Source organism: Providencia sp. UF-224 (assembly GCF_058245955.1).
Genome location: NZ_JBSICC010000016.1, coordinates 1 through 57,671, shown reverse-complemented (window position 1 = coordinate 57,671; position 57,671 = coordinate 1). Strand labels below are relative to the sequence as shown.

At 41.3% G+C, this 57,671-nt stretch carries 56 protein-coding genes and 2 tRNA genes (1 of these 58 running past the window's edge); 22 read left to right on the top strand and 36 right to left on the bottom strand.

Going from position 1 to position 57,671, the window contains the following annotated elements; genetic code table 11:
• From AC4IFO_RS15170 to ugpQ, 6 genes are all read left to right on the top strand, one after another.
• Positions 1-102 carry the end of a pirin family protein gene (locus AC4IFO_RS15170; protein ID WP_375083602.1) on the top strand. Its footprint begins 636 nt before the window's first position, so only the last 102 of its 738 coding nucleotides appear in the window; its start codon lies off the left edge, out of view; the stop codon is at positions 100-102.
• Between the two features lie 247 nt (positions 103-349).
• Complete coding sequence (ugpB, locus tag AC4IFO_RS15165; protein ID WP_490735580.1) at positions 350-1,666, top strand: sn-glycerol-3-phosphate ABC transporter substrate-binding protein UgpB; 1,317 nt, start codon at positions 350-352, stop codon at positions 1,664-1,666.
• 64 nt (positions 1,667-1,730) lie between these two features.
• Positions 1,731-2,618, top strand: a complete 888-nt coding sequence (ugpA, locus tag AC4IFO_RS15160; protein ID WP_490735578.1) for a sn-glycerol-3-phosphate ABC transporter permease UgpA — start codon at positions 1,731-1,733, stop codon at positions 2,616-2,618.
• On the top strand, positions 2,615-3,460 hold the full coding sequence (ugpE, locus tag AC4IFO_RS15155; protein ID WP_490735576.1) for a sn-glycerol-3-phosphate ABC transporter permease UgpE: 846 nt from the start codon (positions 2,615-2,617) through the stop codon (positions 3,458-3,460). Before ugpA ends, ugpE begins: the two co-directional genes overlap by 4 nt.
• 3 nt (positions 3,461-3,463) lie before the next feature.
• The gene (locus tag AC4IFO_RS15150; protein ID WP_490735574.1) at positions 3,464-4,534 is read left to right on the top strand and encodes a sn-glycerol-3-phosphate import ATP-binding protein UgpC; all 1,071 of its coding nucleotides are present in this window, start codon (positions 3,464-3,466) and stop codon (positions 4,532-4,534) included.
• Positions 4,531-5,268 (top strand): glycerophosphodiester phosphodiesterase, encoded by a 738-nt coding sequence (gene ugpQ, locus AC4IFO_RS15145; protein WP_490735572.1) that lies wholly within the window; start codon positions 4,531-4,533, stop codon positions 5,266-5,268. The genes AC4IFO_RS15150 and ugpQ overlap by 4 nt, the downstream gene beginning before the upstream one ends.
• A gap of 41 nt (positions 5,269-5,309) precedes the next feature.
• Here the strand turns inward: ugpQ and AC4IFO_RS15140 are convergent, their stop codons facing one another.
• Positions 5,310-6,029 (bottom strand): GNAT family N-acetyltransferase, encoded by a 720-nt coding sequence (locus AC4IFO_RS15140; RefSeq protein WP_490735570.1) that lies wholly within the window; start codon positions 6,027-6,029, stop codon positions 5,310-5,312.
• 191 nt (positions 6,030-6,220) lie between these two features.
• On the opposite strand from AC4IFO_RS15140, the gene AC4IFO_RS15135 reads away from it, so the two are divergent.
• Together AC4IFO_RS15135 and AC4IFO_RS15130 are read left to right on the top strand one after the other, a co-directional pair.
• Positions 6,221-6,748: a hypothetical protein gene (locus AC4IFO_RS15135; RefSeq protein WP_490735568.1), complete on the top strand. Its 528-nt coding sequence runs from the start codon at positions 6,221-6,223 to the stop codon at positions 6,746-6,748.
• Positions 6,749-6,949: 201 nt separating this feature from the next.
• Positions 6,950-7,378, top strand: coding sequence for a TOBE domain-containing protein (locus AC4IFO_RS15130; protein ID WP_490735566.1), 429 nt, complete (start codon positions 6,950-6,952; stop codon positions 7,376-7,378).
• Between the two features lie 145 nt (positions 7,379-7,523).
• Here the strand turns inward: AC4IFO_RS15130 and AC4IFO_RS15125 are convergent, their stop codons facing one another.
• The 6 genes from AC4IFO_RS15125 to AC4IFO_RS15100 form a co-directional block, all read right to left on the bottom strand.
• Positions 7,524-10,034 carry a PEP/pyruvate-binding domain-containing protein gene (locus AC4IFO_RS15125; RefSeq protein ID WP_490735564.1) on the bottom strand — a complete coding sequence of 837 codons (2,511 nt, stop codon included), beginning with the start codon at positions 10,032-10,034 and terminating at the stop codon, positions 7,524-7,526.
• Entirely contained in the window at positions 10,025-10,897 is an 873-nt protein-coding gene (locus AC4IFO_RS15120) for a phosphatase PAP2 family protein (RefSeq protein ID WP_490735562.1), read from the bottom strand. The genes AC4IFO_RS15125 and AC4IFO_RS15120 overlap by 10 nt, the downstream gene beginning before the upstream one ends.
• Complete coding sequence (locus AC4IFO_RS15115) at positions 10,894-11,958, bottom strand: lysophospholipid acyltransferase family protein (protein ID WP_490735560.1); 1,065 nt, start codon at positions 11,956-11,958, stop codon at positions 10,894-10,896. The genes AC4IFO_RS15120 and AC4IFO_RS15115 overlap by 4 nt, the downstream gene beginning before the upstream one ends.
• Entirely contained in the window at positions 11,951-13,186 is a 1,236-nt protein-coding gene (locus tag AC4IFO_RS15110) for an esterase/lipase family protein (RefSeq protein ID WP_490735558.1), read from the bottom strand. Before AC4IFO_RS15110 ends, AC4IFO_RS15115 begins: the two co-directional genes overlap by 8 nt.
• A gap of 135 nt (positions 13,187-13,321) precedes the next feature.
• Positions 13,322-14,014, bottom strand: a complete 693-nt coding sequence (locus AC4IFO_RS15105) for a Crp/Fnr family transcriptional regulator (protein WP_490735556.1) — start codon at positions 14,012-14,014, stop codon at positions 13,322-13,324.
• A 184-nt stretch (positions 14,015-14,198) separates the two neighbouring features.
• A complete protein-coding gene (locus tag AC4IFO_RS15100; RefSeq protein ID WP_490735555.1) occupies positions 14,199-14,651 on the bottom strand; it encodes a hypothetical protein in 453 nt (150 codons plus the stop codon).
• Positions 14,652-14,828: 177 nt separating this feature from the next.
• Between AC4IFO_RS15100 and AC4IFO_RS15095 the strand changes: the two genes are divergently transcribed.
• Complete coding sequence (locus tag AC4IFO_RS15095; RefSeq protein WP_490735553.1) at positions 14,829-15,395, top strand: NAD(P)H-dependent oxidoreductase; 567 nt, start codon at positions 14,829-14,831, stop codon at positions 15,393-15,395.
• A gap of 215 nt (positions 15,396-15,610) precedes the next feature.
• Positions 15,611-15,901, top strand: a complete 291-nt coding sequence (locus AC4IFO_RS15090; protein WP_490735551.1) for a putative quinol monooxygenase — start codon at positions 15,611-15,613, stop codon at positions 15,899-15,901.
• 53 nt (positions 15,902-15,954) lie between these two features.
• On the opposite strand, the gene AC4IFO_RS15085 is transcribed toward AC4IFO_RS15090, so the two are convergent.
• Positions 15,955-16,533: an NAD(P)H-dependent oxidoreductase gene (locus tag AC4IFO_RS15085; protein WP_490735549.1), complete on the bottom strand. Its 579-nt coding sequence runs from the start codon at positions 16,531-16,533 to the stop codon at positions 15,955-15,957.
• A 380-nt stretch (positions 16,534-16,913) separates the two neighbouring features.
• Here AC4IFO_RS15085 and dkgB point away from each other — a divergent pair, with 380 nt between their 5' ends.
• Positions 16,914-17,717 carry a 2,5-didehydrogluconate reductase DkgB gene (gene dkgB, locus AC4IFO_RS15080; protein WP_490735547.1) on the top strand — a complete coding sequence of 268 codons (804 nt, stop codon included), beginning with the start codon at positions 16,914-16,916 and terminating at the stop codon, positions 17,715-17,717.
• Positions 17,718-17,751: 34 nt separating this feature from the next.
• On the opposite strand, the gene yafC is transcribed toward dkgB, so the two are convergent.
• The 3 genes from yafC to AC4IFO_RS15065 form a co-directional block, all read right to left on the bottom strand.
• Positions 17,752-18,651, bottom strand: coding sequence for a DNA-binding transcriptional regulator YafC (gene yafC / locus AC4IFO_RS15075; RefSeq protein ID WP_490735545.1), 900 nt, complete (start codon positions 18,649-18,651; stop codon positions 17,752-17,754).
• Between the two features lie 109 nt (positions 18,652-18,760).
• On the bottom strand, positions 18,761-19,333 hold the full coding sequence (locus AC4IFO_RS15070; protein WP_490735543.1) for a TetR/AcrR family transcriptional regulator: 573 nt from the start codon (positions 19,331-19,333) through the stop codon (positions 18,761-18,763).
• Positions 19,330-19,866 carry a dihydrofolate reductase family protein gene (locus AC4IFO_RS15065; RefSeq protein ID WP_490735541.1) on the bottom strand — a complete coding sequence of 179 codons (537 nt, stop codon included), beginning with the start codon at positions 19,864-19,866 and terminating at the stop codon, positions 19,330-19,332. The genes AC4IFO_RS15070 and AC4IFO_RS15065 overlap by 4 nt, the downstream gene beginning before the upstream one ends.
• Positions 19,867-20,096: 230 nt before the next feature.
• Between AC4IFO_RS15065 and AC4IFO_RS15060 the strand changes: the two genes are divergently transcribed.
• The 5 genes from AC4IFO_RS15060 (at position 20,097) to fdnI (ending at position 26,055) form a co-directional block, all read left to right on the top strand.
• A complete protein-coding gene (locus AC4IFO_RS15060; protein ID WP_490735539.1) occupies positions 20,097-20,363 on the top strand; it encodes a DUF2798 domain-containing protein in 267 nt (88 codons plus the stop codon).
• A 72-nt stretch (positions 20,364-20,435) separates the two neighbouring features.
• The gene (locus tag AC4IFO_RS15055; RefSeq protein WP_275076045.1) at positions 20,436-20,759 is read left to right on the top strand and encodes a YnfA family protein; all 324 of its coding nucleotides are present in this window, start codon (positions 20,436-20,438) and stop codon (positions 20,757-20,759) included.
• 701 nt (positions 20,760-21,460) lie between these two features.
• Positions 21,461-24,508: a formate dehydrogenase-N subunit alpha gene (fdnG, locus tag AC4IFO_RS15050; RefSeq protein ID WP_490735537.1), complete on the top strand. Its 3,048-nt coding sequence runs from the start codon at positions 21,461-21,463 to the stop codon at positions 24,506-24,508.
• Positions 24,509-24,518: 10 nt separating this feature from the next.
• Positions 24,519-25,406 carry a formate dehydrogenase subunit beta gene (gene fdxH / locus AC4IFO_RS15045; RefSeq protein ID WP_353242499.1) on the top strand — a complete coding sequence of 296 codons (888 nt, stop codon included), beginning with the start codon at positions 24,519-24,521 and terminating at the stop codon, positions 25,404-25,406.
• A complete protein-coding gene (gene fdnI, locus AC4IFO_RS15040) occupies positions 25,399-26,055 on the top strand; it encodes a formate dehydrogenase-N subunit gamma (protein ID WP_225817926.1) in 657 nt (218 codons plus the stop codon). Before fdxH ends, fdnI begins: the two co-directional genes overlap by 8 nt.
• 73 nt (positions 26,056-26,128) lie before the next feature.
• Here fdnI and AC4IFO_RS15035 read toward each other — a convergent pair whose 3' ends face one another.
• Complete coding sequence (locus AC4IFO_RS15035; RefSeq protein ID WP_490735534.1) at positions 26,129-26,683, bottom strand: GNAT family N-acetyltransferase; 555 nt, start codon at positions 26,681-26,683, stop codon at positions 26,129-26,131.
• Positions 26,684-26,687: 4 nt separating this feature from the next.
• The gene (locus AC4IFO_RS15030) at positions 26,688-27,128 is read right to left on the bottom strand and encodes an acetyltransferase (RefSeq protein WP_490735533.1); all 441 of its coding nucleotides are present in this window, start codon (positions 27,126-27,128) and stop codon (positions 26,688-26,690) included.
• Between the two features lie 199 nt (positions 27,129-27,327).
• Here AC4IFO_RS15030 and agp point away from each other — a divergent pair, with 199 nt between their 5' ends.
• Positions 27,328-28,581 (top strand): bifunctional glucose-1-phosphatase/inositol phosphatase, encoded by a 1,254-nt coding sequence (agp, locus tag AC4IFO_RS15025; protein ID WP_490735531.1) that lies wholly within the window; start codon positions 27,328-27,330, stop codon positions 28,579-28,581.
• Between the two features lie 303 nt (positions 28,582-28,884).
• On the opposite strand, the gene AC4IFO_RS15020 is transcribed toward agp, so the two are convergent.
• The 11 genes from AC4IFO_RS15020 to ttrS form a co-directional block, all read right to left on the bottom strand.
• Positions 28,885-29,322 (bottom strand): universal stress protein, encoded by a 438-nt coding sequence (locus tag AC4IFO_RS15020; RefSeq protein ID WP_353242494.1) that lies wholly within the window; start codon positions 29,320-29,322, stop codon positions 28,885-28,887.
• Between the two features lie 205 nt (positions 29,323-29,527).
• The gene (locus AC4IFO_RS15015; protein WP_490735529.1) at positions 29,528-30,097 is read right to left on the bottom strand and encodes a tetratricopeptide repeat protein; all 570 of its coding nucleotides are present in this window, start codon (positions 30,095-30,097) and stop codon (positions 29,528-29,530) included.
• Positions 30,098-30,693: 596 nt separating this feature from the next.
• Positions 30,694-31,101 carry an acyl-CoA thioesterase gene (locus tag AC4IFO_RS15010; RefSeq protein WP_353242492.1) on the bottom strand — a complete coding sequence of 136 codons (408 nt, stop codon included), beginning with the start codon at positions 31,099-31,101 and terminating at the stop codon, positions 30,694-30,696.
• 204 nt (positions 31,102-31,305) lie between these two features.
• Entirely contained in the window at positions 31,306-31,662 is a 357-nt protein-coding gene (locus AC4IFO_RS15005; protein ID WP_490735527.1) for a hypothetical protein, read from the bottom strand.
• 108 nt (positions 31,663-31,770) lie between these two features.
• Positions 31,771-33,189 carry an NAD(P)/FAD-dependent oxidoreductase gene (locus AC4IFO_RS15000; RefSeq protein WP_206086715.1) on the bottom strand — a complete coding sequence of 473 codons (1,419 nt, stop codon included), beginning with the start codon at positions 33,187-33,189 and terminating at the stop codon, positions 31,771-31,773.
• Between the two features lie 287 nt (positions 33,190-33,476).
• On the bottom strand, positions 33,477-34,271 hold the full coding sequence (locus tag AC4IFO_RS14995) for a PhzF family phenazine biosynthesis protein (RefSeq protein ID WP_490735525.1): 795 nt from the start codon (positions 34,269-34,271) through the stop codon (positions 33,477-33,479).
• Positions 34,272-34,410: 139 nt separating this feature from the next.
• Positions 34,411-35,940: a peptide MFS transporter gene (locus AC4IFO_RS14990; protein ID WP_490735523.1), complete on the bottom strand. Its 1,530-nt coding sequence runs from the start codon at positions 35,938-35,940 to the stop codon at positions 34,411-34,413.
• 383 nt (positions 35,941-36,323) lie between these two features.
• The gene (mdtG, locus tag AC4IFO_RS14985; protein WP_490735521.1) at positions 36,324-37,562 is read right to left on the bottom strand and encodes a multidrug efflux MFS transporter MdtG; all 1,239 of its coding nucleotides are present in this window, start codon (positions 37,560-37,562) and stop codon (positions 36,324-36,326) included.
• Positions 37,563-37,782: 220 nt separating this feature from the next.
• Entirely contained in the window at positions 37,783-38,727 is a 945-nt protein-coding gene (locus AC4IFO_RS14980) for a Kdo(2)-lipid IV(A) acyltransferase (RefSeq protein ID WP_490735519.1), read from the bottom strand.
• A gap of 72 nt (positions 38,728-38,799) precedes the next feature.
• Positions 38,800-39,396 (bottom strand): tetrathionate respiration response regulator TtrR, encoded by a 597-nt coding sequence (gene ttrR / locus AC4IFO_RS14975; RefSeq protein WP_490735517.1) that lies wholly within the window; start codon positions 39,394-39,396, stop codon positions 38,800-38,802.
• Positions 39,397-39,512: 116 nt separating this feature from the next.
• Positions 39,513-41,270 (bottom strand): tetrathionate respiration histidine kinase TtrS, encoded by a 1,758-nt coding sequence (ttrS, locus tag AC4IFO_RS14970; protein WP_490735515.1) that lies wholly within the window; start codon positions 41,268-41,270, stop codon positions 39,513-39,515.
• A gap of 254 nt (positions 41,271-41,524) precedes the next feature.
• Here ttrS and ttrB point away from each other — a divergent pair, with 254 nt between their 5' ends.
• The 3 genes from ttrB to ttrA are packed head-to-tail and all read left to right on the top strand — an operon-like array spanning position 41,525 to position 46,357.
• On the top strand, positions 41,525-42,262 hold the full coding sequence (gene ttrB, locus AC4IFO_RS14965) for a tetrathionate reductase subunit TtrB (RefSeq protein ID WP_219249147.1): 738 nt from the start codon (positions 41,525-41,527) through the stop codon (positions 42,260-42,262).
• Complete coding sequence (ttrC, locus tag AC4IFO_RS14960) at positions 42,244-43,290, top strand: tetrathionate reductase subunit TtrC (protein ID WP_490735513.1); 1,047 nt, start codon at positions 42,244-42,246, stop codon at positions 43,288-43,290. Before ttrB ends, ttrC begins: the two co-directional genes overlap by 19 nt.
• On the top strand, positions 43,283-46,357 hold the full coding sequence (ttrA, locus tag AC4IFO_RS14955; protein WP_490735511.1) for a tetrathionate reductase subunit TtrA: 3,075 nt from the start codon (positions 43,283-43,285) through the stop codon (positions 46,355-46,357). The genes ttrC and ttrA overlap by 8 nt, the downstream gene beginning before the upstream one ends.
• A 159-nt stretch (positions 46,358-46,516) precedes the next feature.
• Here ttrA and AC4IFO_RS14950 read toward each other — a convergent pair whose 3' ends face one another.
• Positions 46,517-47,524 (bottom strand): nickel/cobalt transporter, encoded by a 1,008-nt coding sequence (locus tag AC4IFO_RS14950; protein WP_490735509.1) that lies wholly within the window; start codon positions 47,522-47,524, stop codon positions 46,517-46,519.
• The gene (locus tag AC4IFO_RS14945; RefSeq protein WP_490735507.1) at positions 47,515-48,147 is read right to left on the bottom strand and encodes a DUF1007 family protein; all 633 of its coding nucleotides are present in this window, start codon (positions 48,145-48,147) and stop codon (positions 47,515-47,517) included. The genes AC4IFO_RS14950 and AC4IFO_RS14945 overlap by 10 nt, the downstream gene beginning before the upstream one ends.
• 277 nt (positions 48,148-48,424) lie before the next feature.
• Here AC4IFO_RS14945 and trhO point away from each other — a divergent pair, with 277 nt between their 5' ends.
• Complete coding sequence (trhO, locus tag AC4IFO_RS14940) at positions 48,425-49,471, top strand: oxygen-dependent tRNA uridine(34) hydroxylase TrhO (protein ID WP_490735505.1); 1,047 nt, start codon at positions 48,425-48,427, stop codon at positions 49,469-49,471.
• A gap of 46 nt (positions 49,472-49,517) precedes the next feature.
• On the opposite strand, the gene AC4IFO_RS14935 is transcribed toward trhO, so the two are convergent.
• The 8 genes from AC4IFO_RS14935 to AC4IFO_RS14900 form a co-directional block, all read right to left on the bottom strand.
• Positions 49,518-50,111 (bottom strand): LuxR C-terminal-related transcriptional regulator, encoded by a 594-nt coding sequence (locus AC4IFO_RS14935; RefSeq protein WP_490735503.1) that lies wholly within the window; start codon positions 50,109-50,111, stop codon positions 49,518-49,520.
• 217 nt (positions 50,112-50,328) lie between these two features.
• A complete protein-coding gene (bssS, locus tag AC4IFO_RS14930) occupies positions 50,329-50,583 on the bottom strand; it encodes a biofilm formation regulator BssS (RefSeq protein WP_490735501.1) in 255 nt (84 codons plus the stop codon).
• Positions 50,584-50,820: 237 nt separating this feature from the next.
• Complete coding sequence (gene pyrC, locus AC4IFO_RS14925) at positions 50,821-51,870, bottom strand: dihydroorotase (RefSeq protein WP_490735499.1); 1,050 nt, start codon at positions 51,868-51,870, stop codon at positions 50,821-50,823.
• A 180-nt stretch (positions 51,871-52,050) separates the two neighbouring features.
• Positions 52,051-52,126 (bottom strand) — tRNA-Asn (locus AC4IFO_RS14920).
• A gap of 248 nt (positions 52,127-52,374) precedes the next feature.
• A complete protein-coding gene (locus AC4IFO_RS14915; protein WP_490735497.1) occupies positions 52,375-52,818 on the bottom strand; it encodes a universal stress protein in 444 nt (147 codons plus the stop codon).
• Positions 52,819-52,839: 21 nt separating this feature from the next.
• Positions 52,840-53,613: a siderophore-interacting protein gene (locus AC4IFO_RS14910; RefSeq protein WP_490735495.1), complete on the bottom strand. Its 774-nt coding sequence runs from the start codon at positions 53,611-53,613 to the stop codon at positions 52,840-52,842.
• Positions 53,613-54,665: an HlyD family secretion protein gene (locus AC4IFO_RS14905; protein WP_490735493.1), complete on the bottom strand. Its 1,053-nt coding sequence runs from the start codon at positions 54,663-54,665 to the stop codon at positions 53,613-53,615. Before AC4IFO_RS14905 ends, AC4IFO_RS14910 begins: the two co-directional genes overlap by 1 nt.
• A gap of 23 nt (positions 54,666-54,688) precedes the next feature.
• Entirely contained in the window at positions 54,689-56,227 is a 1,539-nt protein-coding gene (locus AC4IFO_RS14900) for an MFS transporter (RefSeq protein WP_490735491.1), read from the bottom strand.
• A gap of 131 nt (positions 56,228-56,358) precedes the next feature.
• On the opposite strand from AC4IFO_RS14900, the gene AC4IFO_RS14895 reads away from it, so the two are divergent.
• Positions 56,359-57,261 (top strand): LysR family transcriptional regulator, encoded by a 903-nt coding sequence (locus AC4IFO_RS14895; protein ID WP_490735489.1) that lies wholly within the window; start codon positions 56,359-56,361, stop codon positions 57,259-57,261.
• Between the two features lie 54 nt (positions 57,262-57,315).
• Here AC4IFO_RS14895 and AC4IFO_RS14890 read toward each other — a convergent pair.
• A tRNA-Asn gene (locus AC4IFO_RS14890) sits at positions 57,316-57,391 on the bottom strand.
• A gap of 77 nt (positions 57,392-57,468) precedes the next feature.
• Positions 57,469-57,671, bottom strand: a 203-nt coding sequence (locus tag AC4IFO_RS14885) for a hypothetical protein (protein ID WP_490735487.1), incomplete at its 5' end; no start/stop codon positions are given.

Genomic DNA, 57,671 nt, shown 5'->3' with positions numbered 1-57,671 from the left:
CCAATGGGAAGCCATGCTCGCATTTTAGGTAAAGAGAAAATTCAACTGCAATCTACTGACTATGGCGAGTGTGTTTTTATTGTGATTAGTGAAGAACGTTAATTTTCGATATAAATTTGTAATTTAAAGGTTGAGTAAGACGGTATAAATGATGAATGCCGTCTTTTATTTTTCAATAGCTTGTCATTTATTCATCATGCTTTAGAGACATTTCTGTCATTATTCTGTCATCCGCGAGTTATATTTCTGTCATTCCCCACTGGTACATTCTATCTCGAACATAAACTGCGTGATTTCGCACATTTGATGCAAGTCTCAGCGTAATTCAACAGAAAGCGAGATAAATAGAATGACACCGTTACAACATTCAGCGTTAGCGACAGTATTCAGTTTATTGTTTGCTGGCCAAGCCATCGCCGCTACCGAAATTCCATTCTGGCATTCCATGGAAGGGGAACTTGGTGAAGAGGTTAATGCGTTAGCCACTGAGTTTAATAAAACACACCCAGATTATAAAATTATGCCTGTATATAAAGGCAATTATGAGCAAAGCCTTGCGGCGGGTATTGCTGCTTTTCGTTCAGGCAATGCCCCTGCGATTTTGCAGGTTTATGAAGTTGGCACGGCAACGATGATGGCATCTAAGGCGATTAAGCCAGTTTATGAAGTTTTCCAAGATGCAGGTATTGCATTTGATGAGTCTCAGTTTGTGCCAACCGTTTCGGGTTATTACAGTGATGCAAAAACAGGGCATCTGCTATCCCAGCCGTTTAATAGCTCAACGCCTGTTTTGTATTACAACAAAGAAGCCTTCAAAAAAGCAGGCTTAAATCCAGATGAGCCGCCAAAAACATGGCAAGATATGGCGGCTTATACGGCAAAGCTACGTGAGTCTGGTATGAAATGTGGTTATGCCAGTGGCTGGCAAGGTTGGATCCAAATTGAAAACTTTAGTGCTTGGCATGGTAAACCTATTGCGTCAAAAAATAATGGGTTTGATGGGGTAGATGCTGTTTTAGAATTTAATCAGCCAACACAAGTTAAGCATATCGCTTTGTTGCAAGAAATGAATAAAAAAGGCGATTTCAGCTACTTAGGCCGTAAAGATGAATCCACAGAAAAATTCTACAACGGCGATTGTGCCATCATTACCGCTTCTTCAGGCTCACTCGCGAATATTCGCAAGCATGCCAAATTTGATTTTGGTGTTGGCATGATGCCTTATGACGCCGAAGTGGAGGGAGCACCGCAAAATGCCATTATCGGTGGAGCCAGTTTATGGGTGATGGCAGGAAAAGACCCTGCAACATATAAAGGGGTTGCCGAGTTTATGCAGTTCTTAGCTAAACCTGAAAATGCAGCTCAGTGGCACCAAAAAACGGGTTATTTGCCGATAACAACGGCAGCTTATAATTTAAGCCGTGAATCGGGTTATTATGATAAAAACCCAGGTGCAGATATTGCGACTCGCCAGATGCTAAATAAGCCTCCTTTGGCCTACACCAAAGGCTTGCGTTTAGGGAATATGCCTCAAATTCGTACCATTGTAGATGAAGAATTAGAATCGGTTTGGTCAGGGAAAAAAACGCCCCAACAGGCTTTAGATACCGCAGTTGACCGAGGTAATCAATTATTACGCCGCTTTGAAAAATCAACGCAGCAATAACTGACAGACACTATTGCCTCTTTATTCAAGGAGAGGCAATTATGCAACTTAACCGAGTGTTTTTATGTCTTCTTCACGACCTGTTTTTCGTTCAAGTTGGCTTCCTTATGCCCTTGTTCTACCTCAGCTATTGATTACCATTATCTTTTTTATTTGGCCAGCAATTCAAGCATTATGGTATTCACTGCAAAATATTGATCCATTTGGTTTTTCGAGTGAATTTGTTGGACTAGATAACTTCATTCAGTTATTCCAAGATAGCTATTACCTTGATTCATTTTATACCACGATGGTGTTTAGTGGATTAGTTGCAGGGTGTGGGTTGCTTGTATCATTGTTTTTTGCCGCCTTGGTAGATTATGTCATTCGAGGTAGTCGTTTTTATCAAACATTGATGTTATTACCCTATGCAGTAGCTCCAGCTATTGCCGCTGTTTTATGGATGTTTTTATTCAGCCCAGGTCGAGGGTTAATCACCTATGCATTAGAGTCAATAGGATATGATTGGAACTATGCTCAGCACAGTGGGCAAGCAATGTTTTTGGTCGTTCTCGCTTCTGTTTGGAAGCAAATCAGTTACAACTTTTTGTTTTTCTTTGCCGCTTTACAATCCATTCCGCGTTCTTTGATGGAAGCTGCCGCTATTGATGGCGCAGGGCCTATTCGTCGTTTTTTCAGTGTTTCATTACCTTTGATTACACCCGTAAGTTTCTTTTTATTAGTCGTCAATTTGGTATACGCCTTTTTTGACACATTTCCGATTATTGATGCGGCAACGGGGGGCGGACCAATCCAAGCCACAACGACATTGATTTATAAGATATATAGAGAAGGCTTCTCAGGATTAGATTTATCATCCTCTGCGGCTCAATCTGTCATTTTAATGTTATTAGTGGTGATTTTAACCATTATTCAATTTCGTTTTATTGAACGTAAGGTGCGTTATCAATGATTGAACAGCGCCAAGGGTTAACGATTTTTAGCCATATCATGCTTATTTTAGGCACGGTAGTTATTTTATTCCCACTTTATGTGGCCTTTGTTGCTGCTACTTTAGATAACCAAGCCGTATTTGAATCACCGATTACGCTGATCCCCGGTAGCCATTTGTGGGATAACTTAAGCTATATTTGGAACCATGGGGTGGCAGCGAACAGTGCGCCTTTTTGGGTGATGTTAGCGAATAGTACATTGATGGCTTTGGTGATCACTATCGGAAAAATTACCGTTTCAATGTTATCTGCTTTTGCCATTGTTTGGTTCCGTTTCCCATTTCGTAACCTGTTTTTTTGGATGATTTTTATTACATTAATGCTTCCTGTAGAGGTGCGTATTTTTCCTACAATAGACGTGATTTCTAACTTGAATATGTTTGATAGCTATTCAGGCCTAACGTTGCCACTCATGGCCTCTGCCACTGCCACTTTTTTATTTCGTCAGTTTTTTATGACGCTCCCCGATGAACTTATGGAAGCGGCTCGTATTGATGGTGCAACACCGATGCGCTTTTTCTTCGATATTGTATTGCCGCTCTCAAAAACGAATCTTGCGGCTTTATTTGTGATCACCTTTATTTATGGTTGGAATCAATACCTATGGCCTTTATTGATTATTACTGACCTTGACTTAGGGACGGCGGTTGCAGGAATAAAGGGCATGATTGCTTCGGGAGAAGGCACGACACAATGGAACCAAGTTATGGCAGCAATGCTGCTGACATTAATTCCACCTGTAATTATTGTTTTAGTCATGCAAAGAGCATTTGTGCATGGCTTGGTTGATAGCGAGAAATAAGTTATGGCAGAGTTAAAATTACAAGCCGTTAGCAAAAGTTGGGATGGTAAAACCCAAGTCATCAAGCCATTAACTGTTGATGTCGCAGATGGCGAGTTTATTGTGATGGTTGGTCCATCTGGTTGTGGAAAATCAACGCTACTGCGCATGGTTGCAGGTCTTGAGCGAGTTACCAGCGGTGATATTTGGATTAACCAGCAACGAGTGACAAATTTAGAACCTAAAGAACGCGGCATCGCAATGGTCTTTCAAAATTATGCACTGTACCCACATATGAGTGTTGAAGAAAACATGGCTTGGGGTTTAAAAATCAGAGGATTAGGTAAAGAACAAATTCGCAAAAAAGTTGAAGAGGCTGCCCGTATATTAGAACTAGATGGTTTGTTGCAACGTCGACCACGTGAATTGTCAGGTGGACAGCGCCAACGTGTTGCCATGGGGCGTGCAATAGTGCGCGACCCAGCGGTGTTTTTATTTGATGAGCCACTCTCTAACTTAGATGCTAAATTACGTGTACAAATGCGACTAGAACTACAACATCTTCATCAAAGGCTTAAAACAACCAGTTTGTATGTAACACACGACCAAGTAGAGGCGATGACATTGGCTCAACGCGTGATGGTGATGAATAAGGGTGTTGTGGAGCAAATTGGTACGCCTATTGAGGTTTATGAGAAGCCAGCGAGTCGTTTTGTGGCTAGTTTTATCGGCTCACCAGCCATGAACCTATTTGAGGGCAAGGTTAGCGAGGATGGGGCGTTTTTTACATTTAGTTCAGGGGGGACGATACCGCTGAATCGCCAATATTTACAGTGGGCTGGGAGTACGATAACGTTAGGGATACGGCCTGAGCATATAGAATGGGTTTCGAAAACAGCGGAAGGAATACCGCTGGTGGTCGAAAATCTTGAAATGCTTGGCGCAGATAATTTAGTGCATGGGCGCATTGCCTCACAAAAAGTGGTTGTTCGCCTTAGTCACGAATTTCGTCCACCGGTAGGGACGGTTCTGAATCTCAGTTTTCCAGATGACCACCTACATTTTTTCGATAGCCAACAGGGATACCGTTTATGAGTAATTGGCCTTACCCGCATATTGTCGCACACCGCGGTGGCGGTAAGCTTGCTCCTGAAAATACCTTAGCCGCAATTGATGTTGGTGCGCGCTTTGGGCATACAATGATTGAGTTTGATGCAAAGCTCTCCATCGATGGGCAAATTTTTCTGTTGCACGACGATACACTAGAAAGAACGAGTGATGGTGCTGGCATTGCTGGGCAACTGAGCTGGGAGCAATTACTCACTATTGATGCAGGAAGTTGGTATAGCCCCGAGTTTGCAGGTGAGCACTTACCTTCTCTTGAGCAAGTTGCAGAGCGTTGCCGGCAATATGGCATGATGGTGAATATCGAGATTAAGCCAACAACAGGCCTAGAAATTGAGACAGGCACGTTGGTTTCATTGGCAGCTCGGGAGCTTTGGACTGGGCAAACGGCACCATTATTATCGTCATTTTCAATAGAGTCGTTAGAAGCGGCGCAAAAAACGGTACCTGAGTTACCAAGAGGCTTGTTACTTGATGAGTGGCGCGATGATTGGCAACAATTAACAACAAAACTGGGCTGTGTTTCTATTCATTTAAACCATCAACTTCTAGATAGTTCGCGTGTGAAAATACTCAAACAGGCGGGTTTACGCATTTTAGTTTATACCGTGAATGATCCTGTTCGCGCTACTCAGCTTTTACAGTGGGGGGTCGATGCCATTTGTACGGATTGTATTGATGTGATTGGGCCTAATTTTGTGTAGTTCTATTATTGGAATAGCCCCCGAGTTTGGGGCTATTCAGGTTAGTTTTCCACTAATAATAAACTTTTTCGGATGGTCGAAAGGGATTTAATTTGCTTACCATTGCAGTGGTTAGTATCTGATAACCAAGCTTGTAATGCTTCGTTTACCATTGGCCATTCATTATCAATAATAGAAAACCAATCGGTATCTCGATTTCGCCCCTTCGTCACAAGCGCATTTCGAAATCGCCCTTCATAGTGAAACCCTAAACGTAATGCAGCTTGGTGGGACGGGTTATTTAGGCTATTACATTTCCATTCATAGCGTCTATAACCCAATGAATTAAAGATGTATTGCATTAATAACCAATGGGCTTCGGTTGACATAATTGTGCCACTAAGCAAGCTGGAAAAATGAACATGACCGACTTCAACAACTCCATTGTTTGCATCTATTCTCATTAATGAAAATACGCCAATAGCAGTGTCATTTTGCTTATTAATAATAGTAAAAAACAAGGGATCGTTTTTCTGTGAAGCGTCAAGAACCCAATTTTTATATTGTTCGAAATTTTGCGGTGCTTCATCGGATAGCCAAGTCCAACTGCGTTTGTCTGGAGACTGAGAAAAAGATTGATACAGGGCTTTCGCGTGTGAAGCATTAAGGGGTTCGATTCGACAATGCTTACCATTTAGTTGAATTCGTTGAGGCAATTGGCGGGGGGACCAATTTGGAATTAGCCGACCAACAGGCTGACCAAATTCATTTTCTATTTGCATAAACAGGATACCTTTAAAAAACACAATAACATTAATATAGGTGAATTGTGGTTTGATAAAAGCGCCACTTTTTATAAATATAAAGGTACCAGTTTAAATAAAAACATTTTCTTACGCTTAAAATTTCAGCTTTGATTTAACAATGCTTATACTAAACTAAATTTTACGTCTTATTAAACACAGGGATTGAAATGAAAAAAATAGGATTTTTATTAGCCACGGTAATGGTTTTAGTCGGATGCCAAGCACCTAACTCCACACTAGTGTATGACTGTGATATTGACCAGTCAATTAATCAAATATCACGAGACAGAAATGGTAATTTAACATTTGAAACTGCAGCACCAAAAGCAAGAGTGTATATGTTTGATAACTCAATCAACATTCTTGATTTTGAACTTGGTGAATACAAAGGCTATCAATTAGAAAAAAGCGACGTAACACGTAAAATAACAACAATAAAAGATTTTGATGTAACACTAAATAAAGGTGATTTTTTTCATGAAGATCAGCGTATTGTAGAAATTATTTCGCCTTCACAGAAAACGATTACGGTATTCTGGCTTAATTATAAAACGGGAAGGACAAAGTCAGTACAATTTCTAACTCAATGTGAAAAAAAATATATTGTTGTACCAGAGCGTCGGGGACATAGCTCTGATGATGGCCATACACATGATAATAAAAAGGATAATCCTCTATTCAAAGTAAGTGGCTAAGTGTGGCCTAAAAACTATTTCAAATCATATAGTAATATGATTTAAGGAATTTGTTTTAGTTAGCCGTTATCATATGTATTAATATCATAGAAATGCTTTTATGATTTACGGTATTATTTGTAAGTCTTTTGGCGTGGTGGTTGAAAAAATATAACGCTAAAGTTTATCATTCAAATAATTAATAATGACTAAGGACGTAATATGACTATTTCTGCAAGAAATCAACTTACAGGTGTTGTTGAGTCTGTTGTTGTGGGTTCTGTCAATGATGAAGTTATTTTAGATTTAGGCAATGGAGAGAGCATTGCGGCAATCATCACGAAAAACAGTACTAAACAGTTAGGATTAGAAAAAGGTAAACAAGCTGTTGCTGTAATTAAAGCGCCTTGGGTTGTCCTTGTTTCTGATGCGCAAGAGTACCAGTTCTCTGCGCGTAACCAATTTAGTGGTAAAGTCGAATCTATTGAGAAAGGCAGTGTAAACTCAGTTGTGAACTTAAAAACTGATGCAGGAACATTATTATCAGCTGTGGTTACAAATAATAGCACAGCTGAAATGGGTCTTGCGGTAAACAGTCAAGTGACTGCGATTATTAAAGCTTCCGCAGTGATTTTGGCCACTAAAAAGTAATCGTCTTTATTTTAGATTAGGGCTGCTTTTGGTGTAATGTTTGGTAGCTAAGGTATTTGGAATGCCGCAACATACATCGTTGCGGCTTTTTTATTATTGCATTACAGGCAATAGGTTAGAAAAATTTCCTTATTTTTCATGTGATTTATAACAGTTCAACTACACCTTTTTGTCCGTCAACCCGGACGCGTTGGCCATTTTGTAGTGTATTCATCACTCTGCGGATACCCATTACTGCGGGTAGGCTGAGCTCTCGGGCTGTAACCGCGCCATGGGATAATGGACCACCACTTTCAGTAATGATACCGCTAGCACGATAAAATAGCGCAGTCCATGCAGGGTTAGTTGTACGAGCGACAAGGATTGCACCTTGTGGGAATAGGGAGAAATCTTCGGCTCCATGTACTAAGAATACCTCGCCTTCAATGACCCCCGCACTACCTGCTAAGCCCTTCAATAGGGTGCTGTTATCATCAACTTCTTCAATCGCTTCACCATAAATCCATTGTGGCGTTGTGGCTTTTGCTTCTAGATAAGCCACTTTATTGGTGTAAACATGTTGACGCAATTCGCTGAATGCTGACGTACTTTCTTGTTGTACAGCATCTGTTAATTGCTGCTCTTTCGCAAAATAGATATCAGACGGAGTATCCAGTACCCCACGGATCACTAATCGTTCACCAAGGGCATGCAAGCCTCGTCGCATGGGGAGTGCTAATCGTGTGGTTTGGTAATGTTCTAAATCATCAAGTGCAGTGTAAACTCGCGCAAGTCGGATGAGTTCTTGCATAAAATAGCGTAATTCTTCCGGTGATTTAGAAATCACATCGAATTCAATTTTTGATTGTTCTATTTTTTTGCTTAGTCCACTATCGTTTTTTTCATCATTTTCAATATCGGACATAGCACTGATTTGTGTCAATACGATATGTGGGGCGTCTAACCATGTTGGGTGATAGGCATCAAAATCCATTTCACGATGTCCATGATTGACTAAGAAAGTTGTTAATTTTGCAAAAAAATCTGGATATTCAGACTGCAACGTCTGCATTATCGTATCTGGTTCAAACTGTTTAAGCTGCGCAAATAAACTTGGCATTTGGCGTGTTAGACGTGAAAGTGTCCAAAGTTCTTGGTTTACTTGCCCTGTTTTGGTATCCGACATGGCTATTAGGCTGTCTAAAGTTTTATGTGCTAACTGTTCATCCCCTTTATGGAACATTTTCAGTAGCGCAATAAGGGCAGCATAAAGTGAGCGTTGTGTCAGTGAAATAGCGATATTCGGCAAGAAGTAATCGGATCCTAATTTATTAATGCGTTGTACATAATCCCATAACTCGCTGAGTTTTTTCTCTTGTAGCGGCTCATGATTAAGCGCACCGATACCTATCAAATAAGTATCGAGGTCACGCATCCATGTAATCGGAAGTTCTTGAACCCAAGCAAATTTACGAGCTATTTCAGGTAAAGAAGATAACAGCGTAGGGAGATCGCTCATCATCGATGTCGGTAAGCGGTTATGGTACAAAGTCACCGCGTTTTGGTTACCATAGATGTAATAATCCTTCATGGTAAACCATTTACCATTAAATGAAGGTAACCCCATTAAATTTAAGCTGTAGTTCAATGAAGCATGAAAGCCTGCTTCGCACATATCCCAAGTGAGTGGAGTGATTGGGTTAGGAAAACGTTCTGCTGATTCCTCTCGAGTCCACACGGGGGCAATTTGAGTCACATTTCGAGACTGTAATAACCAAAGTTGGTTATCATGAAATGCCCACTCAATATCCTGAGGGAAGTCAAAATATTGCTCTGCGCGTACAGCAAGTTCGGCAACAGCTTGGCACTGCTTAGCCGTTAATGAACTCTGTGTTTTTGCGGACAGGGTTAACTTTATTATGTCCGTTGATTCAGCCGTCATGACGATGGCACGCCGCTTATCTGCAATCTCTTGGTGGCAAATTTGCATAGAGCCGCGGTCAACTTGATATTCATCGACAGGCTCTTCACCGCCAACCACCGTTTCACCAAGCCCAAATGCGGCATTGATCAAAATTGAAGATAAATTACCACGTACAGGATCGATTGAAAATGCAACTCCAGCTGCTTCATTTTCGCGAACATCGACCATGCGTTGTAATACAACAGCCATTGAAACAAGGTGATGAGGTAAGTGTAAGTGTTGACGGTAAAGCATCACATGGGTGTGCCACAAAGAAGCGTAACACTGGCGGATAGCATTTTGCAATGCATCAAGACTGCGAACACCTAAAATAGTGTCATGTTGGCCAGCAAATGCAGCACCTGGCATATCTTCTAATGTACCAGAGGAGCGCACGGCAAGAGGCACATGAGTAAGTTGGTTCTTATGTAGATGTTCAGCTAATAAATGAATTAAGTTTTCAGGTAATGGGGCATCTAGTAACAATTGGCGGATTGCGTTACTGGCATCTTGTTCATGACCCGCATGTTGGGCAAGGTAGGCGGTGATTTGAGGTAGTAAAGGAGAAATAAATTGCTTATAGGCTTCGCATGACAAGATAAGCCCATCAGGCACGGGGAGTGCTTGAATTGTTTTGGATAGGCTTGCGCCTTTTCCTCCACTAATTGAGATGTCCGCGGCAGTAATATCTTTAATATTATAAATTAGTTCCATCTTTTACCTTCTTGATTCTTAAATATGAAATTTAAAACGAAGATTGAGAGCACCGCACCGAGGAGCACATCAATACCATAGTGATAATGCAGATATAGGGTTGCGATGATTAAGCCTAGTGCTAAAGGGGTTAAGCACAATGCTATTTTCCGGTAGCCTGATTTGTATAAAAAACCAATAATAAACAGCGTGATCCCGCTATGTAAGCTTGGGAAAACGTCCATGCCAGTTATTCCTTTATCAACAATTTCGGTTAGAAAAAGTGTCATTGCCCCATTGTGAACGGGGTAGGTAAATAACTCGGGGTAAGCAAAATAGGGACCTGCGGCGGGCAAAGTAAAATAACCAATAAATCCAAAGAAGTACATCAGCATTAAACCCATAAAATAGCGTGTTGCGACAGGAATATTTCGCTGTAAAAAGAAAAATAGCGCACTGCCGATGATCAGAAAATAGAAACTGAAATAGCAAAAAGAGACCAATTCACTGAGCCATGGCGTGTGCAGCATAATTGCTCGTTCAGGTAAACTTTTGCCCAACCATAAAAAGCGGTCGATGTTATATAGGAGGCTATCCGCGCTCCAAGTATAAAAGTGAATGCGAATTGCTTTAAATAGAGGGAAAATTGACCAGCAGGCAATGAGTTGCAACAATCCTAGCCAATAAAATCGTGTAGAATTTTGCTTGGAACGTAGCGTAATAAAAATCAATAATAGCCATGAGAAACCGCCAGCAATGATCGACGGCATCAGCACCTCCGCCAATTCAGAACGGTAAACGCCATAGCTACCTAGTAATAAAATCAATAAAAGCTGCAAAGCAAAAAGTATATTAAACAGGCGTGAGAAATTCCGTTTTATCATAGTGATGAGCCATTTTTTTCAATGATTTTATAACCTATAAAAGCACTGATAAGTGATGGAAGTAATATGGTTGGCCAACAAAGCGTGAAAATCAATAAGATAGGTAGCCAAAGAAGGCCTGCAATGCTTCCTCCTAGTATTTTGAAAAAAGAGACAGTATTGCGGGCATCTGCTCGTGATGCGGCGAACTTAGCGGCAAGTAGTATAGGAAGGAAAACAAACATTAAGCAAAAACCGAGCCATCGCCAAGCCTCTGTGTTGCTGGTTGATTGTATTTTATGACATAACATTGAGTCTGGGTTTTGCTGATAATCTAAAAATGCGCTCGCATAAGATTGTCCATTTTGCAGTGACTGATAAGCATATTGCTCTGCTTGTTGAAACATGTCTTCATTTTGACAATTGACTGAAACCGCATTCAGTTCTTGGGAAAATTGTTCATGAATACGTTTTTCCCAATCACGACCAGATTCATCATCTAATTTGCTGACAATAGAAATGGGATTACCGACATAAATTTCAGCATGGCTAGCGAATCTGTCTGGCATGACATAAAACAACCCCAGAGGTATGACATTAAATTCAATGTTTTCTTCTAGAAGTGTTCGAGCTATCCTCGCAGCACCACGTTGATAAGGTAGTGGCTTATAGCCCCATTCACTGCTTCCTTCTGGAAATAACGAAAGGTCACCACCATTTCTGAGATGTGCGACTCCGGCATCAACCGGGTTTTCAAAACTATTGGCGGTGATTGAGAATCGTTCTTTATCTTTTTTTCTAACTACCGGAATACCTGTAAAAAACAGCCGCATAATAGGGCTATTTAATAGCTGAATAGATGCTAGAGCTTGAGAGAGAGGTGCTATTTTCAGCGGTAGATAGCCATCAAAAGCGCTATTGCGGTGGCTACATAAATAGAGTGTTGGTTTCCCGTTAGCAGGGGAAGCCGTATGGTTGACAAGAGTACAGTTAGGGTAATAGACAGTGCGGATCACTGAAGATATGAATCGATAATAAAGTGGTAATGGTGTGCCTGCGGTGATTATTGCGTTCTTATTCATAAGTCACTCGTTGATTCAATGTGGCAATATCAAAAGCCAAAATCTGTAAATTAGGAATATGACTGACTAAGCCTCGATGGGTACGAGCCTGATTGATATAGGCATAGTTTTGACCGAAAGGTGGTTGCTCAGGGGCTTGAATAATGGCGTCATGCCAACCTTCTAACAAACCTTCGATGGGAAGATGATCATCACCTTTTGTGAGTGCGATATCGGCAAGATGAGGAAACTCTTTTTGAATCAATAGGGCATCCGTATAGAGTTGCTCATTATCATATATTGCCTGTTTGACGGTGATATGGTTATTGCTTAAAAACCAAGTTTGCGCAATAGCGATTTCATTTGGTGTACGCCTAGCAACGTATTGGCTAAAGTTTTTTGCTTGAGCAAGGTTATCGGCTAATTTTTCTTGTACACGTGTTCGTAGTGCAGGGTTTTGTGTCGTTGTGGTCTGGTATGGGCCAATATGAAACTCTTTCCAGCAATTTTCATCATAAACATCAAAATCTAAAATTGGTTTACCTTGCTTATCTATAATTTTGGCAAAGGCAGGCAATAATTGAAAGGCACTTGGGCAGCTGGCAATTTCATCTGCGGTAAAACCATAAAAAAATTTTCCCGCAGGGTAATACCCTGAATTGATTAGATGCAAAGATTGGAACGTTCCCTGCCAGGGGGGGCCAAATGCATACCATTTGGTAATACTGTCGCGTTCATGTTGGCTAGCAGATTGTAAATAATAGCGAATGGCACTGTTTGATGATGAGTGAGCAATCAAGATAATTTTTTGTTTTTGTCCATGGGTTTGTTTTATTTGATTGATTTTATTTGATAATTCTTGTGCGAGAAGGCGATTGTCTGCGCGCCAGTCATGGCCTAAAAAGAATAAATCAATGCCATCTCGATAGTTAAGAGCCGTTTCGAGTACTTGCTTAAGTGGTGCTGTAATTAAGCTATCGACGATACCGGGGATAATCGAAAAACGGTGTAATTGGGATGCTTCAATATTTGACGCGCTGTCAACATATTCATAATTATTTTTGTGAATAAGGCTGTTGTAATCTCCCCAGATAAGACGTTTATTTTCAATATCATATAGCTTACTACCTAAAATTCCAGGTAAGTAAATAATCGGGATATTTGGTTCTTTGCTGATAAGCTTTGCGTGGCGGATATGTTTAGCAATAACCTTTGCTTTAATCTTGACGTATCCCCAATTGAAAGGCATTTTTGATTCCCAGTAACAATAATATTACTTGGAATCTAACCTAACTCAAATTAAATTGCATTAATATAATTCTCATTTCTTGAATTTTGATTTATTAATGCAATGATTTGTGGTGACTTTTACATGACAAAATATCTAAACTTGATATGTGATTAAGAGTTGCTCTGTATTGAGGATCTTAATTTGTTTACCTTTTTGTTCGATCAACTTATCACTGACGAGTTTAGATAGAGTACGGTTTAATTGCCGCACTGATACCCCAAGCATTGCAGCTAAAGAATCACGATTTTCTAGCTTAAAGCTCTCGCCATGTTGCTTTTCAACAAAAGCGAGATAGCGCCTTAATTTATATTCAACAGAGTAGGATGCACTTGAGTGTAATAGTGATGCGTTATACAGCTTTTGGCTAAGGTGCTGGCAGATGAACTGCAGAAATAATGGAGAGTAAATTTCTTTTTTCCGGATCATGGATAAGGGTAATGTAAGTAAGTCTGAATCTGTAACGGCTTGAATAGTATTATAGATACGGTCACTTTCATTGTTATTTTGAAAAAGTTCCAAATCACCAATAATAGAAAATGCATTTTCAAATGAAAAAATCACTTTGTTGCCATTTGTCTCATAACGTTCAACTTGTAGTTTTCCTTGAACGAGAAAATAAAGGTGATTGATTTGGCTGTCTTGAAATATTAAATATTCTTTGGCTTTTACGCGGATAAGCGTTGCTTTTTCGAGAGTTTCATCAGAAATAATATCATTAAGTTTATGATAAGCAATAAAATCTTCACATTTTTCCGTAGAGTTTACTCTTCTCATTTTAATTGCCACTTATACTTAAAATTATTGATGGATCATACTTAGATATTGCTCTTTAAAAAAGGACATATGTCCTTTTTTAAAGAGCAATAGCCCAGCCAACTTGTTTGAGAATAACGTGTAGAGTATTAACATTAAGCCCTATTTAAGCTTATCAAGCATGTTTAATCTAGAGCCTAGACATAGAGGGGATTTGTCACTCTTTTCTATTATATGTAATACCATTCAAACCCCAATGATGGGTAATTTCCCTTATAATTAATAAAAAAGCACTGAACTCACTAGTCGTTGGCAATTTTGTTGAATGAAGTGGGCTTCCATTAATCACATTCACTAATTCATTAAAAGCCATTTCTATTTTTTCAGTAGCGAGAAAGTTACCTGAGATATTTTTATTCTCAATGAGCTGGTTTAATTTACTATCATTACTGAAAAGTAAGATTTCACCATCAGGAAGCTGTTTTTTTGCTGGAATAATCGCATTTTCGACATGTTCAATTGCCATTTCAGCCTCATAAGCTGTAATAGGAGAGTGTTGGAAGCTAAAACCATTAAAATATTTAAGACCAATCGGTAAGCTTATTTTAGTTGAGAGGTAAGATAAAGTGGTTTCGCTGTCTTTAATTTCTAATTGAATATGATTTTTCATTGCGGCCTCATACTATATGATGATTTCATCATGCTACGCTGGTTAGTTTTATCTGTACAGTGTATGAATAATCTTTGCGTTTTGTCATTAGTGTTTATTTATAATCAGTTACAATAAAAAAAGAAAAATGAGGGTAATATTTTATATCATTTAGTTTTATGTTAAGGATAGGATTTTATGGTAACAATCATTTATGCGCATCCATGGAGCGGAAGTTTTTGCCACTTTCTACTTGAAACGATAGAAAAAGAATTAGTTCTTAAGAAGAAAGAGTACCAACTTATCGATTTGCATGCAGATAACTTCAACCCTGTTTTAACAGAGGCTGAACTTGCGTTATACGCAAAAGGCGACTTTATTGATCCTTTAGTGGGCAAATACCAAGAAACACTAAAAGTCAGCTCTGAGGTAATTGTTATTTTCCCTGTTTGGTGGATGGGAATGCCTGCTATTTTAAAAGGTTTCTTTGATAAAGTGATGTTAAATGACTTTGCTTGGTATTATAACGAACAACAACAGAAGCTATTACCACTGTTAGATATCAATAAAACGACAGTTGTGACAACGTCTGAGGAGCCCACTGATTTCATCATCAAAGAAGGTGATCCAGTAAGTGATGCCATTTTTCATTGCATGACAGCAGTAGGGCTTAAAAATGGTAAATGGATGAATTGCGACCGTGTAACTCAAGGTGGTAATGATCACCGGTTAAAATTTATTGCATCATTATTGAATGAAATTTAATCTATAGCCGCCAGTGTGAGATAAACAAAATATAATGCAATTATAAAAATTATTGCATTATATTTTAAAGTTACACTATTTTTGCAATATAACAATATGATTAAATCTAGAAATGTATTTTCTGAATTATAGAATAATAAAGTCTAAATTCTAACTTCGAGTTATGTTATAAATAGATAAGTTAATATTATCTACTTTTATAATAAGGTGAGTTTATGTCGGAAATAAGAATTATTGCAACGATAATTGCAAAAAGTAATGAGGTCGAGTTTGTGAAATCAGCAACTAAGTCGATTGTTGAGCCAAGCAATAGAGACGAAGGATGCATTCAATATGAATTACATCAGGACAACAACAATCTAAATACATTCGTTTTTTTTGAAAGATGGCAGGATCAGGAGTCATTGGACAAGCACAATCAGACACCTCATTTAAAAGAATTTATTGAAAGAATAAAAGATAAAGTTGATTTATTAGATGTGAAGTTAATGCGTAAAATTGCATAATATAAATTATTTTTATTGATAAAAAAGGAATGCATATGCATTCCTTTTTTAGCTTATTTAAAAATTTGAGTAAGGTGGTTTTTGTAATCAAGAATATATTTTTCGATACTAGGTTCTTTAATGACATCGTTAACCATAAATGTTGGATATTTTTTCAATCCGAGGAATTGTTGTGATTTATGAAAGGCAAAATAAACGCCATCGACACCACGACCATCAAAAAAATTATCAAACTCATCAAATGCATCAATAGGGGCATTCCAAGTTACTGAAAGCATATATTTTCTTCCATGAAGCAGGCCTCCAGTACCGTATTGCTTGCTGGGATCTTGGCGAGTACGGCCATCGTTTGCATATAAATGGCCATGGCCGAGGGTATAAACATCATCCATATATTTTTTTACCATCCAAGGCATCATCATCCACCAGCCTGGCATTTGGTAAATGATTGTATCTGCCCAAAGAAATTTTTTAACTTCGTTTTCGATATCGTAACCTGATTCAATATGCGTTTCCTGGATAGTGTGTCCTAACTCACTTAGGCATGTTTTGGCTACATCGTGTAAGGTACGATTCAGTTGTCCTGCGGAGTGAGCAAATGTTTGCCCGCCATTGAGAAGAAGAATTTTCATTTGTATTGCCTTATTCGTTAATTGCTAAGTTGCATTTAGGCTAACAAACTAGAATGAAGATAAAAAGCGGAGTAATGGATTGTTGTTCTTTGTTTTTTTTGGTGTCATTATCTGAAATGGTAATTTTATTAAGCTGATTTTAGCTAGATGTGCCTATAAAGGCTATTTTTATAGTTAAAGCTATTAACTAGAGGAATTGTTGATTTTTTAGCAAAAGTCTATTGAGTTTATGGCTATTTTCCTCTGCATTATTCCATCGTATTCTCTGTGGTATTCGAATTGCCTCAGTAATTATTGGTTAGTTTTCAACTCGTGAGTATAGGCTAACTGAATAATTATTTGTGAAGTTTAACGTGAACAAATTTAAGAGAGAAAACATAATGACTATTCCTATGATTGGTGTTGGTACATTCCGTTTAAAAGATGATGTGGTGATTGCTTCGGTAAAAAATGCATTAGATGTTGGTTACCGTGCTGTTGATACTGCACAAATTTATGAGAATGAAGCTGCAGTTGGACAGGCGATTGCACAAAGCGGTGTTGCACGCAGTGAGCTTTATATCACAACAAAAATTTGGATTGAGAATTTAAGCAAAGATAAACTTATTCCAAGTCTGAAAAAAAGCTTAAGTGATTTACAAACAGATTATGTGGATTTAACACTGGTGCATTGGCCATCACCAAATGATGCCGTTTCTGTTGAAGAGTTTATGCAAGCTTTATTGGAAGCAAAAAAACAAGGGTTAACACGTGAAATTGGTATTTCTAATTTCACCATCCCATTAATGGAAAAAGCGATTGCAGCAGTTGGTGCAGAAAATATTGCGACAAACCAAATCGAACTATCGCCTTATCTGCAAAATAAAAAAGTCGTTGAGTGGGCTAAACAGCACAATATCCATATCACCTCTTATATGACATTGGCCTATGGTAAAGCATTAAAAGACGCGGTCATTGGGCGTATTGCACAGAAACACAATGCAACACCGGCTCAGGTTATTTTAGCGTGGGCAATGGGTGAAGGGTATTCTGTTATTCCATCATCAACCAAACGTGAAAATTTATTGAGTAACTTGCAAGCAACACAATTACAGTTAGACAGCGACGATAAAGCGGCGATTGCAAAATTAGATTGTAATGACCGTTTAGTTAGCCCAGAAGGCTTAGCACCAAACTGGGACTAATTGATTGCTTTATATATTCAGAGGCCATAATTTGTTATGGCTTCTGAATTTCTGCAAGATATTGAGTTAAGCTGTCAATAAAAACGCGAATGCGCTGGCTGACAACGCGGTCACTGTAATAAACGGCATGAAATGGCAAAGGAATAGGTTGCAATTCTTCTGTCAACACTTCGACAAATTGGCCACTTTGAATATCCTTATTCACCATAAAGTCAGACAAACACGCAATCCCATTTCCCGCTAAGCAAAGCTGCCTTAACGTCTCTCCGCTATTTGATGATATCCCTTCTGTGATTTCTATTAATTGCCCATCAATACCTTTAACTGGCCACATATTTAATGATGCAGGTTCAGTAAAGATTAAGCCTGTATGACTCAAAAGATCTTGAGGGTATTTGGGTTCATCATGCTGTTTTAGATAATTTGGAGACGCAACTATCTTGCGGTAACTATTAAATAGCGGGCGGGCACGTAAACTAGAGTCGGTGAGTTGCCCTGCACGTATTGCAATATCGACTTTCCGTTCGATTAAATTAACAAAGGTTTCTGATGAATCTAGCGATAAATGAATGTCGGGATATTGTTGACGAAAAACAGACACAAAAGGGATTAATATATGCAATACAATGGGTGTTGCAGCATCAATTCGTAATAGGCCTTTTGGGGAAGTTTGTGTTTCATGTAATTCATTTTCCGCCGCGAGCATTTCTTGCAAGATAACTTTCATACGCTGAAAATAAAGTTCACCTTCGGCGGTTAGGTCAATTTGCCTTGTGGTGCGGTTAAGCAAATTGACACCCAGTTTTTCTTCTAGCTTTTTGACGATCCGGCTCACTGCCGAATTCGCTAGATTTAGTTTATCAGCAGCTTTACTAAAACTTTTTTGTTCTACCACTTCAATAAATACGCGGGCTTCTTCAGATGTTGCTCTCATAATGATTTTATTAGCCAATAAGATGATAGAAATGATGGCAGTTATAGTAGCAGAAATAAAAAGTGGTAGGGAGCAAAAGGCATATCGCAGTAAAACGTTATTTATTTGACTATTTTTGACATAACAATAAACCCTTCATGTTCAGTAAAATCATTGCGTTAATATAATTCTCTCTAGCGTGAACTTGCTCGTTATATTCTAAAGTTGCTGACGCTAAAGCTTCCCCGTGAGTATAGTCAATCAGAATGTGCCCCCACTGGGTTGCTTGCTGTGTTGATAACCCTAACTCTATTAATAACTGAATTATCTCTTTGGTTATGCGAGTAGCCTGTTCAGGAAATAACGCAGATGCATTAAATATCGCTAACGTAATCTGTGGGTATTGAATCACCTTTTCACGATATCTAAGCAAAAGGTTTTCTATTTTGGGCTGAACACCTTTTATATCTGTAACATTAATATCGTGATATAGCGTGTTGCTAATGGCCTTAATTAACGCGTTTTTATCAGAAAAATAATGGTAAAGCGCCATCGGAGTAATAGCCATTTCTTTAGCGATTAACCGCATGGATAATTGCTCAATCCCCTTGTCATCTAATATTTCTATCGCCTTGGCAATAATATTTTCAGATGAAATATTGAGTTGCTGTGTTTTAGGGCGACCTGGTTTTCTCGCTGTCATTTGACTATCTCATAATGGGATTGAATAAACCCTGAAGGGAAGCTTCGAGTATTCAAATGGCTAAGGAAAATATCATGGGGAATTGGGCCAAATAATGGACGCCCTTCACCTAATAGAATGGGAATTTTAGTGATAATAAGGTCGTGAATTAGCCCTTGTTTTAAAAAGGATTGAACAACTTGCCCGCCATCGATATAAACACGTTTACAGCCTTCGGTCTCTAGCATCAGCATGACTTGCTCAGGCGTCTGGTTCGAAAACCGTACCTTACCGATTAAATGTTCAGGAACAGGTTGGTCTGCGAGTGTGGATGAAAGAACCACAATGGGTTGCTCATAGGGCCAAGGCGTAAAATTACAAACGGTTTCAAATGTTCCTCGCCCCATGATGATTGCATCGATGTTGCAGATGAAGTTTTCGTAACCATGGTTTTCTTCAGGCAGATCCTGTTGTAAAAGCCATTTAATATCGCCATTTTTACGTGCAATATAGCCATCTAAACTGGTTGCTATGAAGACATGCCCTGTGATCATGCGTTACCTCCATTATTAATTATACGCTGTATATTAATGTGAAAAAGGAGGATACCAGAACCTATTGTGTTGTTGTATCGTTTTTGTTGGTTCATTGACAAAAAAATCAAATACCATAGAATAATCGCGAATGGTCATGAGACTCGTAAGCGTTTACGTTAAGCAACGCATATAACTTTGGTCACATAAATCGTTATGTGCTTTGTGTGCTCGTTTGCTTAGGAGTTTTTATGTCATACCAAGACAGCAATTATGTTTTAGGCATCCCTAAATTACCCGCTCGGGCGATGATTGTCCTTGTCCCTTTGTTTTTGTCTCTTGTTATGAGTGGCATTGTATCGTTAATAAGTACAGTTAGAGCACTCGGCTTTACCAGTGAAGTATTCACTCCCTGGCTCAGTTCTTGGGGAATTTCGTGGATGATAGCCTTTCCAACGGTTTTCTTTGTTTTACCCATAGCAAGGCGAATTTCTTTACTGTTAGTAAAGTCGGTATAACGTTACCTGTATTGCTCTTCCTAGAATGATTTTCTAAAAAGCATGAATGGGTACTCTATTGAATAGGTTTCTATGTCTATAAAAATTATTGGTTTGTTTTTCATCACTGCACTAGCTGAAATTGCAGGTTGTTATTTCCCTTATTTATGGATGAAAAAACAAGGAAGCTCATGGTTACTCATTCCTGCTGCGCTGAGTTTGGCACTATTTGTTTGGCTACTAACATTACATCCTGAAGCGAGTGGGCGAATTTATGCAACATATGGCGGGATCTATGTTGCTACAGCGCTAGTTTGGCTAAAAGTCGTTGATGGTGTTTCGCTTACTGTTACTGATTGGGTAGGGGCTTTAGTGGTTTTTGTCGGTGCAGGTATTATTATCAGCGGTTGGAAGTAGAAAATCACTTTTATATTGATCATAACAATAAAGAAAAATAACATACCATCTTTATTGTTATGGTGATTTTTAAGAAAGAAAGCCAATCTGGCTTTGCTCGCATTTCTGAAAAAATAGTTTTCAATTAAATTAAATAAGCTAGATGAATTCCAATCAATATCCTCCTTATCAGTTTTATATAGACCCTGCAACTTTGTTTGAAATGCTGAACCCTATATTTTAATTCATCTCGTTCCAGCTGAGTTGTTGTTTTCTGTTGATTATTACTTAATAAATTGAAGGACTTTTGGGCTGCTCTCTACATTATGGATATGGCTGATAAAATGTGAGGGATTATTTTGTGGTGAGCTTATGTCTTTTATCTTATTATTTGAATGTGAATGAATATTATAGTTTACGTTAAGTGCATTTTTGCACCTTAAAATAGAGTGATTTTAATGCAGTATAATTATTGTGTTGAAATGCTGATTTCAAAAAACGCTAAATAAGATTTATTTAACTTAAATGTTTTCAATTGTAACAATTGATCTAAATCAATTTAACAATAAATACCCTATTGGTGGTAATTTTAATTGTTGTTTAACTACTCAGTTAATATTAATTAAACTTTTATTTTCACTTTAATTGATTTTAGGCAATATCTAATCATATTAGGCTGCTATCCTCACACCGATTTATACAAAAAATATAAAGAGGTAGCAATGAACGTTAGTCGCAGAAAGTTTTTTAAAATCTGTGCTGGCGGGATGGCAGGTACAACTGTAGCTGCGTTAGGTTTTATGCCTGGAATGGCAATAGCTAATGTACGTGAATATAAATTACTACGCTCAAAAGAGACGCGTAATACTTGTACTTACTGTTCTGTCGGTTGTGGATTATTAATGTATAGCATGGGCGATGGCGCCATGAATGCTAAATCCGCGATCTTCCACGTCGAAGGAGACTCCGACCACCCTGTAAACCGTGGTGCTTTATGTCCAAAAGGGGCTGGCCTACTGGATTACATCCACAGTGAAAATCGTTTACGTTACCCAGAGTATAGAGCACCAGGCTCCGATAAATGGGAACGCATTAGCTGGGATGATGCTTTCACGCGTATTGCGCGATTAATGAAAGATGACCGCGATGCAAACTTCATTGAGAAAAATGAACAAGGTACGACAGTAAACCGTTGGTTATCAACAGGGATGTTATGTGCATCCGCTGCCAGTAACGAAACGGGAATGCTGACCCAAAAATTCGCACGATCGCTAGGTATGCTGGCGGTTGATAACCAAGCGCGTGTCTGACACGGACCAACGGTAGCAAGTCTTGCTCCAACATTTGGTCGCGGTGCGATGACCAACCACTGGGTTGATATTAAAAATGCGGATGTTGTCGTCGTAATGGGCGGTAACGCTGCGGAAGCTCACCCTGTTGGGTTCCGCTGGGCAATTGAAGCTAAAAACAATAATGATGCGACACTGATTGTAATTGATCCGCGTTTTACGCGTACCGCATCAGTTGCAGACCATTATGTGCCAATTCGTTCAGGTACCGATATTACTTTCTTATCGGGCGTTTTACTGTATCTGATTGAAAACAATAAAATCAATGCTGAATATGTTCAGAACTACACCAATGCGGCGTTAATTGTCAGAGATGATTTTGACTTTGAAGATGGCCTATTTAGTGGCTATAACGCTGACAAACGCAGTTATGACAAAACCAGCTGGAACTACAAATTTGATGAAAATGGTCATGCACTGCGCGATGACACATTACAAGACCCGCGTTGTGTTTGGAATTTACTTCGCAAGCACGTCTCACGCTATACGCCTGAGATAGTTGAAAAAATTTGTGGTACTTCCCAAGCTGATTTCTTAAAAGTGTGTGAAATCCTCGCGACGACCAGTGCCTCTGAAAAAGCGGGTACGTTCCTGTATGCGTTAGGTTGGACACAACATACCGTGGGTGCGCAAAACATCCGTACCATGGCGATGATCCAGTTACTGCTCGGTAATATGGGCGTGGCGGGTGGCGGTGTGAACGCATTACGTGGTCACTCAAACATTCAAGGTCTGACGGACTTAGGTTTGTTATCTACCAGTTTGCCGGGTTACCTGACGTTACCTTCAGAAAAGCACCTTACGGTCGATAATTACCTGACGGCGAACACGCCAAAAGCGACATTACCGAATCAGGTGAACTACTGGAGTAACTATCCGAAATTCTTCGTTAGCTTGATGAAATCATTCTATGGTGATTCTGCTCAAGCGGATAACCAGTGGGGCTTCGATTGGTTACCTAAATGGGACCAAGCTTATGATGTTATGAAGTATTTTGACATGATGAGCCGTAACGAAGTCACCGGCTACATCTGCCAAGGCTTTAACCCAGTTGCGTCTTTCCCAGACAAAAACAAAGTGGTGAGCTGCCTAAGTAAGCTGAAATATTTAGTGGTTGTTGACCCGTTAGTCACAGAAACGGCGAATTTCTGGCAAAACCACGGTGAGATGAATGACGTCGATAGCGCTTCAATCCAAACCGAAGTATTCCGTCTGCCATCAACCTGTTTTGCGGAAGAAGATGGTTCAATCGCCAACTCAGGCCGTTGGTTACAATGGCACTGGCAAGCTGCGGATGGCCCGGGTGAGGCACGTAATGATGGCCAAATCTTAACGGGTATTTTGTACAAAATCCGTGAAATGTATGAGAAAGAAGGCGGCCAAGGCCAAGAGCCTCTGATGCAGATGAAATGGAATTACAAACGACAATTCCACCCTGAATCAGAAGAAGTGGCAAAAGAGAACAACGGTGTCGCACTGGTTGATCTCTACGATGCGGATGGCAACCTTCAAGCGAAAAAAGGTGAATTACTTAGCTCTTTTGCATTGCTGCGTGATGACGGGACAACGGCCTCGTCTTGCTGGATTTATACCGGTTGCTGGACTGAAAAAGGCAACCAGATGGCGAACCGTGATAACAGCGACCCATCGGGTATCGGTAATACATTAGGTTGGGCATGGGCATGGCCTCTGAACCGCCGCGTGATTTATAACCGTGCATCTTGTGATACCAAAGGTAAACCATGGAATAAAGACCGTGTGCTTATCGAATGGAACGGTAAAAAATGGGTGGGTAACGATATTCCTGACTTTAACGCATCTGCGCCAGAAGTAGGAACCGGTCCATTTATCATGCAACCTGAAGGGCTAGGGCGTTTATTTGCTATCGATAAGATGGCAGAAGGGCCATTCCCTGAGCACTATGAGCCGTTTGAAACGCCATTAGGTACAAACCCATTGCATCCAAATGTGGTGTCTAACCCTGCTGCGCGAATTTTTGATGAAGACAAGAAACGCCTTGGCGATCACAAAGATTTCCCTTATGTAGGAACCACATACCGTTTGACCGAGCATTTCCATACGTGGACAAAACACGCTCGCTTAAACGCGATTGCTCAACCAGAGCAATTTGTGGAAATCAGTGAAACCTTAGCGAAAGCGAAGGGTATTGCACTGGGTGATAAAGTCAAAGTCAGTAGCAAACGCGGCTTTATCAAAGCGGTGGCAGTGGTGACACCACGATTGCAAACCCTGATGGTTGATGGCAAACCGATTGAAACGGTCGGTCTGCCAATTCACTGGGGCTTTGAAGGCGCAACGCAAAAAGGTTTCATTACCAATACGTTAACGCCATCTGTGGGCGATGCTAACTCTCAGACACCTGAGTATAAGGCATTCTTAGTTAACATTGAGAAGGCGTAAGGGAGGGAACATGTCCATGCAATCTCAAGACATTATTAAACGTTCCGCGACCAATAGCATTACGCCTCCGCCACAGGCGCGTGATGATAAGCTGGAAGTGTGTAAGCTTATTGATGTGTCATCCTGTATTGGTTGTAAAGCCTGTCAGGTGGCATGTTCTGAGTGGAATGATATCCGTGACGAAGTGGGTCATTGCGTTGGGGTTTATGATAACCCAACGGATTTAAGTGCTAAATCTTGGACAGTGATGCGCTTTAGCGAAACCACAGAAATGGGCAAGCTAGAGTGGCTGATCCGTAAAGATGGCTGTATGCACTGTACGGACCCTGGCTGTTTGAAAGCGTGTCCATCTGCGGGTGCAATCATTCAGTATGCTAACGGTATTGTGGATTTCCAATCAGAGCACTGTATTGGTTGTGGTTACTGCATTGCAGGTTGCCCATTCAACATCCCACGATTAAACCCGAAAGATAATCGTGTCTACAAATGTACTTTGTGTGTTGATAGGGTCAGTGTTGGTCAAGAGCCTGCTTGTGTGAAAACTTGTCCGACAGGTGCTATTCGTTTTGGTACGAAAGCCGAAATGCTGGAATACGGTGCAGAGCGCGTCACGAAACTGAAAAATCGTGGTTATGCGCAAGCAGGTATTTATGACCCTGAAGGCGTCGGTGGAACACACGTTGTTTATGTGTTGCATCATGCTGACAAACCTCAGCTTTATCACGGGCTGCCTGAAGATCCACAAATTGATACCCCAATTAATCTGTGGAAAGGCGTTCTGAAACCACTTTCTGCAATTGGCTTTATTGCAACCTTTGCGGGATTAATCTTCCACTATGTGGGAATTGGCCCGAACAAAGAAGTGAGTGATGAAGAGGAGGACGATAACCATGAGTAAAAAAAGCAAAATGATTGTACGGACTAAGTTTATTGACCGTGCGTGCCACTGGACAGTGGTCATCAGCTTCTTCTTGGTTGCGTTGTCAGGTATCGCACTGTTTTTCCCAACACTAAAATGGCTGACGGAAACCTTCGGTACACCACAAATGGGGCGTATTCTTCACCCATTCTTTGGTGTGTTGATTTTCGTCGTACTGATGTTCATGTTTGTGCGCTTTGTGAAACACAATATTCCAGATAGAAAGGATTTACCTTGGATCAAGAATATTGTTGAAGTTCTCAAGGGTAACGAGCACGAAGTTGCGGATGTCGGTAAATATAACGCAGGCCAAAAAATGATGTTCTGGAGTATTATGAGTATGATTTTCGTACTCTTAGTGACTGGGATTATCATTTGGCGCCCTTACTTTGCGGATATGTTCCCGATGTGGATGATCCGCTGGAGCCTGCTTATTCATGCTGCTGCCGCGATTATTTTAATCCATGCAATCTTAATCCATATGTACATGGCATTCTGGGTTAAAGGCTCGATTAAAGGTATGATCGAAGGCAAAGTAAGCCGCCGCTGGGCGAAGAAACACCACCCACGTTGGTATCGTGATGTTGAAGCGAAAGAAGCGAAAGCAGAAGCTGAAAGTAAAAAATAATTGACGAATAAGCTCGCAAAATCAAGCCATCACAGTGTGATGGCTTTTTTGTGGGAATTGTTTTGGTGGCACTTTAATGACGGTAATCGCTCGCTTTGAGGCGATACAACACATGTTCTTGTAACCAATGACCATCAGGGAGCGCAGGGTAATAAAAATTATCTGGCTGTTTTGTCATGCCAAGACGCTTCATCACTGATTCTGATGGGGTATTAGGAACAGCAGTAAATGCCACTATTTCACGGAGATTTAACTGGGTAAACGCCAGTTGAATAACCGCTTTCGCCCCTTCAGAAGCTAAACCTTGGTGCCAATAAGCAGGGAGTAAGCGCCAACCGATTTCAACGCAGGGAGAAAAAGGCAAGTTAGCAGCGGGAATATTTAAACCCAAAAAACCAATAAATGCGTTGGTTTCTTTCAATTCGACAGCCCATAACCCCCAGCCACCTTGCTGATGAAATTTCTTGGTAATGGTATCTAAAAACTGTTGGCTTTGTTGCTCATCCAATAGGGCCGGAAAGTAGCGCATTACATCGGGGTCGCTATTGAGTGCATAAAAAGCGGCGCTATCTTCCTCTTGCCATTTTCGAAGGCGTAACCTTGGGGTCTCTAACTCGATAATGTTCATGCTATTACGCGGTTTTTAAACGCATATGCAGCAGAGGAAAAGGGTTTCCTTCACCGTCTAGCTCAGAACGGCCATATTGCACAAAACCCATATGCTGATAAAAACCAACGGCTTGTGGATTTTGCTCATTGACATCAAGCTCGGTGACACCTAATTCTTCAATGGCGTATTGCAGGAGTTTTTTCCCCGTTCCTTGCCCACGGTTTTCTGGAGAGATAAACAGCATTTCAAGGCGGTTTTCAGCACAACCGAGAAAACCTACCATTTTCCCTGCGTCATCAAAGGCGACAAATACCGCTAAATTTGGCAAATAAAGTTGCTTGATTGCCACTTTGAGTTCGTTGATTTTTTCTTCAGGTAAAAAATCGTGGGTGGCTCTGACCGAAGCCTCCCAAACGCGAATTATTTCATCATCATGTGCACGAGTGGCAGCTTGAACTATCATTATATTGTCTCCCTAAAATAATGCTGCAATCTTAAATCGCAGACCTGTATTGTCAATGGCTGATTTTAATTTTAGTTAAGGCTAGTTTTGAGATATTAATCTCAGAAAAAAAAGTCAGCTTTGTCATTATTAGATAAGTTTAGATTATTGGGACTGTTTAACGTCTTTTCACTTTTCCATATTGGGTAGGGGTATCTTAATGAAATATAAAGTGTTAACACTATGTTTATCTGCAGCTTTATTTGCACCGATTGCACCAACCATGGCAAGCACTGACACTCAATCAGATATGGTTTTAGACCAAGTATTAGTCCTTAGCCGCCACAATTTACGAACTCCGATTGTTAATACCGGTATCCTCACCGAAGTGACTGATAAAAAATGGCCGGACTGGGATGCAAAAAGCGGTTATCTCACCACGCAAGGTGGGGCGCTTGAAGTGTATATGGGGCATTATTTTAGGGAGTGGATTGATCAAAATAAACTTCTAGCGGATGAATTATGTCCAACCAGTAACGAAGATGTTTATATGTATACCAATAGCTTACAAAGAACGATAGCGACAGCACAGTTCTTTGCAGCAGGTGCATTCCCGGGTTGTAAAGTGAATATCCACCATCAGCCAGAAATTGGTAAGATGGACCCCGTCTTTAACCCAATTATTACCAATGGATCTCCTGAGTTTAAACAAAAAGCCCTTGCGGCAATGGATGATTACTTAAAAGGTTTATCACTAAAAGCGGGTTATGAAGAACTCGATACTGTGTTGAATATTAAAGATTCTCAAAAATGCAAAACGGACAAACTGTGCAACCTCGATAGCCAAAAAAATAGCTTTATTATCGAAGCAGATAAGGAGCCGGGTGTTAGTGGCCCATTGAAAATAGCCAATTCCGCAGTAGATGCTATCGACTTGCAATATTATGAAGGTTTCCCAGCAAATCAAGTGGCATGGGGGCTGGTAGATACCCCTGAAAAATGGAAAAAACTCAACACGCTAAAAAATGCGTATCAAGAAACGTTATTTACACCGAAAATTATCGCAAAAAATGTGGCTCACCCAATCCTCAATTATATTGATAAAGGCTTTGTATCTGTAGATAAAGGGGAAACCGCTAAATTTATTTTCTTGGTAGGGCACGATTCCAATATTGCGTCATTGATGTCAGCGATGGATTTCAAACCGTACCAGTTAGCTCAGCAGTATGAGCACACGCCAATTGGCGGTAAATTGGTTTTCCAACGCTGGACAGATAAGCAAACGAAAAAAGATTTTATGAAAGTCGAATATGTTTATCAAACGGCTGATCAGCTAAGGGACAATGCCTACTTATCCCTTGAGACACCACCAAAACATGTCACTTTAGAGCTGAAAGACTGCCCAATTGACAAGAATGGTTATTGCTCATGGGAAGATTTCCAAAAAGTGATGGCAAAAGCGTTAGAACAATAAACGTCTGATAATCATGTTCAAAGCCCATTTGCTGCAAAGTGATATGGGCTTTTTTATGGCTCGATTTTTATGAATTAAATAGTGTCTTAGTTAGTGCAAGCAAATAAAAGACGAAAAAAACCCCGCTATAAAAGCAGGGCGTGAAAATCACGAAAATGTTTATGAGGCTATAATCTACCTCAATTAGTCATAAAAATAGCACCATAATGTGTATGGTTTTATTGATTTTTGTAACAATCATTAAGTGTAAACTTATTGTTAGTAAATAAAGCTAAAACCATTAATAATTTGAGATAGATTAGCTTATCTGACAACTAATACGCTGGTTTTCGCGTAACGTACGACGGAAGCCGCGTTTGAACCTAATAAATACGTTGTCATACTTGGGCGGCGTGAGCCTAGTAAGATAATATCGGCATGAATGTCTTCAGCAGCCGCTAAAATTTCATCTTTTACAGAACCAACACTCGCTTTTGCATGCACTTTATCTGCGGGAATGGAGAATAATTTAATTTTCTCTTTTAACTCAGCAAGAATAATTTCGGCTTGTTTTTCATCGTCTGGGAAATCACCCGGTAGAATAGTGCCACCGTAGCGCAGGTAGTTAGAAATTGGCGCGGTAACGGCCAAAAAGTGAACATTTGCATTATTCAATTTTTGCAGAGAATTGACATGTGGAACTAACATATTGGTCAGCGCGTCTTCGGTTACATCGATCGGAACTAAAATTGTATTGTACATAATTTCTCCTTTCTTCTTGTATATTATAAGTTTAGATCATTATCATTCATTTTGATATTGATTGTTAATATTAGAATAATAACCGATAGGCTTATCATAGGTTGTGAGCAAGTTGTCGCAATCAGATTTTTAGTAGAGAAATATGCAGCATGCGGGTACTTTCGACGCTGAAAATACCCGATGAAATCGTAGGGGAGAAAGGGAATTATTTTTGTGGGCAGGCCTCTTTAATACCTGCTTTACAGGCTTGTGCTAAATACTCTGCAGCAGATTTATCATCTATTTCGGTACCTTCACCACTTTCAAGCATCTTCCCAAGCTGGTATTGAGCGGGGGGGAATTTCTTATCAGCAGATTTTTGGAACCATTCAAACGCAGTAATATAGTTTTGTTTTACACCAATACCTTGGTAATAAAATTGCCCCATGTAGTTTTGTGCCTCAACATTTCCTTTATTTGCTGATTTTTCAAATAACTCCATCGCGGTTTCAAGGTTCTGTTCTACACCATTGCCATTTAGATACATATCGCCTAAAAATAACTGGGCATCAGAGTTACCTTTATTGGAGGCCATTGTTAGCCATTTTTTGGCTTTACCATAGTCTTGCTTTAATTCATTACCCAGATAGTAGCCAATGCCAAGCATTACTTGCGCTTTAACATCGCCTTTTTGGGCTTCTTGCTCAATACGTTTGATGGTTTCTTTAGGCACCGCAGCAACACTGAGGCTGATGGGTAAAATAAAGATAAAAATAAGTGAAAGAATTCTAAGCATGGTTTTATTTCTTATATCATCGATGTTTATTACTATTATTTATAGGCAATAAAGTGAATTTTTGCACATTAATTATTGAGCTTGCCTAACTGCTTCAAACATATACATAAGGCTATAGCGCAGATATCGCTTTAAATAACGAATATTCTTGTAAGGCGCTACACCCTTTTGGGGTAATAATGTATTGAAATACTTTACGTCTATACTTGGTAAATTACAATGTTTATTCGCAATTACATCTTATAGGCGTATACTTTCGGTGTTAAAGGATGACCCTATGTGGTTGTTGTAACAAGATATTAATGATTCTTTGTTTTTTAAACTAAGTATTTCTAATTATGATGATTATATATTAATAGGCATTTTATAAATCAGGTATAAAAATTAATTTTTTGTTAAAATCTTTTTTGGTGAATTATGCCAAAAAATCTCATAATTTAAACCAAAAATAGATTTATTTAACGATTTTGGATTAACGAATTAAGAAATAAAAAACTAAATAATTAAAGGGTAGAGCGACAAATAAAGTGTAGATAAAAAATAGATCCACACTTTATTTACACCAAAAAGGTGATAATGGATGGAGGTTCTAAATACTATTCACCAAATAATGGTGTAGGTTTGCCATTGTCATCGATAGCCACAAAGTTAAACTGGCCATGGATCACTTCTTCACGGCCTTCAAAATACATATCTTCTAAGAAGATGGAGACATTCACCGTTAAGCTGGTTCTACCGACGCGGATGACTTTTCCGACGAGTTCAACAATTGTGCCTGATGGGATTGGGTGGGTAAAATTGATCTTTTCCGTGGAAACTGTCACTAAACGCTTACGGCTAAAACGGGTTGCGGTGATAAAAGAGACTTCATCCATCCACGCTAAAGCAGTGCCGCCAAATAAGGTGCTATGGTGATTAGTTGTGGTAGGAAAAACGACTTTGGAAACACGGGAAATGGATTGTTCGATTTTTTGTGCGATGACATCATCAGCGATGGAACTCATGGTTGGGCCTTCAGTTGTTACTTGGTGTATTAATAATGTTAAAGCTAAGTGTAATACTCCTCATAAATAATTACAGTAATAAATGAGAAGTGAATCGATCCAGTCTGGACGGTTTTTGTCATAGAGCACATTTTGCTATCGCGATAGAGGGGGAGATTGACCCACAACGGTAAGATGCGGATCAAAATACATAAAATGGGGCGTTTAATTGTCTAAATATTCAGCGCTCATACGGATGGCTTTCGCACTCTCGCCGCTTTTTACGCAAGAGACCAAAAAGGCTTTGGATTCCGCCCAAATAGTGGCAGAAAAATCTTCACCATCAATGTCTTTTTCGATAGTAATCGGGTAGTTTTCAACGCCATCTAACCACTCTTTCAAACCTGATTTGCAGGTGGCAAAATCCTCTTTTGCTATTGTGCCATCCAAGACAGGCATAGAAGTTTGGGGTTTTTTCCCAGAAGCAATCATATTTTCTACTTGCTCTATGGTGTAGTTTTTTTCTGCCATTACGCCGAAACTGACTAACGAAATCATCATTCCTAATAATAATTTGTTCATAATCACTCCATTTGATTTAAGTCGTGAATGTTAAGGGATTGATGAATAATAGGCAATAAAAAACCCTCCAATTTGGAGGGTTTTTGTGATCGCGATGGAGCAAATAAATTAGCTGAATCTGTACAGACTAAATGGTTTCACATTCAGTGCAGGTTCTTTGCCTAATAATAAATCGGCTGTTAATTCAGATGAAACTGGGCTTTCTGTCATACCCCAACCTGTTGCGGTATTGATAACCAGACCTGGGTACTCATTGACTTGAGAAATAATTGGGTGCTCATCAGGTGCGATGGCCATTGCACCACTCCACTGATCAATCAGTTTTGAGTCTTTAAACGCAGGGAATTCGGTTTTGAGTTTCTCAAATGACGCATTCAGTTCAGGTAGGTCTGGTAACGCTGTCATATTTCTGTGTTTTTCAAATGGGGAAACTTCATTCAGCTTCCAGCTAGTTGGCTCTGTGAATGAGTTAATCAGCTGCTCATTTAACGAAATATGCACTGGGAAATCAGGCATTGATAATAATGGGATATATTTATAGCCGTAAACGAAGGAGTCTTTCACGACTGGCGCGACGATAACACGTGGAGACGTTGCATAGGTGCCATCAGCTTGTTCACGGAAGAAGATATTACCTGGTAATGCGACGTTACCACCCGGTGCAGTTGGGGAACCAGAAATTAACTGTTGGGATTGGTAAGCAGGCAGCGTTGGGACATCTACCCCTAAATTCTGCATAAACAGACGAGACCAAACACCACCAGCAACGACGACGCGAGACGTTTTGATTGCCCCTTTTTCAGTGACGACATCTGAAATTGCGCCGCCCTGAGTTTCTAACCCTCTTGCTGCGCAATTGGTGTAAATTTTAATACCCAGCTTTTTGGCATGCTCTGCCATCACGAAGGTCGCAATTTCTGCATCTAAACTACCTGAATCTTCTTCGAAACCAGCGATGCTCCATTTAGATTGCGCACCTTTTAGGCGCTGATCTAACTCTGCACCTTCAATAATACGGGTTTTGAATGGAATATCAGAACCGACATTTTTGCTGGTGGTATCAATCCACTCTCTTACGTTGACTAAGTCTTCTTCATCAAGAGGGACTTCAACACGGCCTTGCGTGCGGTAGCTGGTGTCTGCACCGACTTTGGCATTCATCTCTCTCCAGCGGTGTTTGCCGAGATGGTGAAGCAAGAAGGTTTCTTCTGGCATTTTATAGGTGATAACTTGACCGTAGAAACGGGAAGATTGTTCACCAGCGATATTGCCTTTTTCAACGATGACAACATCTAAGCCGCGACCAACTAACTCAATCGCAGTCATAATCCCAAGAATTCCAGCACCAATAACAACGACGTCAGCTTGTTGTGGTAGTGCGCCTTCAGTTCCAGCTACGAAGCCATGTCTTGGCTTACCCGGAACAAAGCGACCTTCACGCGTTAGCATTGGCGTTAAAATTCCAGCACCAGCGGCTACAGTGACAACCGCGCCACCGATAAGAAATTTTCTTCTAGTAATAGCCATTTATAGAGTTCCTTATATAGAATGAGTTTTTAACAGTTAATCAAAGCGTCAATAAGCAATACTTATAATTGTAATTATATTTTTAATTATAATTATGATTGTAAACTAATTTAACGTTGATTTAAAATTTTTAATTAAATGTTAAAAAAATTATTGTTTAATCTGAGATAAGGAACACAAAAGCGAGGGAAGAGTCATACCTATCGCATGTTGACTATCATTTAATGTCATTATTGATAGTACGGGTATTGGTTTAAATATGAGCTCTTGAGCTAAACTTTTACAACTTATTGATTAATTTGAATTTTACCAGTTAAAAATAGTGTGGCATTTCCTGTTAGCTTAACTCTGCCATTATTCACTTTGCAGTGGATCATACCGCCTCGTTTCGACAGTTGTTTTCCGACTAATGCTGTTTTTTGTAATCGTTTTGCCCAAATTGGCGCAATGGCACAATGGGAAGTCCCTGTGACAGGATCCTCATTTACCCCTTTAGCGGGTGCAAAGTAGCGTGATACGAAGTCACAATCGTCTTCAGTAGATTGTGCTGTGATTGTCAGTCCTGGTAGAGGAAGCTGTGAAAGTCGTTGCATGTCAGGCTGGCAGTTTTCGATTTGCTGTCTATTTTTAAAAAAACACAGATAACGGTCTTTGGCGAGCCAAAGTTCGGTGATTTCAATGCCTAAAATATCAGCTAGCTCAGGGTATTGGTTTGGTGAACTAAGTACAGAATCAAGGATTGGGAAATCAAGAGTTAACCCATGTTCACTACAGGTCACGATTAATTCGCCTGAAAGTGATTTGAAGACAATGGGTTGAGTGGATTGCTGCAAGACATTATTAAGCACATAAGCAGTCGCTAAAGTGGCATGGCCACATAAGGCAACTTCCATCTTTGGGGTAAACCAGCGGATATGTTGGCCCACTAAAAATGCCGTTTCCGATAAATTAATTTCCGCGGCTATGGCAATGAGCTTGTCATCTGGCAACCAATCATCCAATAACACAACAGCAGCAGGGTTACCGTGAAATAAGGTGTTGGTAAAGGCATCAACATAATAGACAGGCAGAGAAAGAGGCATACTTAACATTCCGCTTATGAAAAATAAGGCAGAAAGTATAATCCGATTCAAAAAAAATAATAAGCAAAGTAATAGAAAGGAGAGGAGAAAACTGCCCAATAACACGGTGCTATTGAGCAGTTCAAATTAATGAAGATAATTACGCTTTAGCTTCGTTTTTATCCGCATTTTTAAGCATCTTTCTGACTGGAATAATCAGTGCAGCCAATACGACGGCACAGATAACCAATGCGATAGACACATGGGAGAACAATTCAGGCATTGAATCCAGTTGGTCTTTACGGATGTTTCCACCCATAATACCTGCCGCTAAGTTACCTAATGCACTCGCACAGAACCACAGACCCATAACCTGACCACGCATTTTTTGCGGTGCTAACAAGGTCATTGTTGCTAAACCAATTGGGCTTAAGCACAGTTCACCTAAGGTCAGTAATAAAATACTGCCCACTAACCAGAACGGTGAAACGCCGCTTTGTGTTGCTAATACTTGGTTTGCTGCAACCATCATGATAGCGAAACCGCCCGCGGCAAATAAAATACCGATAACAAATTTCGTCATGCTGCTTGGGTTCATATTGCGTTTAGCAAGGGATGGCCAGAACCAGCTGAATACCGGTGCTAACAGAATAATGAACAGAGCATTAATGGATTGGAACCAAATGGTTGGGATTTCGAAGCTTCCCATTTGGCGATCAGTATAGTCACGAGCGAAAATGTTAAATGAAGTCGGTTTTTGCTCGAAGGCTGACCAGAAGAACGCCGCTGCAACCAGTAAAATTAAACAGGCCAATAAGCGTGCGCGTTCACTGCTGTTTAAACCTGCAAAGAAGAACATAAACAGAAAGTAGATGCCCACACAGGTTGAAATTACATAGGCAGAGTTTCTCGCAATGATTGATGCGTTGAATGGGATTGTGCCGTTATCGATTAAAATAACCAATACTGCGAGCAATATCATTGCAAAAGTGACCCATTTGCCGACATTTTTGCGTTGAACTGTTGGGTGGTTCCAAGTGGAATCTAAGCCAACTTCTTTGTCATAACGGCGCATTTGCGGGATAGCATAGAAGCGGAAAATTAATAACGCCACTAACATTCCTAAGCCACCAAGGCCAAAACCTAAATGCCAACCGTATTTTTCATGCAGAGGGCCAATGATTAATGGGGCAATAAATGACCCCATATTGATACCCATGTAGAACAGAGAGAAGCCACCATCACGGCGCGTATCTTCTTTCTTATACAGAGTACCGACCATCACGGTGATACAGGTTTTAAATAACCCTGTTCCAAGTACGATCAGCAACAGACCGACAAAGAAGAAGGTATTCGTTAAAAATGCAGACATTGCGATGGATAAGTGACCAAATGCAATGATCAGAGAGCCGTACCAAACTGCTCTGCGTTGGCCTAACCAGTTATCGGCTAACCAGCCGCCTGGTAACGAGGTGATATAAACACCACCAGCAAAGATACCGACGATGGCAGAGGCTTGTTCAATTGGCAGCTCCATGCCGCCTTGTAAGAGTGCCGCACTCATAAACAGAATAAGCAGCGGGCGAACACCGTAGAAAGAGAACCTTTCCCACATTTCGGTGAGGAAAAGTGAACTCAGCGGGTATGGATGCCCGAAAAAAGTTTTTGTTTTAGTCGCAGAATTATTCATCTGTGAACTCCCATAAATCATCTCTTGAGAGGTTGTGCATGATATAAAACACCAAGCCGAGCGCCTGAGTGTCGATTATTATTTGATATGTTAACTTTCAGTTCGGAAACATATTTTTAACATACATTATTATAGAATCGCCTATAAACAGAATGAATTTATTGTAAAAGGCGTAGTTTTAAGGTGAAAAGTCGATATAACTCTCATTTCTCACGATAAGGTAGGGGAAGATACAGGATTTTTATTGACAATAAAAGAAAGAATTTTGAATCGATTAAGTTGTTATTAAACAGTTAGTTAATCATTTAAATTATTATTTTTTCGTTAAAAAAACAATAAAGCTTATAAAGCATCAGGTTTTTGGTTAAAAACTGCCTGGTGGATTATTGTTCAGTTGGTGAGGCGCGCAGGCCATCGGATTGGCGACGAATAATAAGCCAAGAATAGATAAGGTTAAAAAGCACTAAGGCCGCAGTGAAGAAAAAGACGGCTCTAAACCCATAAGTTGCCGCTACAAACGACCCCATCAGCGGCCCCGTTACATTACCCACATCGCGCAGGGCTTGGTTGTAGCTGAAAATTCGACCTGTCACTTGGTGGGAAATATTATAAATAATCAGTGTCTGAACCGCTGGCAGCAGGGCGGCGTTGAGTGCCCCTAATAAAAAGCGTAGGAAGCCTAACTCCCAATAGCTACTCACGAGCCCCATCGGGAATAACACGAAAATTGAAGTGCCTAAAACGGCCAATAACACTTTTTCAGGGCCAATACGGTCGCTCAATTTACCCAGCATCGGTGCGCTAATTAACGCTGCAACACCGGGAATAGATGCAATGACCCCACTGACAAAGGCTAAGTTATCAAGAGAGTTTGATAGCTCCCGAACATACAGGGTGATTACTGGGTTAATAGAGCCCATTGCGGCTTGAATGATCATCGTGGTGAAAAACAGGCTGATCACCAAGTTTTTATTTCTTAAGGAGGCAAAAACTTGCTTACTGGTTAAGGCATCTTTGCGAGAAACAGGGGTAAAGCGCTCGCGAACATAAAAAAGAGTAACGAAAAAACAGATAAATAGCACAGTGGCCGTAATAAAAAAGACTGGGCGCAAGCCATATTGGTCAGCAAGGAACCCGCCAATTAACGGGCCAATCAGCGCGCCACTTACCGCCCCTGTGGCTAAAACGCCCATTGCCCAGCCGCTTTTTTTCACCGGAATTTGTGTGGCGATTAGCGCATTAGCATTAGGCACAAAGCCGCCAAGTAAGCCCAAGATGGCTCTTAACACCAATAACTGCCAAATATTTTGTGCAAAGCCAATTAATACCATTACAATCGCCATACCAAGCGCAGAGCGAAGCAGCATTAATTTACGGCCTTTGCGATCCGATAAGCGCCCCCAAAATGGCGCAGCGATGGCGGAAAACAAGAAGGTAATACTGAAAACGGCACCCGTCCATAAATTTAACGAGGCGTGGTCTTTGACGCCGAGTTCTTCAATATAAAGGGGGAGAAAAGGCATGATCAAGCTAAAGGCGGCGCCCGTTAAAAAGCAGCCGAACCAGACGACGTATAAGTTTCTTTTCCAGTAGGTGCCTTTTCCCGTCATATTTCCCTTCATATTCAACCCTACAGCTTTGTTGCCATCATTCAGCTACACAAGTCACGTACTTGTGTACGCTCCTTGGGATATCTTCATTTAGGCGCCTCGCTGTAGGGCTGACTATCTAGGGAAAACTTTCCACTTATTTAAGGAAAGCTTTCCACTCATTTAAGAAAAACTCTCCATCTGTTTAGGGAAAACTTTTTGTTAGGTAGGCCTACAGCTGTCTTGTCATAAATTAATGATGAATTTTATCGAGATCCCCATACAGCGACGCTTCGCCTTGTGGGCGCGTTTTAAAACGGCGATGTAGCCACATATATTGCTCGGGCGCGCGCAAAATTTCTTTTTCGATAACTTGGTTCATCATGGTTGCGGTTGCCACATTGTCTTCGACTGGGAAATTATCCACAGCAGGTTGAATGAGCAGTTCATACCCTTTGCCATTGGGCAAACGGCGAGGAACAAACGGAACAACAAGTGGATTCGCTAAGCGAAGCAATATTTGTGAACCATTCGTGGTTGCAGCTTTTTCAACAGCAAACAATGGCGCGAAGGTGCTATTGCGCGGGCCATAATCGTGATCAGGGGCATACCAAAGAATTTCCCCATCTTTCAGAACACGCACCATGCCTTTGACATCTTTGCGATCGAGCATGTACTTATTTGAACGTAAGCGTCCACGGGTTTGCAGCCAATCAATGAGGATATTGTCATTGGCGCGGTAAACACCAATGCCCGGGTTTAGCATGCCAAAGGCTCGGCCACCAATTTCTAAGGTGAGAAAATGTACGCCAAGCACGATAATTCCACGGCCAGTCTCTTGGGCCGCTAACATATTTTCACGGCCTTCGACTTTAAGCCAACGCTTAACACGCCAATCAGGCCAAAACCATGCCATACCTGTTTCAAATAACCCCATACCGACAGATTCGAAATTTTTATCAATATAGCGTTGTCTTTCTTGCAAACTCATCTCAGGGAAACACAATTGCAGATTGCGATCGGCGATTTGTACGCGTTTTTTTAAGAAACGCTTGGAGAATAACCCGATGCGAGTTCCCATCCAATAAATAACGGGATAAGGTAATAGAACAAGAAGATAAAGTACGGCAATTCCCAACCATGTTAACCAGTAACGTGGATGAAGTAGGCGTTTTTGAAAAGCAGGAGCTGGTATCATTAGTATCCGATTATTTTAGTTTGTAATGGTTAACTTTATTAATTAGGTTTAATTGAATCTAATTATATCAAATTATTCTTTTAATGAGTTCACTGACTGCATGGTACTCATCAATTCAGCAATGTTTCTTACTGCCATTTTTTCCATCACGCGGGAGCGATGCACCTCAACTGTGCGCACGGAAACACAGGTGGCTTCAGCAATTTCACGGTTAATTAAACCTTGAAGCACATAGCGACAGATTTCTTTTTCCCGAGGCGTTAGCATTTCATAACGTTGTTTAATCAAATAATTTTCGGTGGATTGCGTGGTTTGTTGCTGAGCTTGTTCAAGTGTTTTTGCCAGCTGCTGGCTATCAATCGGTTTTTGTAGAAAGTCGACTGCACCAAGTTTCACTTGCTCAACGGCCATCGGGATATCCCCATGCCCAGATAAAAAAATCACGGCTAATGTGCTGTGTTGATCGCGCAGAAACTGATGAACTTCTCGACCATCCAATTTTGGCATGCGCATATCAAGTAAAACCACCCCCTCTTGATGCAGGGCAGCATGTTGAATAAATTGTTCACTGTCATTCCAGACGGTGACGGTGTAGCCCAGCGTTTCAAGTAAAAACTGGCAAGCATCGGTCACATCGGTGTCATCATCCACTAGATGGATCACTGGCATAAATACAGACCTCGTCGTGTAGAAGGTGACTCTATTAGATAGGCTTAAGTCAGCGTAATAAAGCCATTGTCACATATAATTAATCTGAATGTTATCAATTGCGTGGCAAACCGTGCTTAGTTATTCAAATTGTCAGGATAATGAAAAATGAGTGTCACTCTAAGGCCATTTAACCCATCGTCACTGAGATTGTTTTCAATGCGGATATCCCCACCTTGGCTTTGGATCAGGCGTTGGCAAATCACTAAACCGAGCCCCAAGCCCTCTTTTTTGGTAGTAGCAAATGGGGTTATCCCTTGCTCTAACTGTTCAGATGGCATGCCACCAGCGTCATCCTGTAAGACTAATAAAAAACGGTTTTGAGCAAAATGGAAACCAAAACTTAGTGTGGTGGCACCTGCTTGCAGGCTGTTGCTAACCAAGTTGGATAATAATTGCTCTAATAAAGTCTCAGGCAGCATTAACGACACATCATGGGTGTCTGGTAAGAGTAGTTTAGCATTAGGGTAGTACTGATCAACGCGTAACAACTGCCAAATATGGTTAATGGCTTGCTTAACAGATTGTTGGCTTAGGTTCAGTGTTGGGTCTTGCCCCGGCTTACCTGCCCAGAGGCGTAAATTACGGATAATATCCGCACCACGTTGGGCTTGGTTATCAATTTTTGTTAACGCATTAATTAACGAGGTTTTTTCTGCGCCTTTATTTAGCAGCAAAATACACCCTTCGGCATAGTGGCGAATAGCGGATAACGGTTGGTTGAGTTCATGAGCAAACCCTGATGCCATTTCCCCTAATATATTGAGTCGCTGGGCTTTTTGCAGATTTGCCTCTTGCTGACGTAACCGGTTATGCGCTTCTTCTAACTGACGGCTGCGGCGGCGGACTAAAAAGGCAATCCACACGTGGTTCACCCCAAGCAATACAAAAAATAGGGCAACAAAGCCAAGGGTAATTTGATTTTGGATTGTCCAACTGACGATATCTTGCCAAATTTGCCGTTGCTGGGGGTGTTGGTTCACATCCCGCAAAAGCGTTTCCACTTGGGTCACAGAGGCGGGGGCTCCCCAGCGCATTGCGCTTTTATCTGTTGAGAGTAAGGTCTTAGTGACTTTATCGACAAGGTTATCCGGCACTTCGCTTAGGGCAGCAAATGACCAATTAGGATAAAGTTCGGTGCTGGTCAGGCAAGATAGCGAACTGGGATGTTGAATGAGCGGCCGAAATTGAGTTTTATCAATAAGCCCCTCACTGTGCATATTCTCCAGCAAACAAACCGGAACAATGACTGCTGATAACGAGTTATCGCGCAGTGCATATAATAAGGCATCTGCGGGGAAGCCCAAAAATTGCATCTGAAAATCTTTTTCGGCGTCATAGCCTAAATCCCGCAGCACTTTATAGCCTAAGAGATACCCACCAAAAGCATCAGGGGAAATCGCTCCCACTTTTTTGCCAATCAAATTTTGAGGTTCCGTAATATCACTGTTATTGCGCACCAAGATCAGGCTGCCAATCACGTTGCGTGTGGTGCTATTGGGTTCGACATCGGAACGCAAGGAAAGTAGCCAACGCAGGTGATAACGGCTATCGAGTTGAATAAATTGCGCGGGGTTAGTCAGCAAAAAATCAATCTTTTGGTCGGAAATGGCTTCTCGCATTTCATCGAGATTTAAAGGTTGGAGAGTGAAATGTTCCCCTGGAATTGAATCATTTAACGTATCGACTAAAGGTTGCCAGTGAGATTGGGTGGTACTGGGGCCGCGCAAAGCCAAAACACCGATTGTCCATTGCGCGGAAATCGCCGGAAATGACCATATCAGAAGCATGGTTAATAGTATGTGATACAACGGTATAGGCGTTTTTTTTAACATATTTGGGTTATTCGTTGCGTTAGATCAATTTAGCTTCGGGTATGTGGTAAACCACAATAGGGCGCTGGCTCCTCTCTTCCTACAATGGCACGACAAGCTTTACCAAGATAACACACCAGTTTTAAAGAGAAATAAGAATTTCTGCGGTTATCTTAACCGGACTGAACCGATTGTCAATAACGCTTGTAAAACAAATAACATATTGATTAATAACTTTTATTTTCGCATTAGCAATGTCAATACTGGAGCCAATTATGGATCTGAGTAAACGAAAATTTCTACAACAAATTGGGGCAGTGACGGCGGGTGCGTCGTTAATTCCAATCTCGGAAGCTGGCCTAAACCTATCTCCAACACGTCATGAAGGCAACCCAGAGAAACGTTATGGGATGTTAATCGACTTACGCCGTTGTATTGGTTGCCAATCTTGCACTGTGAGCTGCTCGGTTGAGAACCAAACACCACAAGGCCAGTTTAGAACGACTGTTAACCAATACCAAGTCGCAGTGAAAGGCGAAGAGGGCTTTACTAACGTATTGCTACCGCGCTTATGTAACCATTGTGATTCGCCACCATGCGTGCCTGTCTGCCCTGTTCAAGCCACTTTCCAACGTGAAGATGGCATTGTCGTGGTCGATAACGAACGTTGTGTTGGTTGCGCTTATTGTGTGCAAGCTTGCCCGTACGATGCTCGTTTTATTAACCACTCCACACAAACTGCGGATAAATGCACCTTCTGCGCACATCGCTTAGAAGTCGGCTTATTACCTGCATGCGTCGAATCTTGTGTGGGTGGTGCGCGTATTATTGGTGACTTAAAAGACCCGAACAGTACCATCCGTAAAATGCTGACTGAACATGAAGCTGAGATCAAAGTACTCAAACCAGAGAGTGGCACATTACCACAAGTTTTCTATATCGGTTTGGATGATGCATTTGTGCAGCCGCTACAAGGTAAAGGGCAACCCGCATTATGGCAGGAGGTGTTCTGATGGACGGTCAAGTGACATATATTTCTGAAATTATGGCTCAGCCACAAGAATTTTTCTGGCTACCGTGGGCAGTACAATACTTTTTCTTTATCGGAATTGCCTCTTGCGCTGTGCTGTACGCGTGTTACCTGCATTGGCAAAATAAAAGCGAAAATGGCCGATTAGAGATGATTTCGGTGTTTATTGCGATCACCATGGGGATCACCGCGCCACTCGCGTTAACCGCAGATTTACACCAAACTGCACGGGTTTGGCATTTCTACGCACACCCAACACTGTGGTCTTGGATGTGGTGGGGCTCTGTTTTATTACCATTATTCACCACGTTTATTGGTTTATATTTTGTTGCCCTGATTGTGAAAATGATTTGGAAAAAAGAGTTCAAAGCAACACGTTGGGTGGCATTGCTAGCGGCGTTATCGGCAATGGGCTTATTGCTGTACACCGGCCGTGAAGCATCAGTCTTAAACGCACGTCCAATTTGGTATAGCTGGTGGATGCCGGTATTAATGTTCCTAAGTGCGTTGCAAGTTCTGCCTGCATTGATTGGTTTAGGTGCGCGTAAAGAGCCCCAATACCAAAACCGTTTAGCCCGTTTTCAAGTCATTACATTGCTGTTATTTGCGGTGTGTTTCGCACTGTGGTTATCAGGTGATACCACTTCGGGTATCGCGGTGCGCCAACAATTAGATACGGCAAGTGCAGGCTGGTGGATGCTGATGGGCGTTTGTGCGCTGTGGTTAATCACATTTTCGATGTCAGTGAGTAACGTAAAAGCTATCCGTTCAGTGCCTTACATTACAGTTTTAGCCTTAGTTTCGATGGCTTTTGCTTGGACATTACGTTGGATTTTCCTGATGGAAGTTCAAGCGGTTCCAAAATATAACATTATCGCGAATCCCTACCACTTCCCTCTGGGTACTGACGGCCTGATGGCTATTGTAGGCACATTTGGTCTGTGGATTGCGTTAACAATTATTGTTCGTGAAGGTGTTCGCTGGTTTGCGAGGAGAGTGCAACATGGCTAAATTCTCAAGACGTCAATGGCTTAAAGGTGGTTTAGTTGTCGGTGGAATTGCGTTATTTGGTGCAAGTTACCGTGATGTGGCTAAACGTGCAGTCGATGGTCTGGTTAATGGCACCTCCGGTAAAGTCACGTTAGACCGCCTTAATGGCAACTCACTGCGTCCAGAAGGCCAAGCGCTGAAAGGCTGGCAGGAAAACCCAGAGCAAGTTGTTGCAATGACCCAATGTTTTGGCTGCTGGACTCAGTGTGGCATCCGTGCCCGTGTCGATACAGCGAAAAATGAAGTGCTGCGTATCGCGGGTAACCCGTACCACCCGTTATCTCACGAAGAGCATTTCCCTTATGGTATGCCATTAAAAACGGCGTTCAACAAAATGAGTGGCGAGTCAGGTTTAGAGCATCGCTCAACGGCTTGTGCTCGTGGTGCGACGTTAATGGAAGGCTTAACCAGCCCACTGCGTATTTTAGAGCCGATGAAACGTGTCGGTAAACGCGGCGAAGGTAAATGGGAACGCATTAGCTTTGAACAACTGATTAAAGAAGTGGTTGAAGGCGGCGATTTATTCGGTGAAGGCCATGTGGATGGGTTAAGAGCCATTCGTGACCTCGAAACGCCATTAGACCCATCACAACCGAAATTAGGCTCGAAAGCGAACCAACTGTTAGTGACTAACGCAGGGGATGATGGCCGTGATGGCTTTATTCGTCGCTTTGCGCAAAACGGCTTTGGTAGCAAAAACTTCGGGGCGCATGGCTCTTACTGTGGTCTCGCTTACCGCGCAGGTTCAGGGGCATTGATGGATGACTTGGACAAAAACGCCCACGTCAAACCCGATTGGGATAACGTGCGTTTTGCCTTATTCCTAGGAACCTCTCCGGCACAATCGGGGAACCCGTTCAAACGCCAAGGCCGCCAGTTAGCGACAGCGCGTTTACGTGATTCCTTTAACTATGTGGTTGTTTCACCTGCATTGCCATTGACGACAACATTAGCCAATGACCACGGTCACTGGGTGCCTGTACAACCGGGTACTGATGCGGCGTTAGTGATGGGGATGATCCGCTGGATCATTGAAAACGAGCGCTATAATGCAAAATACCTCAGTGTGCCAAGTGAAAAATCAATGGAAGGCATGGGAGAGAAAAGCTGGACTAACTCAACCCATTTGGTCATTACCGATGATTCGCATCCATTAGCAGGCAAATTATTAATCTCCTCTTATCTCACTGGGGAAGGGGATGATGAAAAAGCGTACTTAGTTCAAGATGCCGCTGGCGAATTGAAACTGGCAGATGATGTCCCTGCAGCGGAGCTGTTTGTTACCCGCCAAGTCACATTACACGATGGCAGTGAAGTCACGGTGAAATCGAGCTTCCAATGCCTAAAAGAAGCAGCAAATCGCATGACGCTTGAAGAATATAGCGAACGCTGCCATGTACCAGTGAAAACTATTGCATCACTGGGCAAAGCCTTAACATCCTATGATAGAAAAGCGGCGGTCATTTCCCATGGCGGTATGATGGGGGGCAACGGCTTCTACACAGCATGGTCAGTCATAATGCTTAACGCATTGATTGGTAATTTAAACCTGAAAGGCGGTGTGTCTGTTGGTGGCGGTAAATTTAACGGGGAGAACGACGGCCCACGTTACAACATGGCGAGCTACAAAGGCAAGGTGAAGCCAAAAGGTGTTGTGTTATCACGCAGTAATGAAGTCTATGAAAAATCAGATGAATTTAAAGCAAGATTAGCCGCAGGCGAAAAACCGTATCCAGCAAAAGCACCTTGGTATCCGTTTGCCAAAGGGCAATTAACCGAGCAATTGGCGTCCGCATTGATGGGTTATCCATATGCCCTTAAAGCGTGGATCACCAATATGACGAACCCAGTATATGGCATTGCGGGTATTCGCCAAGTGATGGAAGAAAAACTGAAAGACCCAAAACATCTTCCATTAATTATTGGTATCGATGCCTTTATGAATGAAACCACTGCGCTGGCGGACTACATTGTGCCAGATACCCATAACTTTGAGAGTTGGGGTTTCAGTGCGCCGTGGTCGGGTGTTCAAGTCAAAGCCAGTACGGCGCGTTGGCCAATTGTTGAGTCCCGTACAGCGAAAACCGCAGATGGACAGCCAGTTTCGATGGAAAGCTTCTGTATTGCAGTGGCAAAAGAACTGAAATTACCGGGCTTTGGTGACAACGTGATTGAGGATATGGATGGCAATATGCATTCACTCAATACTGCGGAAGACTATTACCTGCGTGTCGCTGCCAATATGGCGTGGTTAGGGGAAAAACCGGTACCGGAAGCGGCAACGGAAGACATCCAAATCAGTGGTGTTGAACGTATTTTACCTGCGATCACTCGCACGCTAAAACCAGAAGAAGTGCGCCGTGTGGCCTACATCTTCACACGCGGTGGCCGTTTTGCACCGTATGAAAAAGCGTGGGATGGCGATGCGACAGGACCACAGTGGAAAAAAGGGTTACAAATTTGGAACCCAACCGTCGCGATTAACCGCCATGCGATTACGGGGGAGCGTTACAGTGGCTGTCCAACCTACTACCCACCACGTATGGCGAACGGCGATGATGTCAATAAAGTGTTCCCTGAAAAAGAGTGGCCGCTGAAACTGATGTCATTTAAATCCCATGTGATGAGCAGTTCAACCACTGTGATTGAACGCTTACGCCATGTTAAACCGACCAACCTTGTGGCTATTCACCCTGATGATGCTGCGAAAATGGGGGTAAAACACGGTGATTGGATCCGCATCACCACACCGGGTGGAAATGCAGAGGCTCAAGTGAGTGTATTGGATGGCGTGATGCCAGGGGTACTCGCGATTGAGCATGGTTATGGCCATACCGAAATGGGCGCAAAACAGCACTATTTAGACGGCCAACCTATGCCAATGAACGCAGCAAATGGTTCAGGCATTAACTTAAACGACCTCGGGTTTGCTGACCCAACACGTGAAGTAGCGAATACTTGGCTTGACTGGGTATCGGGTGCTTCTGTTCGCCAAGGTTTACCGGCGAAAATAGAGTTAATCAGCTAGCTAGGTTTTAACGTAGTAGTAAAAAGTTGCTACCTTGCAGGGTTCTGCATAGCGTTGCAGGTCGGCAACTTTGTTTTAAGCAGTTGACATTGCGCATCAACAGTGTGCTTATCGCACTGTGACTTCGGCAAGTGCCAGGGAGGGGGAGCCCTCCCTTTTTTAATGCAGTAATGGTGAAGTTGCTTGTTCTATCGTACCGCTTTGGTACAACAAAGCACCCATCAGCACAAACAGCACCCCAGCAATAATCTTAAGCGAAATTCCCCAATACGGTGACAGTTGAGCGCCTTTTAGACGTGAAACACGCAGTGCACTATCACGCATAAGATGAACGAACACAGCAATTAAGCAGATTGTGAGTGCTGTGCCGATTGCCATCATCAACGCCGCAATAATTCCCCAAACGTACGCATCAATCACATAGGAAAATAACAGCACCAAAATTGCGCCTGAGCATGGGCGGATCCCCATCGAAAGAATAATCAGTAATTTACTTTTGAACCCTGCTTGTAGCTGGTCAGATTGAATAACATGCTGATGCCCACAACCACAGCTAGCGGACTCCGTTTGCGCCGTGTTATAAATAATTTTTGCTTTTGATTGATTGAGTGGCTGAATACTTCGTAACGTTAAAGCGGCTGGCTTTTTGGGTTTGCTGATTTGCCAAAGACGACGTATCGCACTTACACAAAGAAATGCGCCCAGCAGGATCACAAAAACGTAGCTGATTTGCTCTGCATAAGCACTGGCTTGGTTTAGGTGTTTGGTGGAGAGCTGGAATAAAATTAGCACAAAAGAAACCAGCAAAATTGCCACTAAGCCTTGTAATAAGGATGCCAGTAAGCTGATGAACACACTTTGTTTTAAGTGAGTGGCCTGTGTGGCGATATACGTTGTGATGATTAATTTACCGTGTCCTGGGCCAAGGGCGTGTAAAAAACCATAGGCGAAACTGGCAACGACCAATAATCCCCCCGCATAAAATGGCCGAGTCGCTGTTTCTTGGAGTAGGTAAGATAGCCCTTGGTTTAACTGTTTTTGCCAAACAATACTCAGGTGTAGCCATGAACCCCAATGGGTGTAAACCTGCAAGGCGCAATAAGCGATAAGCAACAATAAGATGACCGCAGCGAGGCATTTTGAATTACGTAGCGAAATTAAGGGCATTGAATATCCACCCGCTGTGCAAATTGCTTACCGAGTGCTAAGTCTTCATCTGGTGTATCACTTTTGTCCAATGAAAACGCATAGGCACGTATGGAGTCTGTAATATTGGCTTCTTCTAACGTCAATTTACAGGTGGCGGCAAGCTCTAAAGGTAGCGTAATTTGCTGCGAGTTTTGGTAGGTCATACTGACATAAAATGAAGGGTCGTAAGTCTGAAGAGTCACATGAGAATCTTTGATTGGCAGCGGTTGCATTAATGATGCGGTGAAATTAAATACCAAAGAAAACCCATCTTTTTCAAGTCGGTAACTCTCAGGTACACGCTTAAAACTGATTTTTTTTCCTTGATAATAGAAATCAGTGAAATAATCCTGCATTAATACATTCGCCATTACAATGGCTTCTTGTTTTTTCCAGCGTGGATCATCTGTTTTTACCCCTTTGAGTTCATACAAAATATCCGCTGAGGTCATCGGATCCATTTTCCAAACATAGTGGATCCCTGAGTAGTTATCTTGTTTGGTTTCAAGCGTCATTTTCATTTCAATAAAACTGTGGGGGTGAGCTGCGACCTGTGGGGCAATAATCGTTAGCATAATAAAAGAGAAAGGAAGTAATCGCATCGTTTTATACTGTTTAAAGGGTTTGAATTCCCAATGTTATAACATAACGAACGTAAATCGTGAATAATGAAATATGACTAAAATGCGTCACTAAAATAAGAATATGGCAGTTTAAACGATTTAATCATATCTCAATAACAAAACCACTTAAAATAAAGGGTTTTTTATTAACACAATAACAGCGATAATATAAGCGAATAACCTAGTGGTTGTGTTGTTGGATGTCATTAGGTTAACTGCTTAAATATTATCTAGTTACATAGGAATTGAGAACACCATGCCAGTGTTACATAACCAAGTTTCAAATAAAATACTCAAAGAACGCATGTTGGCTGAAACGGAGCCACGTACCACCATTTCTTTCTATAAGTATTTTAATATTCAAGACCCTGCTACATTTCGTAATGAATGGTATCAACAATTCAAAGCGTTAAGCGTATTTGGCCGTGTATATATTGCCAAAGAGGGCATTAATGCACAGATTAGCGTGCCAGCATCTAATGTTGATGCATTACGTGAACTGATTTATCGCACAGATCCTGCATTAAATGATTTGCGCTTAAACATTGCTATTGATGATGATGGAAAATCGTTCTGGGTTCTGCGTATGAAAGTGCGCGATCGTGTGGTTGCTGATGGCATCGATGATGAGACATTTAACCCAGCGAATACAGGGCAATATCTCAAAGCGCATGAAGTTAACGCAATGATTGATGACCCGAATACTGTGTTTGTTGATATGCGCAACCACTATGAATACGAAGTTGGTCACTTTGAAAATGCAGTAGAAGTTCCATCGGACACGTTTAGAGAGCAGCTCCCGATGGCAGTAGAAATGCTGCAAGAGCAAAAAGATAAGAATGTCGTGATGTATTGCACTGGTGGGATTCGCTGTGAAAAAGCGAGTGCTTACATGCTGCATAACGGCTTTAAAAACGTTTACCATGTGGAAGGCGGTATTATCGAATATGCGCGTAAAGCAAAAGAGCAAGGTTTACCTTTACGTTTTAAAGGAAAAAACTTTGTTTTTGATAACCGTATGGGTGAGCGCATTACTGATGATATGTTGGCGCACTGCCACCAATGTGGGGCACCTTGTGATTCGCATACCAACTGCCGTAATGATGGCTGCCACCTTTTGTTCATTCAATGCCCAACCTGCGCTGAAAAATATGAAGGTTGTTGTAGCGCTGCGTGCAATGAAGAAATGAAACTGCCAGAGCAAGAGCAACGCGCACGTCGTGCTGGCCGTGAAGTAAGCAATAAAATTTTTAATAAATCTCGCCACCGGTTATCTGATGGCTTATTAAATAGTGATAATTAATCTAAGCTCACGCTAAAATAATAAAAGCCCTTTCTAGGGCTTTTATTTAATATAAATATTTAAACACATTGTAAATAAAAAACAGTTCAATTCTATTTTTAACGAAAACCTTACTTGCAATATGGCGTTTTTGTGAATAAACCGTACTGTTGCTTATCCCCAATTTTTTGGAAATAATATGGTTGGGTATTTCATTCATCCAGTTATTAATTATTTTTTGCTCTTTCACTGTAAATATAGATGTCTCTGTATTATTGGTTAATTTGGTTATTTTTTCTATTTGATCATAGTCATTAATAACTTTGTCCAATGTTTTAATAATAATATTTTTGGATAAAATAAAGAAGTTATCTTTCAATAACAATGGGTTGTCGGTTAATGGGTAAGGGGCGTTGATATAAATATAAAAACGAATATTGCCTGATAGATTTAATAACCCTCGTAAGGTTGGACAATAGTTAGAATAATGGCAATAATAGGTTAAATTAACGAGAACAATACTTGGTGAGTTTTTATTTATAGATTTAATAGCTTCACTTAAACACCCAGTACTAATAAAATTTAAATCTTTATTTTTTGATAAATATTCGGTGATGCCAAGCCTTGTATAATAACACTCGTCAATAACTAATATCTTCATTGGGAACGTCCTTGTTCGAAAGAGTATTACAATAAAGGGGAATAGCTAGGAAAGTCAACTGAGGAATAATAAAAATAAAGAATGAAATCGTTAATTAAAATTAAACTTGACCAAAACAATAAAAATAAAAAAGTAGTTATATATAATATAACTACTTTGGTGGTGAACAATAAATTTAAGGAATGGATATTGAAAACTCAAATATCCATTTAATCGTTTAGTGTGTTTTAAAATTAAATTCGATGTATTCCCCTGACTCTATTTTATCCACGCCAGCTTGAAGAATATCAATCAATTGTTTTGCGACATCCGTGGTAAGCCACATGGTTTTATCCACGACAGCATCGCTTGAGTTATTATCTTGTTCGGGGAGGTAGTGCAAACGCAACATCATGGCATCATAGGCATCTACGGTGCTGATGTCCCAGCCAACTACTGGGTGAGTTTGAATGACATCATCTTTTCTATTCATAAAACCTCCTAATCAAACAGCGTGATAAATAATAAATATCTATAACTGACTAAGAGCAAATTTCTTGGAATGAATCCACTTTCAGTATAAGGAGATTTCGTTAATAAGGAAGTAAATAAAATATTTTTTTTGCATAAATGACAGGAAATGCACAAATGAAGTGAATATAGCTGGTGAGATTACAGAGGGAAGCGAAAAAAACTTCCCTCATAACAATTAAAATAGGTTGTTTTGCACCTATTTTTTGATAGCAACTGACCAGCGAGAATCTTCACCGGCTAAGAACGGAATTAATTTATCATTGCAGCAATCAATGGATTCGCAAGTGATATTTTGTTCTTTGGTTAGGGTGATATAGCCTTCATTGACAGGTAAATTATAGAATTTAGGGCCATTCAATGAGCAAAAGGCTTCAAAGTGCGCTAAAGCATCTAATTCCTCAAACACGGTTGCATAAGCAGCCAGCGCTGTTGGCGCATTAAACACCCCAGCACATCCGCAAGAAGATTCTTTGCGTGACTGCACATGAGGTGCGGTATCCGTCCCTAAGAAGAAACGGTCACAACCCGATGCAACCGCAGAGCGAAGTGCTTCTTGGTGAATATTGCGTTTTAAAATAGGCAAGCAGAAGAGGTGGGGTCTTACTCCACCCACTAACATATGGTTACGGTTAAACATCAGGTGCTGGGGTGTTAGCGTCGCAGCGGTAAATTCGTTGGCATCCAGAACATATTGTGCGGCTTCTTTTGTTGTGATGTGTTCGAATACCACTTTTAAGTTTGGAAATTGGGCGCGTAATGGTTGCATGACTTGTTCGATAAACAGTGCTTCACGGTCAAAAATATCAATATGGCTAGCAGTGACTTCACCATGAATTAACAACGGCATACCTGCTTTTTCCATTGCGGCCAACACAGGGTATATTTTCTTAATATCAGAAACCCCATGGCTCGAATTGGTTGTTGCATTGGCTGGGTATAATTTACACGCGGTAAAAACGCCTTCTTTAAAGCCACGGATAAGTTCAACGGGGTCTGTTCCATCTGTCAGGTAGCAGGTCATGAGTGGGGTAAATTGGTGACCTTGCGGAACTGCTTGGATAATGCGCTCACGATAGGCTTTAGCAGCTTCAACGGTGGTGACGGGCGGAACTAAATTTGGCATCACAATTGCGCGGCCAAAAAACTCACTGGTGTAGGGAACGACCGTTTTTAACATATCATCATCGCGAAAATGAACATGCCAATCATCAGGGCGGCGGATCGTTAGGGTAGTTACAGTAGTCATTAAACCGGCTCCATAAGGGAAGGTGAGTGATGAGCGAACGCTCAGGCCGGGAAAGAATGATAAAGCGAAAGGGAAAAAATAGCTATGGGAATCGATGATTAAATGCTTTTTGAGAAAAAAGATAAATAATAGAAAGCAAAAAGCCTGCTTAAATTTCTTTAAGCAGGCTTCTCTAAATATTGGCTCCTCCAGCTGGACTTGAACCAGCGACATACGGATTAACAGTCCGCCGTTCTACCGACTGAACTATGGAGGAACTCCTTGGTACGCAGAGGATATTAGCTTCCTCTAAAGGGATTGTCAAAGGAGAATATCGAAAAAATGTTTGTTTGCCTGTTATCTGTGCGAACTGAGGGAAGTTTGCTCGAAAATGAGGGGTGGTAATCTTTTGAAGGAGAACAGAAGAGAAAAAATTTAACAGTAATGGTGATTTTTTGTGTCTTTAACGTATTGATGACAGTGGTTAACAAAGGTAACCACTGTCATCATTGCGAATATGATACGCTAACGCGGGATCACTAAAACGGGCTGAGAAATATCATCCAGTAAACTCCGGGTGACCGACGTATTTAGCCAGCGACTAAATGAAGAAAGATGACGGTGGGAAATAATCAGTAAGTCACAGTCATGTTTTTCCATCTGCCTGGGGATTGTTTCGATAGGGGTCCCTGCGACAAGCAGGCCTTGTGTTTTAAACCCCATATTTGTCAATGCACTGGTAACATCCTTTAGCTGCTTCTGTGCTAAGGCTTCTTCCCGCTGAGCGGCTGGGTACTCATCGCGTTCATCACTATTTTCACTTAGCGGAGTTCGACTGAGCGCAAAGGTATTATCAACAACAGTTAAGACAATCACATTGTGAATACAGCCTGTCATGCATTGCATAAAATTGAGAGCATTACTGCTATTTTCGAAGCTATCGACCGCCAACAATATATTTTTAATCATTTTTATCTCCTAATTAGCGGATTAAACCGCACTTTTAAAATTGGATTCCCCTTTTTTCCAATAGCCTTTCGCGAAAAGGGCGGTTTTGGGGATCCCTCTTTCATTGATAAAATGATTTTTCAAATAAACCGCAATTTGTTGCTCGCAGGCTAACCAAACTTGGCCTATCTCTGCAGGTAAAGCGCATTGAGTTATTGCTCGAACAAGGGAGCTATTCATCACACTATCGTAATGGCGGTCACGAATTTGCCAGCTATTGACGATTAAATCAGGGTAATTAAGTGTTTGAATTTCTTTTTCGCTACTCACTTCGGCAAACCAGAAAACAGGCATCGGTTCAGTCAATGAATCAAGAATACGATGCATCGCGGGGAGAGCGGTTTCATCCCCTAATAAAAGCAACCAACCTGCTTCGGGTAAAGGTTTAAATCCCCCAGAGCAAGGCCCTGCAAATCCGAGTTTATCATCAACTAATGCATTTTCTGCCCAACAAGAGGCAGGGCCATCACCGTGTAAAACCATATCTATATCTATGGTTCTATTAATTTTATTGATTCCACTTATAGTGTAGGCTCGACCTGCCAAGCTTTCTTTCCAAGGAAAAAATACCTTGACCCAACTTGCTGGTTCGTAAGCTCTTAAATCATCTAAAAATTTATCAACATCATTGCCACTTAAGGTAACGCGCCGCATTTTTTCTGTTAATGATTGCACCGCGCTGACGGTGGCTTCTCGTTTACGCCTAGTATCTTTTTCTAATATGTCACCAACAATTTTATTCATTGTCTTGTTCATTAGCGGCTCCCATCCAGTGTATTGATACTCACATCAGCGGACATACCAACACGTAGCGCATTCATTGTTGCAGCACTCTCTTTATTGATATCAAAGATTATTTTCACAGGAATACGTTGTACAATTTTTGTGAAGTTACCTGTTGCATTTTCAGGCGCGACAGGGGAAAAACTCGCGCCTGATGCTGGTGCGATACTGTCAACATAGCCTTTAAGGGTTTGACCTGGAAATGTATCAATACTGATATCGACAGGTTGTCCATGGGTAATGTTCTGCAACTGGGTTTCTTGGTAGTTGGCAATAATATAAAGCTTGTCTTGGGGGACAATCGCCATTAGTGCGTCACCTGGCTTAACAAATTCACCCACCCGCAGGCTTTTTTTACCCACGACCCCACCAATCGGCGCGGTAATGCGGGTATAAGACAGGTTCAGTTTTGCCATCTCTTTTTTTGCTTGTGCCAATGTTAGTTCAGCATTGCTATCAGCTTGTTTAGCCTGTAAAACTTGCAACATATTGTTAGCCGCTTTTAACGATGCTTCCGCTTGTGCAACACTGGCTGCCATCGTTTGTACGCGAGTCGTTGCCTGTTGCGCTGCTTGCTGTGAGCCCGCACCTGTTGTCGCCATTTTGTGATAACGCGTTTTTTCTTGGTAAGCAAATTGCAGTTCAGCTTGTGCTGATTGTAATTGTGCTTTGGCCGCAGAAATTAATGCATGTTGGCGTGCTAAATTGGCTTTTGCATCATCTTGGCGCGCTCGCGCTGAGTTTTCTTGTGCAGTCGCTTGAGCTAGCGCGACAGTAAATTCCCGAGGATCGATTTCCGCTAATAATTCGCCTTCTTTCACCCATTGATTGTCTTGAACAAGTACTTGGGTAACGACACCTGAAATTTGAGGTGAAATTCGTGAAATATCGGCACGAATATAAGCATCATTGGTATTTTGCATCGTTTTTTTAATAGCGAATTTATTAATTAATAACCCGCCAACAACGACTAAAATGCCTGCAATAGCCAGTGCAACACCTTTATTAATTTTAATTTTACTCATAGTTAATTCCTGATAATCAATAACTAAGCCGCGGCCACAGACCGTGGCGGATAAATACGGGTTGGCATCACAACAATTAGCCCTGTTAACAGCAGTGCTAAACCTGAAACCAACATATAAAGGTCAGAGCTCGCCAGAACATAACCTTGGCTGGAGGCAAGTTGGGTTAGCTCACCAATAGATTCTGAGGTTGTGCGATAGGCTGTGCCGTAACTGTCGGCAATCACACCGGAGTGAAAATCACCACGCTGGCGGTTTAATAGAGCAATCACTCCACCCGCAGCCGTTGCTGCGAAGCCTTTGACTGCGTTAAACCATGCTGCGGCAAAAGGGCCATCGGTCGGTAAAAGCCCCCCAGTTGCCATCATCAACAACGGAATAACGGCCATTGGTTGCGCTATGGCTTGCAGTAGAGAAATGGTTTTAAAATTATTGCCATGCCAATCAGGGGTAAGCTGCGATGCAAGTACGCAGGCGGTTGCCATCAACAACAAGCTGATGGCTAGTACCCAGCGGCAGTCCACTTTCGGGGTATTACAAATAATTGCAACGATAGGCAACGTAATCAGTTGGGGGAGTGATACCCACAGCATCATGTCCGAGGTCTGTTCGAGTCGATACCCTTGGATGACGGATAAATAACCTGAAGTAATATTGACTAGTGAAACCATAATCAATAGAACTCCACCCAAGGTTATTAATGAAAACGAAAGGTTTCGTTTGCCAAGCAGCTGTAAATTAAAAAACGGCAATGGGTGATACCATTCGTTGATTAAGAACAGAGCAAGTAACCCTAACCCACCAATTAATAAGACATAAATGAGTGAAGAGTTTAGCCAATCGAGACGTTCACCTTGGGATATTCCCACAGTAAGCATCGCTAAGGCACTTCCCCCAAGAGTTAAACCACGCCAATTAAATTGTTTCAGGCGCTCTAATCGAAGGGGATCTTGGGGTAAACCGTAGCCAATACAGATGGTTGCGATAGCCATTAACGGCAAATTCCAATAAAAATACCCGCTCCATCCCCAGTGAAATGCAAAGGCCGCCGCGGTGGCACCAAACGTGGCGCTCCATGCGGAAACCCACCCATAAGCACCTAACCCTAAAACCTTAATTAGTGGTGGCATAAAGCGCAGTACTACGGTCATCAACATGGGAGGTAAAGCACCACCAGCGAAGCCTTGCAAACTACGGATTGCCAATAACCCTGTATAGTGATCCCCTAACCAAGGTGTGATTAACCCACCCAAGAGGTAAATTGAGCACATCACTAAGGCAACACGGCGTAATGAAAATGTCGGCCAAAAACACGGTGTAAAACCCGAGCCAATAACAAAACCTGTGACATAACAGGTGATTAACCAACTTCCTGTATCAATATTTAACGCCATTGCGCCTTGAATATCGCCAAGGGCGAACTTGCTAGCGTTTTCTCCTACGCCACTCGCCATGACCGCTAAAAAAACGCCAAATAGCCCCATCCATGTGCGACCATTGATTTCACCGGCACTGGCTATCCATTTGTTTTTATGAGGTTGCGTAATAGACGCATCAACCATTTCAAACTCCTGCTATTTCAATCACTGTTCTATCAATTTGTGCAGTAGTATCTAAATTTTGATTGATTGTTTAAAATGAAATGATGTAATTAAGTTATTGCAAAAAATGCAATCCATGGGCGAGGGAAGATATGCCACAGAAAATTGATTTTAATTTAATTTATGCGCTGAATTTATTACTGGAAGAGGGCAGTGTTAGTGGTGCTGCGGAAAAAATGAATTTAAGTGCGCCTGCAATGAGCCGCATTTTAGGCCGTATACGTGAGCAATTTAAAGACCCTATTTTAGTGCGAGCAGGGCGAAAACTGGTTCCTACACCGAGGGCGTTAGAGCTTAAACAACAATTGGCTGAGATTATTGCTCAGGCTCAAGCATTAATTGAGCCTGATGAGTTATTTCATCCCGAAACCCTTGAAAGAACATTTGTCATTCGGGCGAATGATATTTTTATTGGGGCATTAGGTGGTGGCTTATTAGAAACCTTACGTAAGATGGCACCGCGCAGTAGTTTAACGTTTATTGCAGAGAGTGATTCTGAGGACGACTTTTTACGCAGTGGTAAAGTGGATTTGGTTATTGGTTCATCACGGGATTGGCATCCTGAAATTAAAGCCCAAAGTTTATTCACAAGCACATTCCAAGCGCTAGTCCGTCATGGGCACCCAATTTTGGGTAATGTGACACCAGAAACGTTAACGCATTATCCACACATTAGTGTATCGCGAAGAGGGCGTACTTTAGGGCCGATTGATGATGCGCTGCGTGATTTAAAGCTGGAACGTAAGGTTGCGCTGACTTTGCCGAGCTTTCACTCTGCGATGATGCTAACGATGAAGTCTGATTATATCCTACCGTTGCCTCGCCATGTATTGCAGGGCGTGAAAAGCATTAATTTACCGCTGGTTGAAATTGAATTACCCATTGAGTTGGAGTCCATCTTTATTGTGCAAGCATGGCATCCCCGTTTGGATAGAGACCCTGCACACCAATGGTTACGTCAAACGATTAAGCAATTTTTTCTTGAGAAAGAATAACGAGTAACAAACGTCAGATAGCAAAAAGCCCGCATTAAGCGGGCTTTTTAAATTTGGCTCCTCCAGCTGGACTTGAACCAGCGACATACGGATTAACAGTCCGCCGTTCTACCGACTGAACTATGGAGGAATTGCATTGTTCCTGAGAACGAGGCGCATATTACCCATCCTGTTTCCTGTTGTAAAGCATAAAAATAAAAAAAATGGTCAAGTGGGTGTTAAATAAACAAATTGGCGATTATCTGTTCCTAAACCGCTGATTTTAAGTAAATGAGGAAGGTAGATAACACGAATATAAGTGAGGAATATATGAGAATGGAGATGGTGAATGCGAGATAGCAAAAAGCCCGCATTAAGCGGGCTTTTTAAATTTGGCTCCTCCAGCTGGACTTGAACCAGCGACATACGGA

Excerpts from the sequence above, each read along its gene's own strand:
- ugpB (WP_490735580.1), top strand. The coding sequence starts at position 350 with ATGACACCGTTACAACATTCAGCGTTAGCGACAGTATTCAGTTTATTG.
- ugpA (WP_490735578.1), top strand. The coding sequence starts at position 1,731 with ATGTCTTCTTCACGACCTGTTTTTCGTTCAAGTTGGCTTCCTTATGCC.
- ugpE (WP_490735576.1), top strand. The coding sequence starts at position 2,615 with ATGATTGAACAGCGCCAAGGGTTAACGATTTTTAGCCATATCATGCTT.
- AC4IFO_RS15150 (WP_490735574.1), top strand. The coding sequence starts at position 3,464 with ATGGCAGAGTTAAAATTACAAGCCGTTAGCAAAAGTTGGGATGGTAAA.
- ugpQ (WP_490735572.1), top strand. The coding sequence starts at position 4,531 with ATGAGTAATTGGCCTTACCCGCATATTGTCGCACACCGCGGTGGCGGT.
- AC4IFO_RS15140 (WP_490735570.1), bottom strand. The coding sequence starts at position 6,029 with ATGCAAATAGAAAATGAATTTGGTCAGCCTGTTGGTCGGCTAATTCCA.
- AC4IFO_RS15135 (WP_490735568.1), top strand. The coding sequence starts at position 6,221 with ATGAAAAAAATAGGATTTTTATTAGCCACGGTAATGGTTTTAGTCGGA.
- AC4IFO_RS15130 (WP_490735566.1), top strand. The coding sequence starts at position 6,950 with ATGACTATTTCTGCAAGAAATCAACTTACAGGTGTTGTTGAGTCTGTT.
- AC4IFO_RS15125 (WP_490735564.1), bottom strand. The coding sequence starts at position 10,034 with ATGGAACTAATTTATAATATTAAAGATATTACTGCCGCGGACATCTCA.
- AC4IFO_RS15120 (WP_490735562.1), bottom strand. The coding sequence starts at position 10,897 with ATGATAAAACGGAATTTCTCACGCCTGTTTAATATACTTTTTGCTTTG.
- AC4IFO_RS15115 (WP_490735560.1), bottom strand. The coding sequence starts at position 11,958 with ATGAATAAGAACGCAATAATCACCGCAGGCACACCATTACCACTTTAT.
- AC4IFO_RS15110 (WP_490735558.1), bottom strand. The coding sequence starts at position 13,186 with ATGCCTTTCAATTGGGGATACGTCAAGATTAAAGCAAAGGTTATTGCT.
- AC4IFO_RS15100 (WP_490735555.1), bottom strand. The coding sequence starts at position 14,651 with ATGAAAAATCATATTCAATTAGAAATTAAAGACAGCGAAACCACTTTA.
- AC4IFO_RS15095 (WP_490735553.1), top strand. The coding sequence starts at position 14,829 with ATGGTAACAATCATTTATGCGCATCCATGGAGCGGAAGTTTTTGCCAC.
- AC4IFO_RS15090 (WP_490735551.1), top strand. The coding sequence starts at position 15,611 with ATGTCGGAAATAAGAATTATTGCAACGATAATTGCAAAAAGTAATGAG.
- AC4IFO_RS15085 (WP_490735549.1), bottom strand. The coding sequence starts at position 16,533 with ATGAAAATTCTTCTTCTCAATGGCGGGCAAACATTTGCTCACTCCGCA.
- dkgB (WP_490735547.1), top strand. The coding sequence starts at position 16,914 with ATGACTATTCCTATGATTGGTGTTGGTACATTCCGTTTAAAAGATGAT.
- yafC (WP_490735545.1), bottom strand. The coding sequence starts at position 18,651 with ATGAGAGCAACATCTGAAGAAGCCCGCGTATTTATTGAAGTGGTAGAA.
- AC4IFO_RS15070 (WP_490735543.1), bottom strand. The coding sequence starts at position 19,333 with ATGACAGCGAGAAAACCAGGTCGCCCTAAAACACAGCAACTCAATATT.
- AC4IFO_RS15065 (WP_490735541.1), bottom strand. The coding sequence starts at position 19,866 with ATGATCACAGGGCATGTCTTCATAGCAACCAGTTTAGATGGCTATATT.
- AC4IFO_RS15060 (WP_490735539.1), top strand. The coding sequence starts at position 20,097 with ATGTCATACCAAGACAGCAATTATGTTTTAGGCATCCCTAAATTACCC.
- AC4IFO_RS15055 (WP_275076045.1), top strand. The coding sequence starts at position 20,436 with ATGTCTATAAAAATTATTGGTTTGTTTTTCATCACTGCACTAGCTGAA.
- fdxH (WP_353242499.1), top strand. The coding sequence starts at position 24,519 with ATGTCCATGCAATCTCAAGACATTATTAAACGTTCCGCGACCAATAGC.
- fdnI (WP_225817926.1), top strand. The coding sequence starts at position 25,399 with ATGAGTAAAAAAAGCAAAATGATTGTACGGACTAAGTTTATTGACCGT.
- AC4IFO_RS15035 (WP_490735534.1), bottom strand. The coding sequence starts at position 26,683 with ATGAACATTATCGAGTTAGAGACCCCAAGGTTACGCCTTCGAAAATGG.
- AC4IFO_RS15030 (WP_490735533.1), bottom strand. The coding sequence starts at position 27,128 with ATGATAGTTCAAGCTGCCACTCGTGCACATGATGATGAAATAATTCGC.
- agp (WP_490735531.1), top strand. The coding sequence starts at position 27,328 with ATGAAATATAAAGTGTTAACACTATGTTTATCTGCAGCTTTATTTGCA.
- AC4IFO_RS15020 (WP_353242494.1), bottom strand. The coding sequence starts at position 29,322 with ATGTACAATACAATTTTAGTTCCGATCGATGTAACCGAAGACGCGCTG.
- AC4IFO_RS15015 (WP_490735529.1), bottom strand. The coding sequence starts at position 30,097 with ATGCTTAGAATTCTTTCACTTATTTTTATCTTTATTTTACCCATCAGC.
- AC4IFO_RS15010 (WP_353242492.1), bottom strand. The coding sequence starts at position 31,101 with ATGAGTTCCATCGCTGATGATGTCATCGCACAAAAAATCGAACAATCC.
- AC4IFO_RS15005 (WP_490735527.1), bottom strand. The coding sequence starts at position 31,662 with ATGAACAAATTATTATTAGGAATGATGATTTCGTTAGTCAGTTTCGGC.
- AC4IFO_RS15000 (WP_206086715.1), bottom strand. The coding sequence starts at position 33,189 with ATGGCTATTACTAGAAGAAAATTTCTTATCGGTGGCGCGGTTGTCACT.
- AC4IFO_RS14995 (WP_490735525.1), bottom strand. The coding sequence starts at position 34,271 with ATGCCTCTTTCTCTGCCTGTCTATTATGTTGATGCCTTTACCAACACC.
- AC4IFO_RS14990 (WP_490735523.1), bottom strand. The coding sequence starts at position 35,940 with ATGAATAATTCTGCGACTAAAACAAAAACTTTTTTCGGGCATCCATAC.
- mdtG (WP_490735521.1), bottom strand. The coding sequence starts at position 37,562 with ATGAAGGGAAATATGACGGGAAAAGGCACCTACTGGAAAAGAAACTTA.
- AC4IFO_RS14980 (WP_490735519.1), bottom strand. The coding sequence starts at position 38,727 with ATGATACCAGCTCCTGCTTTTCAAAAACGCCTACTTCATCCACGTTAC.
- ttrR (WP_490735517.1), bottom strand. The coding sequence starts at position 39,396 with ATGCCAGTGATCCATCTAGTGGATGATGACACCGATGTGACCGATGCT.
- ttrS (WP_490735515.1), bottom strand. The coding sequence starts at position 41,270 with ATGTTAAAAAAAACGCCTATACCGTTGTATCACATACTATTAACCATG.
- ttrB (WP_219249147.1), top strand. The coding sequence starts at position 41,525 with ATGGATCTGAGTAAACGAAAATTTCTACAACAAATTGGGGCAGTGACG.
- ttrC (WP_490735513.1), top strand. The coding sequence starts at position 42,244 with ATGGCAGGAGGTGTTCTGATGGACGGTCAAGTGACATATATTTCTGAA.
- ttrA (WP_490735511.1), top strand. The coding sequence starts at position 43,283 with ATGGCTAAATTCTCAAGACGTCAATGGCTTAAAGGTGGTTTAGTTGTC.
- AC4IFO_RS14950 (WP_490735509.1), bottom strand. The coding sequence starts at position 47,524 with ATGCCCTTAATTTCGCTACGTAATTCAAAATGCCTCGCTGCGGTCATC.
- AC4IFO_RS14945 (WP_490735507.1), bottom strand. The coding sequence starts at position 48,147 with ATGCGATTACTTCCTTTCTCTTTTATTATGCTAACGATTATTGCCCCA.
- trhO (WP_490735505.1), top strand. The coding sequence starts at position 48,425 with ATGCCAGTGTTACATAACCAAGTTTCAAATAAAATACTCAAAGAACGC.
- AC4IFO_RS14935 (WP_490735503.1), bottom strand. The coding sequence starts at position 50,111 with ATGAAGATATTAGTTATTGACGAGTGTTATTATACAAGGCTTGGCATC.
- bssS (WP_490735501.1), bottom strand. The coding sequence starts at position 50,583 with ATGAATAGAAAAGATGATGTCATTCAAACTCACCCAGTAGTTGGCTGG.
- pyrC (WP_490735499.1), bottom strand. The coding sequence starts at position 51,870 with ATGACTACTGTAACTACCCTAACGATCCGCCGCCCTGATGATTGGCAT.
- AC4IFO_RS14915 (WP_490735497.1), bottom strand. The coding sequence starts at position 52,818 with ATGATTAAAAATATATTGTTGGCGGTCGATAGCTTCGAAAATAGCAGT.
- AC4IFO_RS14910 (WP_490735495.1), bottom strand. The coding sequence starts at position 53,613 with ATGAACAAGACAATGAATAAAATTGTTGGTGACATATTAGAAAAAGAT.
- AC4IFO_RS14905 (WP_490735493.1), bottom strand. The coding sequence starts at position 54,665 with ATGAGTAAAATTAAAATTAATAAAGGTGTTGCACTGGCTATTGCAGGC.
- AC4IFO_RS14900 (WP_490735491.1), bottom strand. The coding sequence starts at position 56,227 with ATGGTTGATGCGTCTATTACGCAACCTCATAAAAACAAATGGATAGCC.
- AC4IFO_RS14895 (WP_490735489.1), top strand. The coding sequence starts at position 56,359 with ATGCCACAGAAAATTGATTTTAATTTAATTTATGCGCTGAATTTATTA.